Raw genomic sequence first — 57,671 nt, 5'->3', positions numbered from 1 at the left:
CAGTATCTGACCAGCTTGGCTGTCAACAAGCAGACGGATCATCACATCCGCATCAGCATCAATACCGAACACTACCGTGAAAAACGTCAGCAGACGCTTGAAAATCTGGCCCACAAAATGGCCAATAAGGTCGCCCGCAGTCATCGGAAGTTCTCACTTGAACCGATGAATCCGGGAGAACGCCGCATCATTCATGCGACACTCCAGGACGACGGCCGGGTCTATACCTACAGCGAAGGACAAGATCCTTACCGCTATGTCGTCATAGATCTGAAAGAGAACGATCAGGAATAACACGTCCATACAAACTGGTGAAAGCAGTTCGTGATGGAGATGTGCCGCTGCACATTTCCGACTGCTTTCACTTTTTTTATTATAAAGGGGAAAGATTATGAACAATGTATTAAGCGATGATGTGATCGCGGCGATCTCAACGCCAGTGGGTACCGGCGGCATTGGCATCGTGCGGCTGTCGGGCGCCGAGTCCCTTCAGGTGGCCGATCGCGTTTTCATGTCGCCTTCTGGGAAATCCGTCACGTCCTTTCCATCTCATACGATTCACTACGGTCATGTGGTTGGGAGGGACGGCGCAGTGATCGACGAGGTGATGCTCACAGTGATGCGGGCGCCGAAAACCTACACCCGCGAGGACATCGTCGAAATCAACTGCCACGGTGGCAATGTCGTCGTCGGCATGGTGCTTCAGGCTGTGATCGATGCTGGGGCGCGTCTGGCAGATCCCGGTGAATTTACACAGCGCGCCTTTGTCAACGGGCGCATCGATCTGTCCCAGGCGGAGGCGGTCATGGACGTGATCGACGCCAAAACGGAAGCTGGCGTTTCCTATTCGCTGAATCAGCTTTCCGGCGGCCTTTCCAAAAAATACCAAGGGATCGATGACGAGCTGCTCCATCTTTTGACTTATATCGACGCGGCCCTCGATTACCCCGAGTACGATGTCGAGGAGGTCACAGAACAAGAGCTGGATCAGAACATTCATCACATGATCGACGAGATCGACGAGCTGCTTCAATCCGCCAAGGTTGGGAAGGTTGTCCGCGACGGGATTGACACGGTGATCCTCGGTGAACCTAACGTCGGCAAGTCGTCGCTGATGAACAAGCTGCTTCACGAAGAAAAAGCGCTGGTGACGAATATTCCCGGCACGACGCGGGATACCATTGAGGATTATCTCAATATCGGCGGCGTGCCCTTTCACATCATCGACACGGCGGGCATCCGCGAAACCGACGATGTGATTGAAAAAATGGGTGTGGAACGCGCCAAACAGATGGTGAACCAGGCAGAGCTTGTCCTTTACATCGAAGATGTTTCACGTGAAACATCTAACGGCGATCAAAAGTGGATGTCTTTGCTCGAAGGAAAAAAAGTTCTACATATATATAATAAGTCGGATCTGATCGATGAAGACGATCAGGCATCGCTGAAGGATCATTTGAGCGACAACCAAATCGTGCTGTCGGTTAAGAGGGAGGAAGGGCTTCAAACCTTAAAGCATAAAATGGTCGAAATGGCTGTCGGTTCGGATTCGGTCGTGCGCAAGGACGACCCGATCGTCTCCAACGTCCGTCACATTTCGCTTTTGAAACAGGTCCGCCAGAATTTGGAAAGTGCCCTTGAAAGTATGGCGATGGGCATGTCGGTTGACATTGTCGCCATCGATTTGAAGGACGCATTGGACAATTTGCGGAAAATCACCGGTCAGTCTCTTGGAGACGACATTATCGATCAGATTTTTGCAAACTTCTGTCTCGGAAAATAAACACGAAAGGAAATAGTTATGGCATATCAAGCTGAAAGTTATGAAACCATCGTCATCGGTGCGGGCCACGCTGGTTGCGAAGCCGCTCTGGCCACAGCGAGGAAGGGCCACAAGACGCTGCTGTTGGCCATTAATTTGGATTCCGTCGCGATGATGCCGTGCAACCCGTCCATCGGCGGCACGGGCAAGGGCCATCTCGTCCGGGAAATTGACGCCCTCGGCGGCGAAATGGGGAAAAACATCGACGCGACGATGATCCAGTGTAAAATGCTCAACACCGGGAAAGGCCCAGCGGTGCATTCGCTTCGCGCTCAGGCGGATAAAAAGGCCTATCAATTCCGCATGAAGGAAGTCATTGAAAACACGCCGAATTTGACCCTGCGCCAGCAGGAAGCGACAAAGCTCATCATTGAAGATCACAAAATCACTGGGGTGCAGGTGCGCACCGGCGCGACCTACGCGTGCCAGACCTGCGTCGTCTGCACCGGGACGTACCTCAACGGCAAAATCTTCATGGGCGAGGTACAGTACGACGGCGGCCCCAACGGAATGTTTCCGGCGCGCTTTTTGTCGGACAGTCTCCGGGACGCCGGGTTTGACCTGCAGCGGTTTAAGACCGGGACGCCTGCCCGCGTCGATGAAAAAACCCTCGACTATTCCAAGATGAAGGTGCAGAAGGGAGACGAGGAAATCACCCCGTTTTCATTTGAAACGGAATCTATCGACATCGACCAGATCGACTGCTACCTGACCTACACCAACGAAGCGACCCACAAAATCATCCGCGACAATTTGGACCGCAGCCCATTAGTGACCGGGGACGTCGTCGGTGTGGGCCCGCGTTACTGCCCGTCCATTGAAACGAAGGTTGTGCGGTTTGCCGACAAGGATCATCACCAGATGTTCATGGAACCGGAAGGCCTGCACACCCGCGAGGTTTACGTGCAGGGGATGTCGTCCTGTCTGCCGGAGGAAGTGCAGATCGCGCTGTACCGGACGGTGCCGGGTATGGAACACGTGCAGTTCATGCGCTCGGCCTACGCCATTGAGTACGACTGCATCCACCCGACGGCTCTCAAAGCCACGTTGGAAAGCAAGGATATTCACGGCTTGTTTTTCGCCGGTCAGATCAACGGGACCTCGGGCTACGAGGAAGCTGGGGCGCAGGGAATCGTCGCCGGCATCAACGCCGGGCTCTATCTGGAAAACGCAGAGCCAATGATCCTCGACCGCTCTCAGGCTTATATCGGTGTGCTCATTGACGACATCATCAACGAAGACGCCAACGAGCCTTATCGGATGATGACGTCTCGGGCGGAATACCGGCTGCTGCTCCGTCAGGACAATGCGGATTTGAGACTCACGCCCATTGGACGGCGGGTTGGCCTGATTTCGGATGAACGCTACGCCCACTTCTTAAATAAGAAGGCGGATATCGAGGCGGAAAAGGAACGCCTGAAGTCGACAACGGTTTCGCCGTCTGAAAGGGTCAACGCCGTACTGACCGAGCTCGGTACGACGCCGCTCACCTCGGGGCTGCCGATGGCGCAGCTTCTGAAACGGCCGGAGCTGACCTACGACGCTTTGAAGCCGATCGATCCGGAACGGCCAGCGCTTTCGAGACAGGTTCGGGAAGAAGTAGAAATCCAGCTGAAGTACGAAGGCTACATTCAAAAGCAGGACCGCCAGGTTGTTCAGTTCAAGAAGCTTGAGGAAAAACGCATTCCTGAAGGGATTGATTACGCCGACATCCAGGGACTCAGACTCGAGGCCGTTGAAAAGCTCAAATCGGTCCGGCCGATGTCCATTGGACAGGCCTCCCGGATTTCTGGCGTCAACCCTGCCGATATTGCCGTACTGCACGTTTATTTGGAAAATCACAGAGAGCTCTTTAAAAAATGATGGATCAAGCTTACGATAATTTTAAGAAGATTTTCGTTTCGGAGTCGCCGATTGCGATCAGCGAGGACAAGCTCCAATTGCTTTACGCGTTCATGAACGAAATGAAGGCGACCAACGTTCACGTCAATTTGACGCGGATCGTCGACGATCGGGATTTTATTGAAAAACATTTATTGGACGCGATCACCTGTCCGCTGAAGGAAGACGCTGACGCCATTCTCGACGTCGGTTCGGGCGGCGGCATCCCAGGGGTGCCGCTGGCGATTTGTCATCCGGAAAAGCATTTTACACTGCTGGACAGCACGGGCAAGAAGATGAAAGCCGTCGAACAAATTGTGAACGCCATCGGCTTAAAGAACGTCAGCTTTCTCGTCGGCCGCGCCGAAGATTACGGAAAAGACCCCAAGTATAGAGAACAATTCGATGCGGTCTGCGCCCGAGCCGTGGCGGCGTTCAACATTCTCGACGAGCTCTGTGCGCCCTTTCTCAAGGTTGGCGGCACCTTTTACGCTTGGAAGGGGCAGCAGGCAGAGGCCGAAATTGCCGAAGCGGGGCAGGGCCCAAGTCTGTTGGGATTGGGATCAATCCGCACCACACAGAATTTAATACTGAAAAACGCGACGTTTCATGTTATAATTCAATGTGACAAAATCGGCAGCACTCCGAAGAAATACCCGAGAAATTACGGAAGAATTGTCAAAAAGCCTTTAGCTTAATTGTCGGAGTGCGATGTTTCACGTGAAACATCAGGAGCTAAGTGTATGAGAAAAAAGAAAAAAGATTTATTAAAGGGGCGCAAGAAAGAACCAGGCGGCCGCATTTTAGAGGTGCCGGTCGATCAGATTATTCCGAATCCCAATCAACCGAGACAGGTTTTCGACGAGGAACACTTAAAGGAATTGGCTGAATCGATCAAGACTTACGGGGTGATTCAGCCGATTCAGGTGCGGAAGCTGAACAACAACCTTTACGAGCTGGTATCCGGCGAAAGACGGCTGCGTGCGTCAAAGCTCGCCAAGCTCAAAACCGTTCCGGCGATTGAGGTGAAGATCAACGACCAGGATTCGGCAGTCTTGGCGATCATCGAAAACGTCCAGCGCGAGGATTTGAATTATTTCGAGGAAGCCGAGAGCTATCAGCAGCTGATTAAGTATTACCATATGACCCAAGAACAGGTGGCCAAGCTGATCGGAAAATCTCAATCCTTTGTCGCGAACAAGCTGAGACTGATCAAGATGGACGACGAGGTCATCGAAGCGGTTAAAAAAGCCGGACTTTCAGAACGCCACGCCCGGGCACTGCTCAAGGTGCCGGATAAGGACATTCAGCTTGAAGTCATCGACCAGGTCAAGCGGCGGGATTTGAATGTCAAAAAGACGGAAAGGCTCGTGGAGAAAATCCGAAACGAGGTGCTGGTCAACAATTACGACGAAAAGATCACACCGGGTAAAAAGGCCAGAGTCAAGTCCTTCATCAACGCGCAGATTTATTTGAACACGATCAAGACCGCTTTTAAGGAAGTACAGCGGACCAAGCAGGACGCCAAGTACAAGGAGACAGAAAAAGAAGACAAAATTGTTGTGACGATCACGATCCCCAAATAATCGGATCGGCGGATCATCCACTGGAAAGGAAAGCCAATGTCAAGAGCAAAAGTTATTTCAATATTCAACCAAAAGGGAGGCGTCGGAAAGACGACGACGTGTATGAATCTGACAGCGGCGCTGAGTATAGACGGGTACCGCGTTTTGACCGTCGACATCGACCCTCAGGGCAACACGACCAGCGGCTTCGGTATCGAAAAGAACGACCTCGACAAGAGCATCTACGACGCGCTGATCAACGGTCAAGATCTCAGAGAAGTCATTTTGACTACCGGATACGACCGGCTCAACCTGCTGCCCTCCAACATCGACTTAGCCGGATCGGAAATCGAGCTGGCGCACATGTCTCAGCGGGAAACCCGGCTGCGCAAGGTGCTCGATCCGGTTCTCGAGTATTACGACTACGTCTTTATCGACTGTCCGCCGTCATTGGGTCTTTTGACCATCAACGCACTGACAGCGTCGGATTCCGTGCTGATCCCCATTCAATGCGAATACTACGCACTGGAAGGGGTCGGCCAGTTGATTTCGACGATCAGCCTTGTTAAGAAAGGTTTGAATCCCAAACTCGATATCGAAGGCGTTTTGATGACGATGTACGATTCTAGGACGAATTTAGCTGTGCAGGTCGTCGGAGAAGTCAAGTCTTACTTTAAAGATAAAGTTTACCGCACGAAGATCCCGAGAAACATCCGACTGGCTGAAGCGCCGAGCTTCGGTGAGACGATTTTCGAAAACGCGCCGAACTCTAAAGGCGCCATTGCGTATGCGGAACTTGCGAAGGAATTTATCGGGAGGGAACATGTCAAGTAAGAAACACCACAACGGTTTAGGTAAGGGCTTGGCCGCATTGATCTCCGACGATATCCATTTCGATGAAAACGGGGGTCTCGAAGAAGCGCAGTCCGAATCGAACTCCCATCAGGACGGTCAGCTGATTGTCGAGCTGCCAATTGGCAAGATTCGGCCCAATCGGGATCAGCCGAGAAAACATTTTGACCAGCGGGCCCTCGAAGAGCTGGCGGCGTCGATTAAAGAACACGGCGTGCTGCAGCCCTTGGTCGTCAAGCAGGAGCAGGGCGCTTATACGATCATCGCCGGCGAACGGCGCTGGCGCGCGGCGACACTGGCTGGCCTCGATACGGTACCGGTCGTCGTCAAGGATATGTCCGACCGGGAAGTGGTCGAAATCGCGCTGATCGAAAACGTACAGCGCGAGGATCTCAATCCGATTGAAGAGGCAATGGCCTTTGAACAGCTCGCGAAGCACTACAATTTAACGCAGGGCGAAATCGGCATCCGCATCGGCAAAAGCCGGGCGGCTGTGACCAATGTGATGCGGCTGCTCAAGCTGCCAGTTTCGGTGCGGAAGATGGTGCTGAACAATCAGCTCAGCGGCGGACACGCCCGGGCGCTTCTAGGCCTGGACGACGCAGAGACGATGGCATCACTGGCACAGAAGGCCGTCGAGCGGAATTGGTCGGTCCGTGAAATGGAAGATCAGGTGCGCCGGCTTAAAAATCCTCGGCAGAAAAAGGAAAAGAAGCCCAAGGATCCTTACTTGGTCGACGTTGAAGATCAATTAAGAAATCATTTAGGCACGTCCGTTACACTGACCCCAAAAAACAAAAAGGGGAGCGGAAAGATCACCATCGATTATTCCTCAACGGATGAATTGAATCGGATACTGGATTTGCTCAAATAAGGAGGCAATATGAATAAAGGAATACGATTGAGGAGGCGGCTGAATTCACTGTCGACGGCGCTGATTGCCAATATTTTGAACCTGCTGCTTATCTTAATCTTTAAGGGGATTCTCGACGCCGGCGTCAAATCGAATGGCAGCTACAACATGACTTACGGGGTGATCGAGCTGGTCGTCATCGTCGGGTTCTGGATCTATTTCACCTACGCGGCCTTTAAATCGTCTACGGACGACGACGACAACCAGGTGTTCGGCAAATATCTGCTTTACTCGCTGCTGCCGACGGTGATCATGGCGGTGCTGACGACGGTCATCATTTTGAAGGGCCATCCCGGCATTCGCTTCCTGAAGGTTTGGAACGCCTTTACCTTTGTCGTTTCGCCGACACTGTATTTGTTCCTGCCTTTCGGTGTACTGTCTGTATGGCTGGGCAGCCGCGTGCCGTTCATCGCCTTCATGTTCATCTGCATCGGTGTGATCGCAGCGGCGCAGGCTGTGGGCTACGCCTTCGGGGCACAGTCCAGAAAGGTAAGCGAAGCGAAGGACCGCAAGCGCAAGGCCCTCGAAGACAAGTACATGCTCGAACAACAGGAAAAGGCCGAAGCCGGCGAAACAGAAGAACCGCAAAAGGCTCAGCCGAAACCGGCTGCACCGAAGGCCAAGACACGGCGCAGACGTCCTGACGCAGGCGACCCGTTGAGCGATGTGGAATCGCCAGCGGTCATCGAAACCGAAGCCTTCTCACCGATTACCGATGAAATGATCGATAAGGTGCTCCGCGAGGAACGCAAAAAGCAGCGTGAAGCACAGCAGCAGAAAAGAAAATCGGAACGCTCAGAAAAATCGAAGCCGACGGAAAAATCCGACGGCCCCAAATGGGTCAGCACCGATCAAAAGGATATCAGCAGACGGAAAAAGAAATAATGCGAATTAAAAAATGCAGCCCACGCTGCATTTTTTATTTAAAAGAGAAAGGGTCATATTAAAGGAAACAAAATGAACGAGATCGATCAAACTTATTTCGGCAGAGTCTGGACACATTTTGTCGGCTCCATCAACACGGACGTGATTGTGAACAAGGTCATCAGCGTCGCGCTGACCATTCTGGTCATGTGGATCGCGTCAAAGGTTTTGACAGCCATCATCAAGCGTACGCTGAAGCTCACGAGGAAAAGCCCGCTGACCAACACGCGGGAGGACGAAAAGCGCAGCACGACCATTGCGAAGCTGACGAAGTCGGTGGTCAACACGACGATCATGATTGTCGGCATCCTGGTTATCTTATCCTACTTCATTAATATTTCGGCGCTGATTACAGTCGCCGGCGTCGGTACAGTTGCCGTCGGCTTTGGCGCGAAGCGCATCGTCGAGGACGTGATTTCCGGATTCTTCATCATCATGCAGGAACAATTTTACGTCGGCGATTACATTGAGCTTGACGACGGACACAGCGGCATCATCGAAGACATTTCGACGATGATGACCTCGATCCGTCAGGACGACGGCAGCTTGTACATCGTGCGCAACGGCGAAATCAACCATCTGGTCAACCGCTCGCGGGGCTACTACCGCAAAAGCGTGGACATCAAGGTGGACGGCAGCGCCAGCGTCGTCGACGTGACGAAGATCGCCAACAAGGTCTGCGACATTGTGTACAACGACGACAAGGAGCTCTTCCCGGTTCGGCCAAAGATGCTGGGCATGACGGAAATGGACGGCTCCTACGCGACGCTGCGGCTCTTCGTGTTCTCCGACGCCCTGCATTCGCTGAGCGCTGAAGTCACGATGCGCCAGGCGATTTACCAGGCGATGGAAAAGGCCGGTGTCGCTATTCCGAAGAACACCGTCTGGGTCGTGGAAGAAAAGGAAGGCGGAAGCGATGGCAAACAGGCAGTATGAGGTCGGCAGTGTGGTCGAAATGAAGAAGGGGCACCCCTGCGGTGAAAACCGCTGGGAGGTGATCCGCCTCGGCATGGACATCCGCCTCAAATGTACGGGGTGCGGCCGCGTGGTCACGCTGCCTCGGCAGAAATTCGAAAAAATGTTCAAAAAAATTTTATAAGTTCCAAAGAAAAATCTTGATTCCACAGACGGGAGTCTGATATAATACGCACAGTATGTATCCTTGCACAGAGGGTGTGCTTTCATTTATTTGAAAGGTGTACTCCTGCTGAAGGGCAGGCCAAAACTGTGCCAAATTTAGACCATAAGGAGGTGAAACCATGAAGGCTTACGAAACAGTATTTGTTTTGAATCCGGATATGGAAAAAGAAGCGATGGACGCCATTATCAATAACGTCAAATCTGTTATTGAAACAGCTGGTGAAGTAGATGGTGTCGATGAATGGGGCAAGCGTAAACTCGCTTACAAAATCGCGAACAAATATACCGAAGGGTATTACGTTCTGGTTACATTCAAGGCTGAACCGTCAGTTCTCGACGAATTGAACCATCGTTACTTAATCAACGACAATATCATCCGCGATATGATCGTTGCGATTGAAGACTAATTGTTTTTGATAAATTAGGAAAGGAAACGGAGCGATGAATAAGGTTATTTTAGTTGGGCGTTTAGCTCGAGATCCGGAACTGCGGACCACGACAAACGGCACGTCTGTGTGTTCATTTGCCATTGCGGTCGATCGCCGCTTCAAACGGGACGGTCAGCCGACCGCGGATTTCTTTAACGTCACCGCGTGGGGCAAACAGGGCGAAATCATCAGCCAGTACCTGCGCAAAGGCCGCCAGATTGCCATCTCCGGCCGCCTTCAGACTCGGAATTACACTGCGAATGACGGGTCGAAGCGTTACGTGACAGAGGTCGTTCTCGAAGAATTTGACTTTATCGGCAGCCGCAACGATACGGGCGCGCCGATGAACAATTCTCAGCCCAGCAACAATAACAGCGTGTCCCTTGACGGCAATGACGATATCGATGAAGATTTCCATCTGCTGGCAGACGACGACGACGTACCGTTCTAAGCTCCATCAATAAGGAGAAATAATATGCCAAGACCATTCAGAAGAAGAAGAAAAGTTTGCGAGTTCTGCGAAAACGAAGATTTAAAGGTCGATTACAAAGACGTTGCTACTTTGAGAAAATACGTTTCTGAAAGAGGCAAAATCTTACCGAGACGCGCAACCGGCGCCTGCGCAAAACATCAGCGTAAAATTACTCAGGCTGTCAACCGCGCACGCAACCTCGCATTGCTGCCATATCAGTCAGACAACTTTTAATAAGCATTTTAAGCCATTAAAAAACAGAAGGAACAATTCCTTCTGTTTTTTATTTTAACGCCTAATTTCATTGTTTATTTAGTTCGTTTTTCTTAATCATTTAGATTAATATCTGACGTGAAAGACCGTCTCACCGGATTCGAGGGGAATCTGTTTTTTTTCGAGAGAACGGATGCGGATCCACCGCGACTCGGTTTTCAGTTTTTGGATAAAAAAATCGATATTGCCGGGATCGCCTTGGACTTCCATTTCGACGCTGCCGTCGTAGCAGTTGCGGACCCACCCGGTCAAGTTGTAGAGACTGGCCAGGTGAGAGGCGGTGTAGCGGAAGCCGACCCCCTGCACGCGGCCCGATACGAGAATGTGATAACGAATCATGATGACCTCCGAAAACTAGAATTCAAATTCATTACGCATATTTTAACATAACGCGCAATAGATAATCCGATTATAACCCGAGGAGTTAATGAAAAATACACAGGGCTATGCTATAATATCTCATTACGAAAAAAGACAGCATAAGAAAAACGACAACAGTATAATTGAATAGAGGCTTTTATGAAAACAAAATCAATTTGGGAACCCATCCTTTACGGCGCGATCGCCGGGATCATTCCCTGTTTATTTCAGAGAATACCGATCTTGATCTTCCTGTATCTGTTTATCCCGATTTTATGGGTGGATCTGGGCCGCAGGGAAGGGTTCAAAAAAACGATTCTGCCGACGGTCGTCGCGCCAATTGTGATGATCCTGACACGCAATCCCGTCATGATTTTCACCTGTACGTGTTATTTGGCGTTGACCGGCATCGGTCTGTCCTGGATGTACGAAAAGGAAATGAGCGGGAAGCAGCGGATGATCGCCGCCTACGCCGCGGTTTTTCTGTCGATCATCGGCGGCATGATCGTCTATCAAATCGTGCACCATACGGCGTTCATCGGGGTGCTGGCAAAGGGGATTGAGACTTACGCTAAAAATCTGACGGCTTCGTATCAGAACACGGATATCTTTACGAAAAGCCAGATGGCGCAAGTGCAGTCCGCGATCGACAGCCTAATCGACCAGACCAAGCAGGCCCTGCCGTCGTTCTTTTTGATCCTGCCCTTTTTTGCGGCATGGATTTTGGTCATCGCCTGCGACAAGACCGTCAGCCGGACCCGTCCGGCCGCGCAGCCCCTTCGGCCGATCAGCCACTGGATGATGTCCAAACCCCTGCGGAATTTTCTGTTAATCCTGCTGATCGTGCTGCTGATCGCACAGTTTACCGCAGGCTCTGGCAACATTTACGTCACAACGCTGAACAATTTAGTCGATCTGGGCTTTTCGATGATGGGGCTGTCCTTTTTGTACTGGCTCTTCAATCGGCGGCTGCCGAAGGAAAGCATGGGCCGAAAGGTTCTGATCTGTATTGTGCTGCTGATCATTCCGTCCAGTGCGATGTTTTTGTCATTGATCGGGATTGTGGACGTCTACACGAATATGCGTCTGATCATCGTGTTGAGAGACAGCGGTAGGAGACGGTAGTCATGAATAAAATATTTACAGCCAATACATTGCTTGCGGCCATCGGCGTGGTGACCGGCCTTTACGTCTGTGAGGATCATTTTGTCATCGGCGCGGTGATCATCGGCCTGACCTTTGCCGTCGTCGTCGGCGCGCAGATCATCGAACACCAGCGGATCAAGAAGACGGTGTCGACTAAAAAGCTGATCGAGCGCAAGGTTTCGAAAATCACCCACGACCGGATGTACGAAATGCCCGTCGCCATCGCGATTACGTCGGATGACGGCCGGGTGTTGATGACCAATCGGCTGTTTGTGCGCCAGTTTGGCAAACAGACCAGCAAAACCGGCACGAATTTCGCGCAGATCATCGGGATTGACCCGAAAAAGGTCAAGGCCGACGGGACGTTCCACGAGCTCAATTACGAAGACCACGCCTACCTGATGAGTGTGACCGAGTTCTTCAGGGCTGAAAAGCGCAAGCTTTTGTTCCATCTGTTCGACATTACCCAGATTAAAAACAGCGAGGCCCATTACCACCACAGCCGCACAATTCTCGGGTATATCCAAATCGATAACTACGAGGATTTGAGCGAAAGCCTCTCGCCGCAATGCCGAACGGAGCTCTTCGCGCAGATCGACGTGGTGCTGAACCGCTGGGCGCAGCACAACGGCGTCGTGCTTCAGAAATTTGAAAACAGCCATTACCTGATGGTCTTTTCCCGCGACGACCTCGAAAAAATGGAAGCCGACCATTTCCGGGTGCTCGATGAAGTCCGTGAGCTCAGCAAGGAGGGCGGTGCCGTGTCGCTGTCTATCGGGATTGAAGATTCTGAAGAGCATTCGACGCTGCCCGAAGCGGAAGAAGGTTCCCGCTCGGCGCTGGACATCGCTCTGGCCCGCGGCGGCGACCAGTGCGTCGTTCGGAAAGACGACCACAATATTTATTACGGCGGCGAAACCGAAGCGAAGGAAAAGCGCACGAAGGTGAAGGCCCGAGTCAAGGCGCAGGCGCTGCAGGAGCAGATTGTGGAAGCGCGCAACGTCGTCATCATGGGGCATCAGATGCCGGATATGGACTGCGTCGGCTCGGCGATCGGGCTGATCGGCGCCTGCCGGGCACTGAACCGCGAGGCGAAATTCGTACTCAAGGAAATCAACGTCAGCATCCGCTCGATCATGGATTATTTGAGCAAGGACGCCAATTATACCGAGTGCTTCATCAAGCCGCAGGAAGCGGAAAACTATATTGAAGAGGGGACACTGCTCATCGTCGTCGACACCCAAAACAAGAACTACGTCGAGATGCCGGAGCTGGTGGATCAGGTCAAAAACAGCGTGCTCATCGACCATCACCGCCCGTCGGGCACCGCGATCAAGGCGTCGGTGTTCTCGTACATTGAAGCCTACGCATCGTCGGCCTGCGAGCTGGTCTGCGAGCTGCTCCAATATTTCAACAAAAAGGACATCATGGGCAAGACCGAAGCCAATGCGCTGATGGCCGGGATCTGCATGGACACGAAAATGTTCATGTCCAAAACCGGCGTGCGCACCTTCGAGGCGGCGTCCTATCTGAAGCGCAAGGGCGCCGACACGGTCATTGCCAAAACTCTGCTTCAGAACGATATCGAAACTTATTCGGCGCGTACGGAAGCGGTGACCAACGCCGAATTTTACGACAACTCCATCGCGATCTCGCTGTACGAAAATCACAACGCCAACGGCAAGCTGATCGCGGCCCAGGCGGCAGACGAGCTGCTCAACATCCGCGGGATCACCGCGTCCTTTATCCTGCTGAAAAGCGATGAGGGGATCTGCATCAGCGCCCGTTCAATGGGCGAGGTGAATGTCCAGCTGATATTAGAAAAACTTGGCGGCGGCGGCCATTTGACGATGGCCGGCGCTCAGTTAACCGACTGCGACGATCTGCAGGAAGCCAGGAAAAAGCTGATCGCCGCGATAGAATCCTATAAAGAAGGGAAAACAGAATCATGAAAGTAGTATTATTAAAAGATGTAGCAAATGTGGGTAAAGAAGGCGAAGTCGTCAATGTCAAGAGCGGCTACGGCAACAATTTTCTGATCAAAAAGGGACTAGCCGTCAAGGGCACAAAGGAAAACATCGAAAAGGCCAAGGCTCACCAGGCTGAACTGGCAAAACAGCGCGAAGAAGCGCGTCAGGCGGCCATTGATCTCGCGAAGAAGCTGGACGAATCTCAGTTAATTATCAAGGAACGGGCTGCGGATGACGGCGTGCTGTTCGGCTCTGTGACCAATAAAAATATCGCGGAACACCTGGAAGCTGACCTCGGTCTCGTGGTCGATAAGCGCAAAATCGACATGCCGGAAGTCATCCGCAACGTCGGTCATTTCACGGTCAAAATCAAAACCGCGCCGGGCGTCATCGGCAAGCTGACGGTCATCGTCACTGAAAAATAAGAGTCCCCAATGCAATGCCTGCTGTAAAACCTAAAGAGCTGCCCCACAACCTGGAGGCGGAGGCCTCTGTTCTGGGCGGGCTCATCGTCAATTCCGAACAGCTGATGACGGCCGAGGAACACCTTCGGCCCGAGGATTTCTTTTCAGCCCGAAACCGGCTGATCTACGAAAACATGCTGAAGATGCGGGAGGAAGGCATCCCGATTGACTTGGTCACGCTGACCGAGCGCCTGGCCAATCTGAATCTGATGGAAAAGATCGGCGGCCCGGTTTATCTGGCCGAGCTTCAAAATGCGATGCCGATGTTTGCCAACTTCGAGCATTACTGCATCATCGTTCAGGATCAGGCATTGATCCGCCGTCTCGTCGAGGCGTCGTCGAGCATCATCGACGACTGCTACGGCGAGTTCGAAAACGTGTCGGACGTAGTCGAAAGGGCCGAAGAGAAAATCTTCAAGGTTGCGGAAGGACAGATCACCGGCGATTTCACGAGCGTTCAGGATGTCGTCAACGAAACGCTGGATCACATCGAAAAGGTCCGCGAAGCCGAGGGCGAGCTGACGGGGCTGGCCACCGGATTTTCCGAGCTGGATTTCAAGACCTCCGGCCTTCAGAATTCCGACTTGATTTACGTCGCGGCGCGTCCGTCCATGGGGAAGACCGCCTTCGCGCTGAACCTCGCCCAGTACGCGGCGATTCACGAAAACGCGACGGTCGCCATCTTCAGTCTCGAAATGTCCCGGACGCAGCTGCTCCAGCGTATGCTGTGCTCCGAAGGACTCATCGACCTGTCCAAGGTCCGTAAGGGGACGCTGAGCGACGAGGAATGGCAGATTCTCGGCGACGCCTCGGCGCGGCTCTACGGCACGAAAATCTGGATCGACGACACCGGCGGACAGACGCTGGCCGATATTCGAGCCAAGACTCGGCGGATGAAGGCCGAAAAAGGGCTCGACCTGGTGGTCATCGACTACCTGCAGCTGATGAGCGGCCGCGGCCGTTCGGAAAACAGACAGAACGAAGTGTCGGAAATCTCCCGTGGGCTTAAGGCGCTGGCCAGAGAACTGGACTGCCCAATCATCTGCCTGTCGCAGCTGAGCCGTGCGCCGGACGGAAGACCGGACCACCATCCGCTGCTTGCGGACCTGAGAGAATCCGGTTCCATCGAACAGGACGCCGACGTCGTTCTTTTTTTGTACCGCGAATACTATTACGACAAGGAAAACGGCAATCCGTACATGGCCGAGCTGGACGTCGCCAAACAGCGTAACGGTCCGACCGGCCGCATCAACCTGACCTGGCGTCCGGAATACACCCGCTTCATGGATTGGGCGGACGATAAGCAGTACCCGGATGAGCCGGCGCCCGCTGCGGCGAACGTGCCGTTTTAAAACGGCTTATAATTTTGATTCGAAAAGGAGCGCACATGCCACTGTCAATCGTCGGAACACCGATCGGCAACCTCGAGGATTTTTCCGTTCGGGGCGTGAGGACTTTAGAGGAAGCGGATCTAATCGCGGCGGAGGACACCCGCAACACGATCAAGCTCCTCAACCATTTTGATATTCACACGCCGATGACGGCTTACCATAAATTTAACGAGAAGGCCGTGACCGGGGAGCTTGTCGAGAAAATGCAGGCCGGCGCCCACATCGCACTGGTCTCTGATGCGGGGATGCCCGTACTTTCAGATCCGGGGCGAATCTTGATCCGAGCCTGTCAGGACGCGGGCATCCCGGTGACCGCGGTGCCCGGACCGACGGCGTCGGTGACGGCGGTCGCGCTCTCGGGCATCAACTGCCAGCATTTCGTGTTTTACGGCTTTCTGGGAAAATCGAATCAGTCGATTCAAGAGGGCTTGACGGCGATCGAAAAATCGCCGTGGCCGGTCGTAGTTTACGAAACGCCCCACCGCCTGCTGAAAACCCTGTCCAAAATGGCGGCGCAATTTCCCGATCGGGAAATGAGTATTTCCCGGGAAATAACGAAGCGCTACGAACAGACCAGGCGGGACACGGTGGCGGGACAGCTCGATTATTTCACCGAACACCCGCCGAAAGGGGAATTCGTCCTGGTCATTGACGGGGCCGGCGAATCAGCAATGGTGGCGGATGACGCCGCAGCCCGCCTGTCGGAAGGGCCGATTGCCGAGCACATGGCCCATTACTTAAATCAAGGCATGCAGGAAAAGGACGCGATGAAAGCTGTCGCGAAAGACCGGGGCATTTCGAAGCGGGAGGTCTACAAAATGGTCAAAATTGACGGCGGTTCGCCGTCGTGACGCCGGCCTATTGAACATTTAAATGGGATAAATTATAATAGAATCAGAAACGATATCAGGAAACAAAAGCGGACTCCGCTTTTGATCAGAGAGGAATGATTTTATGCCAGAATCGAAAAAAACCTTTTACGTGACGACACCGATTTATTACCCGAGCGGTGATCTGCACATCGGGCACACTTATACGACCGTCGCGGCGGATACGCTGACCCGCTTCAAAAAGCAGCAGGGCTACGACGCGTACATGCTGACCGGGACCGACGAACACGGACAGAAGATTCAGAAGCTCGCGGAAGCCGCCGGCGTGACGCCGAAGGCCTACGTCGACAAAACAGTTGCGAAGATCAAGGATTTGTGGAAGCTGATGAACATCAACTATTCCCAGTTCATCCGCACCACCGACGAAAAACACGTCAAGAGCGTCCAGAAAATCTTCAAGCGCTTCTACGAACAGGGTGACATCTACAAAGGCACCTACGAAGGCTGGTACTGCACGCCGTGTGAATCCTTCTGGACGGAAACCCAGCTGGTAGACGGGAAATGCCCGGACTGCGGCCGCCCAGTCGAAAAGGCCCACGAAGAAGCCTATTTCTTCAAAATGAGCAAATACGCGGATCGGCTGCTTCAATACATCGAAGATCACCCGGGCTTCATTCAGCCGGAATCCCGGAAGAATGAAATGATCAACAACTTCATCAAGCCGGGACTGCAGGATCTGTGCGTCAGCCGGACCTCTTTTAACTGGGGGATTCCGGTGGATTTCGATCCGGGACACGTCGTTTACGTCTGGATTGACGCGCTGAGCAACTACATCACGGCGCTGGGCTACTTAAACGACAAGCCGCAGCTGATGGACAAGTATTGGCCGGCGGACCTCCACCTGGTCGGGAAGGACATCATCCGCTTCCATACGATTTACTGGCCGATCATGCTGATGGCGCTGGATCTGCCGCTGCCGAAGACCGTTTACGGCCACGGCTGGATTCTGCTCAAGGGCGGCAAGATGTCCAAATCCGTGGGCAACGTCGTCGACCCGGTCGAGCTCGCGGAAAAATACGGAGTCGATCCGCTGCGTTATCACGTGCTCAAGGAAATGAAGTACGGCTCCGACGGGGTTTACAACGAAGACCTGCTGGTCGCCAATATCAATTCCGATTTGGCCAACGACCTGGGCAACCTGCTGTCCCGGACCATCGCGATGACCGTGAAGTATTTTGGCGGCGTGATTCCGGAAACTCAGCTGGCCGGCGATCACGACGACGATCTGAAGCAGACCGCGAAGGACGCCATCGACGAATACGCCGCTTATATGGACAAGCTGGACTTCAGCCGCGCGCTTCAGGCGATTTGGAAACTCATCGGCCGTGCCAATAAATACATCGACGAAACTGAGCCTTGGGTGCTCGGCAAGGACGACAGCCAGAAGGATCGCCTCGCGGCTGTACTGTACAACTTGACGGAAACCCTGCGCATCGTGTCGGTGCTGATCGCGCCGGCCATTCCAGAAACAGCGGAAAAGATGAGCGCGATTTTGAATCTCACGCCGGACCTTCAAACTTGGGACAGCATCCAGACCTTCGGCCAGTATCCGGCCGGGACGGAAGTGAAAAAATGCGCGCCGCTGTACCCGAGAATCGATGTGAAACAATACGAAAAGGAACGGGCCGAAAAGGAAAAGGCTCAAAAGGCCAAGGCGCAGAAAGCGAAGAAGGCGAAACAAAAGACTAAACCGCAGACGCCGGGGGTCATCACGATCGACGATTTCGGCAAGGTCAAAATGCGCGTCGCAGAAGTTTTGTCCTGCGAAAAGCATCCGGATGCGGACAAGCTTCTGGTGTTCCAGCTGGATTTCGGCGACGAAAAACGCCAGATCGTTTCCGGCATCGCCAAATGGTACAAGCCGGAAGAGCTGGTCGGCAAAAAAGTCATCGCCTGCACGAACTTGAAGCCCATCAAGCTCAGAGGGGTCGACTCCAACGGGATGATCCTCTCCGCTGAAAAGGACGGGGAACTCCGCGTGCTGACAGTAGATGGCGATATGCCGGCCGGGTCAGAAGTTGGCTGATGATAAAATAAAAAATAAAGCGTAAATAAATAAAGAATCACAGAGAAATGTAAAATGCCTCTGTGATTCTTTTTTTTGCGTGAAATTACACGTTGGTCTCGCCCGACGTGGTGATGTATTTGATTAAGCTTTTGTCGAAATTGTCGACGCTGTCGGTGATGATCGTCGCCTCGTCGAGATTTGCGAAGGGGACAGCGCCGATCAGATTGAATTTTGAGTGGTCAGTCAGGATAAAAGCCTTTCGCGCGTGGCGGATCCCGAGGGATTTGGTCGAGGCTTCAGCCTCGTTGACAGTCGAGAAGCCGAGCCGCTCGTGAATGCCGTCGATCCCGAGGAAGGACACGTCGAAGTACATTTCTTTAAGCATTTTAATGGCCCGCATGCCGACGATGGATTCCGACGACCAGTGCAGGCGGCCGCCGAGGACGATGGTTGAAATGCGGCGCTGGCCGAGTACCTGAAGGTGGGGGATGCCCGGCGTTACGACGGTGACGTTTTTCGCTTGGATATACTGCAGCATTTCGAAGGTGGTTGAACCCGAATCGACGTAGATCATCTGGTTGTCTTCGACCTGTTGGGCGGCGATGTAGCCGATTTGCTGTTTCTCCGCGTGAAAGGACGCGCTTTTGATCTTCATGTTCGGTTCGACGAGCTGTGTATTGACGAGCCGCGCACCGCCGCGCCGCCGGACGATCATGTTGAGATCGTCCATTTCCTGAAGATCCCGGCGAACTGTCGCGGGACTGACGCCGAGGGTTTTAACGAGCTCGTCGACGCTGACCTCTTCCTGAGTCTGACAAAGGTGAATGATTTTATTCCATCTGGCCTGTTTTGACATGTGATAGCCTCCAATGATTAAATGCGCAGTTAAAATGATTGTTTTGATCATTATAACATGATATTGCCTTATAATCAATGAGTATTTGATTGTTTTGATCAAAAACGCTTGAAACCCGCGTAAAATCGAGCTATACTACAACCATCAGAAACAGGGGAGACATCGAAGAAGCAAATTTGAACGAGGTAAAGGGTACATGAAAGAGAAAGTTCAATCGTTTGGGCGCTTCCTGAGTGCCATGGTCATGCCGAATATCGGGGCATTTATCGCGTGGGGGCTTTTGGCAGCGCTTTTCATCAGCACAGGCTGGCTGCCGAACGCGAGATTGGCGACACTGGTCAATCCGATTCTGGCTTTCCTGCTGCCAACACTGATCGCCGTCAACGGCGGCAGAATGGTGGGCGGTGATCGAGGCGGGGTCGCCGCAGCCGTCGCGACGATGGGCGTCATCGTCTCCGGCTTGAGTTTCAAGGCAGACGGCAGCATGTCGATTCAGACAACAATGCTGATGGGGGCCATGATCATGGGGCCGCTTGCAGGCTGGCTGGTCAAGAAAATGGACCAGGCCTTCGAAGGCCACATCAAAGCCGGATTTGAAATGCTCGTCAATAATTTCGATCTCGGGATTCTGGCGATGCTGCTTGCGATCGTCGGCTATTACGTATTCGGACCGGTGATGACTGCCATCATGCACGCGCTGCTTGCAGGGGCAACGGTACTTAAAAATCACGGACTGCTCTCGTTGATTTCCATTATCGTCGAACCGGCCAAGGTGCTCTTCTTGAACAACGCGATCAACCACGGGATTTTCACCCCGATGGGTGCTGCTCAGGTCAAGGAAGCGGGCAAGTCCATCTTCTACATGATCGAAGCCAATCCGGGACCGGGGACAGGTGTCCTTCTCGCGTACTGGCTCTTTGCAAAAGATAAAACCACGAAGCAATCGGCACCTGCAGCTTTAATTGTCCATCTGTTCGGTGGGATTCACGAAATTTCCTTCCCATACATTTTGATGAATCCGCTGCTCCTCCTGGCAACGATCAGTGGATCGGCTGCAGCGATGGCCTACAATTCCATTTTCAACCTCGGGTTGGTTTCGCCGGCTTCACCGGGATCTATTTTCGCATTCGTCGGCATGGCGCCGAGGGGCGCAACCCTCGCGGTCCTGCTCAGCATCGTGATCGCCGCTGCAGTGTCCTTCCTGATTGCAGCACCGATTGTCCGTTTGAGCAATCCGACCAAGGATCTCGATGAAGCGTCCAACGAAATGGCAAGCCGCAAGGCAGAAGCCAAGGGCGTACAATTAGAAGAAACAGCCGGCGCAGACGTCGACTTAAGCCAGCTCCAGCACATCGTATTTGCCTGCGACGCAGGGATGGGCAGCTCGGCAATGGGCTCCGGCATCCTGAAAAACAAGCTCAAGGATGCAGGACTTGGTGACATTGAAGTCACCCACGCCTCCGTCTCATCGGTTCCGCCGGACGCACAGCTGGTGGTCTGCCACGAAGATTTGGCAGAACGCGCCAGAAAGAGTGCACCGAACGCCAGACTGGTCACCATTACGAATTTCATGACGGCACCGGAATACGACGAAATCGTCGCGGACATTCAAGTGGCGAAAAGCGGCGCAGAGCATGTCACGGTACCGATTGCTGAAGAAAACAAAGAAGAAGAAAAGCAGAACGCATCAGAGGTGCTCTTAAAGAAAAACATTATCCTGAACGGGCCTGAAAAGACGAAAGAAGAAGTCCTGAAAAAAATGGGTAAAGTGCTTTCGGACAGCGGCTACTCTACCGAAAGATATACAGAAGCGCTGTTTGAAAAGGAAAAAGTATTTAACACAGCTATTGGCAACGAAATCGCCATTCCTCACGGTGTTGAAACGATGAGAGACGAAATCCTGAGTTCCGGTATTGCCATCTTTACTTATCCAGAAGGCATTGACTGGGGCGACGGCCAGATCGTCAAATTGATCATCGGGGTCGCATCGGTCGGCGATGCCCACATCGATACCCTCCAGAAAATCGCAGAAATCTGCGCACCGGAAGGGGCAGTTGACAATATTGTCAACAATATGAACGTCGATCAAATTTACGATTTGTTTAAATAAAGTGTGAATTCAATTAATAAAAAATAGGAGAAAAAATCATGAAAGCAAAAGCAGTCAGAATGTACGGTGAAATGGACCTTCGTCTTGAAGAATTCGAACTTCCTGAAATCAAGGATGATGAAATTTTAGCTAAGATTTACAGCGACAGCATCTGCATGTCGACCTACAAGCTGGCGATTCAGGGCAAAAAGCACAAACGCTGCCCGCAGAACGTGGACACAAATCCGGTCATCGTCGGCCATGAATTCGCCGGTATCATCGTCAAGGTCGGTAAGAAATGGCAGGATCAGTTCAAACCCGGCATGCGCTTTGCACAGCAGCCGGCGCTGAACTACAAAGGCTCGATGGATTCTCCAGGATACTCCTACGAATATTACGGCGGGGACACCACCTATTGCATCTTCCCGCACGAAACGATGGAACTCGGCGCGCTGATGCCTTTTGACGGCGACAGCTTCTACAAGGCTTCCCTGGGCGAACCGATGTCCTGCTCGATCGGCGCGATGCACGCCCAGTACCACACCAAGCAGGGTGTGTATCATCACGAAATGGGCTTGAAGCGCGGCGGCAACCTGATCATCATGGGCGGCTGCGGTCCAATGGGCCTGGGCGCTGTCTCCTACGCGGTGGTCTGCGACTACCATCCGAAACGCGTCGTCGTCACCGACGTCGACGATGCCAAAATCGCACGCGCCAACGAAGTGGTGCCGCCGTCATGGGCAGCTGAACACGGCGTCGAACTCCAGTACGTCAACACAGCGGCGATGGACGATCCAAAACAGGGACTCATCGATCTGACCGATGGCCACGGCTACGACGACGTTTTGATCTACGTGCCGATTCCGGCTGTCGCAGAACTCGGCAACGATGTCCTCGCGTACGACGGCTGCATGTCCTTCTTCTCCGGCCCGAGCGACAAGGACTTCAAGGCGAAGGTCAATCTGTACGACTGCCATTACAACGCGACCCACATCATGGGCACCACCGGCGGCAACAACGACGACTTGATCGAAGCGAACAAGCTCGCAGCTGACGGTATCATCGATCCGGCCGTCATGGTTACCCACGTCGGCGGCATCGACTCCATCGCTGAAACGACTAAAAACCTGCCGAATATTCCAGGAGGCAAAAAGCTCGCCTATACACAGCTCAATATGCCGATGACGGCGATTGAAGATTTCGGCAAGCTCGGCGAAAGCGATCCGTTCTTCAAGAAGCTCGACGAATGCTGCAAGGCACACAAGGGCCTGTGGAATCCGGAAGCTGAAAAGCTCTTGTTCGAACACTTCGGCGTTACAGTCGACACCTTCTAATTAAGGCAATCCCATCTCAACTATTCTATCCTAAAGGCGTCACAGCATCAGCTGCGGCGTCTTTTTTGCTTTTATTTAGAATTAAAGGCGCCGTGATACACTAAAATCAATCAAGAATAAGGGAGGGATCATTGTGTTAAAGGAATTTGTACCGGCGCACCGTCCGGACGATGAAAGCTTAAACGCCGAACGCAAGGCGCTGGAAAAACGCCTGGGCAAGGACCAGCTGCGCATTGCGGCGGCCAAGCTGCCGGTTATGGTGATTTTTGAAGGCTGGGGCGCCGCCGGAAAGGGGACGGTGCTGTCCCGGGTGATCAAGGACATCGATCCGCGGTTTTTTAAGGTGAAGTCCTTTGACAAGCCGACGAAGGAGGAAAAGGCCTACCCCTTTATCCGCCGCTACCTGCTGGACATTCCGGAAAACGGCAAATTCACGTTTTTCGTGCCCTACATGATGGAGGAAGTGACCGACGGCGCCTTCAGCGGCCATCTGGACAGCGCGGCCTTTCAGCAGACCATCGACGAAATCAACACAATGGAGCGCTCGCTCCACGACAACGGCACCTTGATCCTCAAGTTCTTTTTCCAGCTCGGCCGGAAGGAACAGAAAAAGCGCATCAAACGCTTAGAGGCTGACAAGAATACCAAATGGCGGGTGGACCGGGATGATTTGGACGAAAATAAGCATTACCGTGAATTTGAAAGGCTGTACGACAATTATTTGAGCCGGACAAATCAGTCCTACGCGCCGTGGGTCATCGTCGACGCTGGGGAAGACGAGAAATGGACAGAGCTGCAGGTCCTTCGATTCATCACCCAGGGGATCGACACCGCCCTTCAAAACAAAGGGACGGCCGTGCCGATTCTGCAGAACCGCTTCGCGCTGACGCCGATGCCGAAGCTGTCTGACGTGGAGTTAGAAGATAAAAAGCTGGAAGCAGCGGCATACCGCAAGCTGCTCAAAAAGTATCAGCGGGAATTGAGCGATCTGCAGAACCGGGTGCACCGCAAAAAGATTCCGGTGATTATCGGCTACGAAGGCTGGGACGCAGCGGGGAAAGGCGGCAACATCAAGCGGGTGACCGAGGCGCTGGACCCGAGGGGCTACACCGTGCACCCGATCGCGTCGCCGGAGCCCCACGAAAAGAACCGGCATTATCTCTGGCGCTTTGTAGAAAAGCTGCCGAAGGCCGGCAATTTTGCGATTTTCGACCGGACATGGTACGGCCGGGTGATGGTCGAACGGCTGGAGGGTTTTTGCTCGGAAAACGACTGGCAGCGGGCCTACAACGAAATCAACGAATTCGAGTACAGCCTGAACCAATGGGGCGCCGTGATCATCAAGTTCTGGCTGCAGATCGATCCCGATACGCAGCTGGCCCGCTTCAAGGAGCGGGAGGCGACGCCGGACAAGCAGTGGAAAATCACTGACGAGGATTGGCGCAACCGCGACAAATGGCCGCAATATGAGACCGCTGTCGACGAAATGATCGAAAAGACCAGCACGGCCTTTGCGCCTTGGCACATTCTCGAGTCCTGCGACAAAAAATACGCCCGCGTCAAGGCGCTGAAGATTATCGTCAAGGCGCTGCAAGACAGGTTGAAGGCTTAAATGCGAGTCCCTGAACCCATCTGGGTTCGGGGATTTTTTGCATTTTCAGCGCATAAAGTGAAAATTTTCAGGAAAATCAGAAAAAAGTTGACGGGTTGAATAAAAAGTAATATACTTACGATTGTATTCCGAGTAAATCACTTGGATATTAAGTTGGAGGTAAATTATCATGGCAAATTCATTACTTAAAGTTCGTCAACTGACAGTTAATGTTGAAGATAAAGAAATTCTGCACCAGGTCGATTTGGATATCGCGACCGGCGAAACCCACGTGTTGATGGGGCCGAACGGTGCAGGAAAATCGACACTGGGTTACGCCCTGATGGGCAACCCGCGTTACGACGTCACAGGCGGCAGCGTCCTGTTCGACGGCAGCGATCTGCTGGACATGACGGCGGATCAGCGTGCGAAGGCCGGCCTGTTCCTGTCCTTCCAGAATCCGCTGGAAGTGCCAGGCATTACCCTGGGCAATTTCATCCGCAACGCCGTCGAACAGCGCACCGGTGAACGGGTCCGCCTCTGGAACTTCAGAAAGCAGCTCGAAAAGGAATGCGAAATTCTCGACATGGATCCGAGCTACGTCGACCGCGACCTGAACGTCGGCTTTTCCGGCGGTGAAAAGAAAAAGGCTGAAATCCTGCAGCTGCTGATGCTCAAGCCGAAATTGGCGATCCTCGACGAAACGGACTCCGGTCTGGACGTCGACGCAGTCCGCACGGTGTCCAAGGGCGTCGAAGAATACCAAAAACAGGAAGACGGCGCGCTGCTCATTATCACGCACAACACCGGTATTTTGAGCTCCTTAAAGGTCGACCGCACTCACGTGCTCGTGAACGGTCAGGTGGTCGGCGGCGGCGACGCGTCACTGGTCGATGAAATCAATCGGGACGGCTACGAAAAATACGAAGCCAAGGCAGCAGAATAAATCGGAGGACGGCTGATGAGCAAAGAAAAAACATACGTCGAAGACGTCGATCGGTCGCTTTACGATTTCCGGTACGACGAAAACGACAAGGATTTTTATAAAGTCGACAGCGGGCTGACCCCTGAAATTGTCGAACAGATTTCGGAAGAAAAGAACGATCCCAAATGGATGCGGGACCTTCGGCTGAAGTCCTTGGAAATTTTCAACCAGAAGGGAATGGGCCAATGGGGTCCGCCAATCGACGGGCTGAACATGGACGACATCGTCACCTACGTGCGGCCGAAGACCAAAATGAGCGCCAATTGGGAAGACGTGCCAAAGGACATTAAAGACACCTTTGAACGTCTCGGCATTCCTCAGGCGGAACGGAAATCCTTAGCTGGGGTCGGGGCTCAGTACGACTCCGAGCTGGTGTATCACAACGTCCGCAAGGAAGTCGCGGAACAAGGGGTCGTCTACACCGACATCGAATCCGCCCTTCACGGCGAATACGCGGACATGATTAAAGACCACTTCATGCACCTGATCACGCCGCACGATCACAAATTTGCGGCTCTCCACGGGGCGGTCTGGTCCGGCGGTTCCTTCGTCTACGTGCCGAAGGGTGTCTCGGTCGAAATTCCTCTGCAGTCCTATTTCAGACTCAATGCGCCGGGCGCCGGACAGTTTGAACACACGCTGATCATCGTCGACGAAGGGGCAGACCTTCACTTCATCGAAGGGTGCTCCGCGCCGAAGTACAACGTGGCCAACCTCCACGCCGGAGCCGTCGAACTCTTCGTCGGCAAGAACGCGAGACTGCGCTACTCGACCATTGAAAACTGGTCAAAGAATATGTACAACCTGAACACCAAGCGGGCCAAGATTGAAGAAGGGGGCAAGATGGAATGGGTCTCCGGATCCTTCGGCTCTCACGTCTCCTATCTGTACCCGATGACGATTTTGAACGGCGCCGGCGCACAGATGGAATACACCGGCATCACCTTCGCCGGCAAGGGCCAGAACCTCGACACCGGGATGAAGGTGGTCCACAATGCGCCAAACACGACGTCGGTCGTTTCCGCCAAATCCATTTCAAAGGACGGCGGGATTTCCACCTACCGCTCATCCGTTGTGGTCAACAACAAGGCGAAGGGCGCGAAATCTTCAGTGAGCTGCGCGTCGCTGATGCTCGACGACATTTCGAGATCGGATACCATTCCGGCGATGGACGTCCGGACACAGGACGCCGACGTCGGCCACGAAGCGAAGATCGGCCGAATCAGCGACGAAGCGGTCTTCTATTTGATGTCCCGCGGCATCTCCGAAGAAGACGCCCGGGCGATGATCGTCAGCGGTTTCGCCGACAACGTGTCCAAGGAACTGCCGCTGGAATACGCCGTTGAAATGAACAATTTGATCCGTTTGGAAATGAAAGGAACGATAGGGTGATGACCATGAGTGCACAGGAACAAGCAACAAATTTAGTCGTCAACCGCCTGCCGGGGCAGACCTGGAACTGGCTGAAGATGAACGACGCCCACGTGGCAGTCGATACACAGAGCGGCACCCTTGAAGCGGAAACGATCAAGCCGGAGGCTCTCGCTGAAGGCGCGGACCTCGCGCCGATCGGCGGCGGGATGGGCCCGGATTACGACCGGTGGATTCAGACCGCAGAACCGGCGGCGTATCACACCGAAGCGGGCCAGCACATCGAAGCACCGCTGAAGCTGACCTACACCTTAAAAGGCGGCGCCACGACGGCGTCAGCCACACGATTTGACGTCGCCGTGGACAGCGCGCTGACGATTATCATGGACTTTGCAGGCCAGTCAGACGGTGCGGCCGGCACCGCAGGCTTTTCGACCAAGCTGCACCTCGCGAAGGGGTCGGCGGTGACGCTGGTGCAGATTCACCGCGGCGGCGCAGGCCAGCGGATTTTCAACGATGTCGGCGCTGTACTCGAAGACGATGCGCGGTTCGAAGTGGTCCATCTGGTGATGGACGCGGCGGATACCTACGTGGGGTGCCAGGCGGACCTGAAGGGCGACCGTTCGAGCTTTAAGGCCGACGTCGCTTATCTGGTGCAGAACGAAGATCTGCTGGACACCAACTACATCGCTCTCCATCATGGCAAGAAAACCGAAAGCGCCATCAACTCCGCCGGCGTTTTGAGAGATCGGGCCGAAAAATTATTTCGCGGCACCATCGATTTCAAATACGGTGCGGCCGGCAGTGTCGGCAACGAAAAGGAAGATGTGATGCTGATGGACGACACCGTGGTCAACAAGACGATTCCGCTGATTCTCTGTGCGGAAGAAGACGTCGAAGGGAATCACGGCGCGACGATCGGCAAGCTGGACGACGAGCTGATGTTCTACATGGAAAGCCGTGGGATGAACGCCGACGACATCTACGAATTGATCGCCAAGTCGAAATTAGAGGCGGCGAGCCGTTTGATTCCGGATCAGGCCGTCCGCGAAGACGTACAGGCCTACATCGAAGCGCATCAGCGCGCGGGAAAAGAATGAGGTGAATGGAATGGCAAAATCAACAATTGATGTAGCGGCGGTTCGGAAAGAATTTCCGATTCTGAATCAGACCGATCTGGCCTACCTCGACAACTCGGCTACGGTGCAGAAGCCGCAGCGGGTGCTCGACGCGGTCACCCATTATTACCAAGCTGAAAACGCCAATCCGTTCCGCGGGCTCTACGATTTGAGCGTCGCGGCAACGGACGCTTACGAAAACGCCAGACAGAAGGTGGCGGATTTCATCAACGCGCCGAAGAAGGAAGACATCATCTTTACGCGCAACGCCAGCGAAAGCTTGAACCTCGTGGCCTACAGCATGGGCCGTTATTTGAAAATCGGCGAAGGGGATGAAATCCTCGTCGGGATCATGGAACACCACTCCAACATGCTGCCCTGGCGGATGCTCGCGGAACAGACCGGCGCCAAGGTGAATTACTTAAACTGCGAAAAGGACGGGAGCATCAGCGTCGACGCCTTTAAAGCGGCGCTGACGCCGAAGACAAAAATCGTCGCTGTCACGGAAATGTCCAATGTATTAGGACGGATTCTGCCGATCGCAGACTTTGCGAAGATCTGCCACGAACAAGGCACGATTATCGTCGTCGACGGGGCTCAGAGCGTGCCCCATTCGAAAATCGACGTCGCGGCGATGGACTGCGATTTCTTCGCCTTTTCCGGGCACAAGATGTACGCGCCGATGGGCATCGGTGTGCTGTACGGCAAGAGCGAATGGCTGAACAAAATGCCGCCGTTTATGACCGGCGGCGAAACCATCGATATCGTCACGACGGACCGCATCGTTTGGACCGAAGTGCCCCACCGCTTTGAAGCGGGGACGGTCAACGTCGGCGGCGCCGTCGGCCTGGCTGCGGCCATCGATTTTATGAACGACATCGGCATCGATCAGATTGCGGCCCGCGAGCTGGAACTGACCACCTACGCGATGGACCGCCTGAAGGCCATTCCCCACGTGAACATCATCGGGGCGGACGAACCGGAAAATCACCACGGTATTATCGCCTTCGCGATCGACGGGGTGCATCCGCACGACATCACGACGATTTTATCGGAAAACCGCATTGCGGTGCGGGCCGGCCACCACTGCGCCGAACCGCTGCACCATTATCTCGGGGTGCCGTCGACGACGCGGGCCAGCCTGGCTTTCTACAACACGACGGAAGAAATCGACCGTCTGGCCGATGCAGTGGGCATGATCAGAAAGGAAATGGGATACGATGAATAACCGAACCTTTTACAATGAAGTGCTGACGGAGCACAACCTCCACCCGGCGCACAAGCACGAGCTGGAAGACGCCAATATGACCTGCGAAGGCCTGAACCCGAGCTGCGGCGACGACATCTGGGTCCATCTCGATGTCGACGACAACGGCATCATTCAGAAGGGTGCCTTCGAAGGCGATGGCTGCGCGATCTCTCAGGCCTCTGCGGACATGATGTTCGATTTGATTATCGGCAAAACGAAAGAAGAAGCGCTGCGCCTCGCGGATCTTTTCCTCAAAATGATCAAGGAAGGCCACCTTTCCGACGAAGAAATGGACGAGCTCGAAGAAGCGGCGTCCCTTCAGGACATCGCCCACATGCCGGCGCGTGTCAAATGCGCGGTGCTCGGATGGCACACCCTCAAGGAAATGCTGACCGGGGAAGCCGACCAGGCCAATCCTCAGCCGGTTTCCACCGAAAATCATTAGGCAGACAACTGAATAATTTACCTCAATTTAACAGGGCTTTTGCCCTGTTTTTTTTATTTTCTTCAACAAAAATAGGAAATCGTGATATAATGAAAACAATTAAAAGAAAAGGATAATTTTTTGTTGAATTGGCATTTAAAAGGGCCGAAAAAGTCGGCTTATTTTTGCATTTAATTTCGAACATCATTTTGATACAATAATGTTAAAGAAATGTCAATTAAAAGAAGGACTGATTTGAGCGGATTGGCCTTGAGGAGAGAGGTCATTCCGCTTCGATGTAAAAAAGAAGGAGGAAACGGTATTGAGTAATGATGGGCGCATTATTTCGCTGAAACATAAAGTTTTATATCACGTCGCGAAAAAAACGTTTGAAGGCACATTGGAAGAAGAACGGGACAACCTGCCGGAAGAAATCATTCCGGGGATGATTCCGCACTACCGCTGCTGTGTCTACAAGGAAAGAGAAGTGGTCCGCCAGCGTATCCGCCTGGCCGAAGGCAAGGCGCCGGGCGCGGTGGACAACGGCAACGTCATCCAGGTCATCGAACCGGCCTGCGCGGACTGCCCGATTTCGAGTTACATCGTCACGGATAACTGCCAGAACTGTCTGGGCAAGGCGTGTTTAGGGGCCTGCCGTTTCGGCGCGATTCACCCCGGTGAAAAACGCTCGAGAATCGACGCGAATAAATGCCGCGAATGCGGGATGTGCGCGAAGGCCTGCCCGTACAACGCGATCGCGCATCTGGTCCGCCCGTGCAAAAACTCCTGCCCGGTGGGCGCGCTGACCTACAACGAAGACGGGCTGTCGGTCATCGATGAAGAAAAATGTATCCGCTGCGGCCAGTGTATCCACGCCTGCCCATTCGGCGCCATCTCAACGAAGACGGCGATCGTGCCGGTGATCAAGGCGCTCAAGAGCGATACGCCGGTTTACCTGATGATCGCGCCGGCCGTGGAAGGTCAGTACGGCAAGGACATCACAATGGCCAGCTGGCGGAAGGCGGCGAAGGAAGTGGGCTTTGAAGATTACATCGAAGTCGGCCTTGGCGGCGATTTGACCACGGCGGCAGAAGCACCGGAATGGTACGAAGCCTTTAAGAACGGCGAAAAACGCACGACGTCCTGCTGCCCGGCCTTTGTCAACATGATCCTGCGTCATTATCCGGAAAACAAGGACTGCATTTCGACGGCACTTTCGCCGATGTGCGAGTTGTCAAGAATGATCAAGGCGGAACATCCGGGGTGCATCACTGTTTTCGCCGGCCCATGCACCGCGAAAAAATCCGAAGTCGTCGATCAGAAGATTCCGGGCAACGCCGATTACGTACTGACTTTTGCTGAACTTCACGCGATTATGAAGGCCGCCGGTGTCGAACTGGAACCGGTCGAAGAAAATTATCAACAGGCGTCGATCTACGGCAAGCGCTACGCCGACGTCGGGGTGGCGCAGTCCTGTGTCGAATACATGAAGGAACAGGGCTACGAAGACGTCGACCAGATGAAGATCAAGAGCGTCAGCGGCGGCAAGGCCTGCAAGACGACGCTGATGATGATGGGCAAGGGACGCCTGAAAGAAGACTTTATCGAAGGGATGGCCTGCGAAGGCGGCTGCAGCCACGGCCCCCACGCGCACGACGACACCAATAAAGCGATGAAGGTCCGCGATAAGATGATCGAAGGCGCCGATCAGCGCACGATCACCGAAAACTTGAAGCGCTACGATCTGACGAAATTTAACATGCATCGCGAAGGGCCGCTGCCGGATCCGAAAGCCGCGGAATAATCAAATTCAGTCAAAAAATACACAAACCCAGCCGATTGGCTGGGTTTTTTGCTGGGCGCAGCGCCCCTTGATTTGTCAGTGCCTTAGAGAATTGCACCAAATTCCACAGCATGATATAATACAAAAATGTAAACCAGAATCAAAATCCATTTAAAGGAGCCTATAAATGAAAAAAGTTATTTTAACCGGAGACCGGCCGACCGGCCGCCTGCACGTCGGCCACTACGTCGGATCCCTGAGAGAACGGGTGCGGCTGCAGAATTCCGGCGATTTCGACGATATTTACATCATGATCGCGGACGCTCAGGCGCTGACGGACAACGCCGAACATCCGGAAAAGGTGCACCAGAACATCATGCAGGTCGCCCTCGATTACCTCGCGGTTGGATTGGACCCGGAAAAATCCGTGCTGTTCATTCAGTCGACAGTGCCGGAGTTGACCGAACTGACCTTTTACTACATGAACCTCGTGACTGTTTCCCGCGTGCAGCGCAACCCGACGGTCAAGGCGGAAATCAAGCAGCGCGGTTTTGAAGCCAGCATTCCAATGGGCTTTTTCTGCTATCCGATCAGTCAGGCGGCAGACATCACCGCGTTCCACGCGACGACGGTGCCGGCTGGCGAAGATCAGGAACCGATGATCGAACAATGCCGCGAAATCGTCCGGAAATTTAACGCGGTGTACGGCGAAACGCTGACCGAACCGGAGATCGTGCTGCCGCAGAATCAGGCCAGCATGCGTCTGCCGGGGCTGGACGGCAAAGAGAAGATGAGCAAATCTTTGGGCAACTGCATCTATCTGTCCGACGAACCCGACGACATCAAGAAGAAAGTCATGTCGATGTACACCGATCCGAATCACCTGCGGGTGCAGGATCCGGGACAGGTCGAAGGCAACCCGGTGTTCACTTATCTGGACGCGTTCAGCGAACCTGGCGATTTCGCAGCGTTTTGGCCGGATTACGCGAACCTCGACGAAGTCAAGGCCCACTATCAAAAGGGCGGCCTCGGCGACGTAAAGGTCAAGCGTTTCTTGAACAGCGTGCTCCAGGAACGGCTGCGCCCGATCCGCGAACGCCGCAAGGCATGGGAACAGCGCCTGCCGGATGTGCGCGATATGCTGAAGGTGAACTGTGAAAAGGCCGAACAGGTGGCAGCCAAGACCTTAGACGAAGTGCGCCACGCGATGCGGATCGATTATTTTGCCGATTGATAAACGGAGAGAATCACCCGGGGCATCCCGGGTTTTTTTCGTTTAATGGGTTAAAAGACGGCGGACGTGATATAATGATAAACAAATTATAAAATGAGCAATCAACTTATCGAGAGAGGAGATCAAATGGATAAATCCTTGCGAATAGAAACGGCGGTGATCCTGCGATGAAACGTCATCTGGCCATTTTAGGCTCAACTGGCTCCATCGGAACCCAAACCCTCGACGTCGTCCGGATGCATCCCGATTTGTTTAAGGTGACGGCGCTGGGCTGCTGCCGGTCCATCGATTTGGCTGAAAAGCAGGCGCGGGAATTCGGCCCGTCCCTCGTCGCGGTTTACGACGAAGGTCAGGCGGACGTGCTCAAAACGCGCCTGTCGGATACCAATATCCGCGTGGTGAGCGGCATGGCCGGCCTCATCGAGCTGGCGTCCCAGCCGGAGGCGGACACGGTGGTGACTGCCATCGTCGGCATGATCGGGGTCGAGCCGACCGTCGCCGCGATCGAAGCCGGCAAGGACATCGCGCTGGCCAACAAAGAAACCTGTGTGACCGCCGGGCATTTGATCATGCCGCTGGCAAAAGAACACGGCGTCAACATCCTGCCGGTGGACTCGGAACACTCGGCGATTTTCCAATCGCTCCAGGGAAAGGCTGGCTCCAAAATCCATAAAATTCTGCTGACCGCATCCGGCGGACCGTTCCGCGGCATGAGCAAAAAAGAATTGGCATACGTCACGGTCAAAGAAACCCTGGCGCACCCGACCTGGCAGATGGGACCGAAGGTCACCGTCGATTCAGCGACGATGGTCAATAAGGGGTTAGAGGTCATCGAAGCGCGGTGGCTCTTCGACGTGGACCCCGACGACATTCAGGTCGTCATTCAGCCCCAGAGCATCATTCACTCGATGGTCGAATACGAGGATCATTCGGTGATCGCGCAGCTGGCCACCTCGGACATGCGCGTGCCGATTCAGTACGCGCTGACCTGGCCGGATCATCTGCCGTCGCCGGCGGACGCGCTGGATTTCACGGCGCTGAAATCCCTGGATTTCGACGTGCCGGACAACGAGACGTTTAGGGGGCTGCCGATGGCGGTTTCGGCGATTAAAACCGGAGGCTCCATGCCCTGTGCCTTCAACGCCGCCAATGAATGGGCCAACGCGGCCTTCCGCCGCAGCGAGATCCGCTTCCTCGACATCTACGACATCATTGAAAGGGTCATGGCAGGGCATCAGGTGATCGCGTCGCCGACGGTCTCGGAAATACGGGAAATTGCAAATGAAACATTTGAATACTGTGACAGACAATTTAAACGATAAATCCAATAAGGGTCAACGCCGTCCGCGGCCGTCGGTTTTGTCCAGAATCAACGCAAACGGTGATATCCGCCGGATCGACCCAGCGGATTACGACCAGCTGGCCTGGGAGATCCGCCGCTTTCTGATCCAGAAGATTTCGGTCACCGGCGGCCATCTGGCGTCCAATCTCGGGGCGGTCGAATTGACCATGGCGCTGCATCTGGTTTTCGATTTTTCCAAGGACCGCATCGTTTTCGACGTGGGGCATCAATCCTACGTGCACAAAATTCTGACCGGTCGGAAGGACGATTTTGACACCCTGCGCCAGCATGGCGGCCTCAGCGGCTTTCCCAAGCGCAGCGAGAGTGTGACTGACGCCTTTGACACCGGCCACGCCTCCAACAGCGTGTCGGCGGCGCTGGGGATGGCCTGCGCCCGGGATTTGAAGGGGGACCGCAACGCGGTGATCGCCGTCATCGGCGACGGCGCGTCCACCGGCGGCATGTTTTTCGAGGCGCTGAACAACGCGGGGCGGATGAAGCGCAACGTGATCATCGTCCTCAACGACAACGAAATGTCGATTTCTCGGAATTTGAGCGGCCTTTCCGTCTATTTGAGCGGCCTGCGCACCGCGTCGTCCTACACCGAGCTCAAGGACCACGTCAAGCGGCGGCTGGCTCACCTGCCCAAAATCGGCGAGCCCATTGCCGACCATTTGAGCAGCGTGAAGGACGGCATCAAAAACATGATGATTCCGGAAATGCTCTTTGAAAATTTCGGCGTTACTTACCTGGGGCCGATTGACGGCACCAATATTGCGCAGATGGTGCGGACCTTTAAGGACGCGCGCAAGCTGCAGAAGGCGGTGCTGGTCCACGTGGTGACGAAAAAGGGCCGGGGCTACGAGCCGGCAGAGCGCCACCCGGACAAATTCCACGGGATCGGGCCCTTTGAAATCGAAACCGGTCAGCTGAAGCAGCCGAAGACCAAGCCCAGCTGGTCGGACGTGTTCGGACAGGCCCTCGTCGAAGAGGGCAGCGCCTGCGAAAAAATCGTCGCGATTACAGCGGCAATGGCCGACGGCACGGGCTTGAAGGCCTTCGGGATGCGCTACCCCAGACGCTTTTACGATGTGGGCATCGAGGAAGAACACGCGGTGACCTTCGCCGGCGGTCTGGCGTCCCAGGGGATGATTCCGGTGGTCGCCATTTATTCGACCTTCCTCCAGCGGGCTTACGACCAGATGCTCGAGGACGTCTGTCTGCAGAATCTGCACGTGATTTTCGCGGTGGACCGCGCCGGCTTGGTCGGCCACGACGGAGAAACCCATCAAGGCATTTTCGACACAGCCTTCCTTTCGCAGATGCCGAATATGACGGTGCTGGAGCCGAAAAACGCCGCAGAGCTCAAGGCGATGCTGCATTTTGCCGTTCACGCAATCGACGGCCCGGTGGCCATCCGCTACAGCCGGGGATCGGCGTCGACGGCTTTCGCGGACCACAATGAGCCGATTGAAGGCCTGCATTCGGAAATTCTCAGGGAAGGAAAAGATGCAGCGCTCTTTACCCTGGGGCATTTGTGCGAAACCGGCGCCGCCATCTGCGACCGGCTGAAGGCCGAAGCAGATGTGGACTGCGGCCTCGTCAACGTCCGCAGCATCAAACCGATGGACACGGCGATGCTCAGTCAAATGGCAGCGCGGGGGCCGGTGATCACATTAGAGGACAACATCAAAATCGGCGGATATGGGCAGCGGGCCGCGGCCTGGCTGGCTGAACACAGGCCGGGCAGCCGCGTGCTGGTGATGGCGGTCGAGGACCAATTTGTTCCCCACGGCTCAACGGACGAGCTGATGGCGGATTTAGGCTTGGATGCGGCACACGCTGCGAAGCGGATTGCGGCGTTTTTGGCCGATCAAAAGGATAAAAAATAAAGGAGAACACAATGGCAGACATTCAGTTCCGCCCGGAAGAAATGCGGGCAGTCGCACTGGACGGCGAAAAGGTGATCGGGGAATGCAAGGTGAGCGCTTCTGGGCGCCTCTGGCTTTTGACCCACACCGAAGTGGATCCAGCCTACGGTGGTCAGGGCATCGCCGGGAAGCTGGTGGACTGCGTCGTCGAAGCGGCGCGGGCGCGCGGCCTGAAAATTCACCCGCTCTGCGACTACGCGCAGAAGCGGTTCGCGGTGAAAAAAGCGTACGCGGACGTCGCGAAATAACTGATCAGTATGATAAAAACGACCCATTTCTTAAAATCTAAGAAATGGGTCGTTTTGGTTTAAGTTCATTTATTTGTGGGATCGTTTTGCGATTTCCCGTTCGATTTCCCGATAAATGGCCTCTAGATTGTCGGCAAAGACAATGGTGTCAAAGGTGGCTTGATCGAGAAAACCCTGGGTGACCATGTTGCGGTACAGAGTGCGGGCGGAATCGTAGAAATGATCACAGTTGTAAAAGACGGCGGGCTTGTCGTGACGCTTCAGCTTGCGCAGGGAGATGATCTCGGTGATTTCCTCGATGGTCCCGGGGCCGCCGGGCAGCGCGATGAAAAAGTCGCCTTCTTCCCGCATGATCGTCTTGCGTTCCGCCATGGTTTCAACGGTGACCGTTTTGGTCAGTCCGTCGTGGGCCAGCTCGATGTCCTTTAAAAATTCGGGAATGATCCCATACACTTCACCGCCGGCCTTTAAGGCTGCGTTGGATACCGCGCCCATGAGCCCGGTCCAGCCGCCGCCGTAGATCAGACGGTGGCCGTTTTGGCCAATCCAGGTGCCCAGCGCTTCGGCGTCCTTGCGGTAGCGGGCCTGATTGCCGAATTTCGATCCGCAGTAAACAGTGATGTTCATAACGCTCTCCTTTTGTCCTTTCTAAGGGTCAGTTGATACTTATTCTTCAGACGCGACGCGCATCAGCGGCGGCACAACCTGTTTCTTTCTCGAGAACATACCCGGGAAGAACTGGCTGATGTCTTCGTCTTCGATGCCGAAAGCTTCGCGCACCAGATGGCGCTGTTTGCCGGCGATCAGCAGTTCGGAGCCGCCGAGCACGATATCGGTGACCATCAAAATGGCCAGGTCGGCGCCTTCCTTTTCGCAGTTTTCCTGCATTTGGGCGAGCAGATCCTTCAATTTGTTGAACAAGCTCTTGTAGTCGCCCGTGTTGATCTGGGAGATTTCGACCTTGTAGTCGCCCATCGTAAAGATCTTGCGGTCGGTGCCGATGATCTGTGCTGGCGTCATATCTCCTAAGTTGGAGCCGGCAATCAGCATCGACCGGCCGTATTCCCGCAGGTTGATGTCGGCGATTTTCGCCAGCGCCTGCGCCGCCTGCTTGTCCTGTTCGGTACAGGTCGGCGAGTTGAACAGCAGTGTGTCGGAGATGATGGCCGAAAGTAACAGTCCTGCTATTTTTTTCGGAATCGGGACGTCCTTTTCCTGATACATCTTCGTAATAATGGTACAGGTGCAGCCCAGCGGTTCGACCCGCATGTAAAGCGGCGCATCGGTCTGGACTTCAGCGACGCGGTGATGGTCGATGATTTCGGCGATTTCCGCGTCTTCCAGTCCGGCGATGGACTGGGTCTTTTCGTTGTGGTCGACGAGGATGACACGCTTGCGCTGATAATCGAGCAGCGAGGATTTAGTGATGGTCCCCAGGACGACGCCGTCATCAGTCACCACTGGGAAACGGTTGTGAGGGGAAGACAGCATGTTGCCCTTGACGTCCTCCAGCGTTTCAGAAAGCATAAAAAATTCCATGGTGTCGTGATTGACGTATTGGCGAATCGGCATGACCTGTTCGAGCAGGCGGATCACTTCGAATGTCGATTTTTCAGTCAGCATTGTCGTACCGGTGTAGCCTTCGGGAATGGGCATATCCATATCCGCCGGCACGTCGGAGATGATGACGCAGCCATTGCCGTTGGCGAAGGCCATATCCCGGGACGAGTCGTTGCGCGTGGTCAGGACCACGTCGTCGGGACTCAGTTTGGTGTCGGGCGCGAGCTGCGAATTATTGAAGAAGCAGCCCTTGACGACGCCCTCGGGCGTATCGCCAATAATTCTGGCGTTCAGTGTTTTAATAATGTTGCGGTAAGGGGTCTTCGCCTTCATCAGGCCGTCTTCCTGGAAGGGGTCTGAATATGCGTGCATGATGTCTGGCAGGGAAATAATGCCGATGAGTTTCTTCTGGTCGTCCACCACAGGAAGGGAACGCCCAGGGTTGTCGATGATCAAATCCATCGTGTGATGGATCGAATTTTCTTCGGTGACCATTGAGTCATTGTTCAAATGAATATCGCTCACTTGAGGTTTGACGCTTTTGATCAGCCTTGGCGCCTCCACACCAAAGGTATCCAAAGCGAACTGGGTTTCTTTGTTAACCGGCCCCAATCGACAGGCTTCAGTCTCCGGGGAACCCGTTTCCCGCTTGAGATAGGCATACGCAATCGCCGCACAGATCGAATCCGTGTCTGGCTTTTGATGCCCAAAAACATAAGTCATTTGAGACATAATACATCCTCCTTTTCCTAAATTCATTGTAGCAAAAACTCAATTTAATTGGTAATGAATTATGAGCTTTATTCAGATAATTTTTTTTGTTATAATACGTTTATATGAGTAATCTGGGTTTTTGGATCCAAAATCAGATTTAAAGAGGTTTCATGGAAAATTTATTTGGCTACAATCTAGATCAGTGCCAGCAGCTGATGCAGGATCTGGGAGAGCCGAAATTCAGAGGCAAGCAGCTGTTCCAATGGCTGTACGAGAAGGGCGCAGAATCCCTCGACGCGTGCACCAACCTGCCGGAAAAGCTCAGGCGGCGCATGGCCGAAACCGCGGTGATCGATCACGGTGAGGTAGTCCGGCGTCAGCGCGATCCAGAGGACGGCACCGAGAAGCTTTTGATCCGCTTCGCTGACGGGGAGTGTATTGAGACGGTCCTGATGCGTTACCGCTACGGGCTTTCGCTGTGTGTGTCCAGCCAGGTCGGCTGTGCGATGGGCTGCGCCTTCTGCGCCTCAACCCGAGGCGGCGTTGTCCGCAATTTGAGCGCTGGCGAAATCGCTAGCCAGATCTTTTGGGCGCAGGCTGTCTCCGGCGAGCGCGTGAGCCGAGTCGTCGTGATGGGCATCGGCGAGCCGCTGGCCAATTTCGACAACCTGCTCGCCTTTATCGAGCTGGCCAACACCGGCTTCGGCATCGGCCAGCGGAAGATCACGGTTTCGACCTGCGGCCTGGTTCCCAAAATGGACGAGCTGGCAGCAAAGAAGCTGGAGATCAATCTAGCTGTGTCGCTGCACGCGCCGACGCAGCAGATCCGCGAGGGCATCATGCCGGTCGCCAAACGCTACCCGCTGCCGGAACTGCTTCAGGCCTGCGCGCGTTATTTTAAGCAGACGGGCCGGCGGATTACCTTTGAGTACGCGTTGATGGACGGCGTCAACGACCGGCCGGAGGATGCGGCCGAGCTGATCCGTCTGTTTCGGCATCAAAACATCCACATCAATTTGATTCGTCTCAACCCGATTTCGGACGGGGTTATCGCCGGAAGCCGGCGGGTGGATGATTTTGCGAAAACCCTCCAGGACGGCGGCATCAACTGCACCGTCAGAAGACGAATCGGAAAAAATATCGATGCGGCCTGCGGCCAGCTCCGCCACAGAACGCAGCAGGAAACAAGGTGATACAATAATGAAATGTGCTTATTCTACCAACATTGGGGCGAAGCGAAAATCGAATCAGGATGCCTATCTCGCGGCAAACGTCGAGAAGGATGGCATTCTCTACTACGTGTTCGCGGTTGCCGATGGATTGGGCGGTCACCGTTCCGGGGAGGTCGCGAGTCAGATCGCGATCGACAACATTAAGGAACACATCGGCGAGATTCAGGACTTTACCGATTATCAGGAAGTCAACGCTTTTTTTAACGACATCAACAAGGAGATCATCCACGAGGGCGTCATGCAGCCGGAGGAACTTGGTATGGCGACGACGCTGACCATGGCCATCGTTCATGCCGACAAAATGGTGATCTACCACGTCGGCGACAGCCGGGCCTACCGCATCAACGCCGGCGGCATCGAGCATCTGACGAAGGACCATTCGCTGGTGCAGGCGCTGATCGACCGAGGCCGCATCACCCCGACTGAGGCCAAGGATCATCCCCAGAAAAACATCATCACCCGGGCACTGGGGACCGATGAAGTTTTGAAAGCGGATCTGTTTGAATACCGCCTGTATCCGGGGGATCAGGTGCTGCTCTGTTCCGACGGGCTCTACAACATGGTCAGCGATGAGGAAATCCACCGCATCGTGATGGAAAACGACATCGAAGAGGCCACGCGCAAGCTCGTCAATCTGGCTAACTACAACGGCGGCACAGATAACATCACCTTGATTATTTTCAAGCCAGAATTTCAAATGAAGGAGGATTGACGTGATCGGAAAAATACTCAACGACCGCTACAAGATCATCGAATTGATCGGCCGCGGCGGCATGGCTTACGTTTACAAAGCCCAGGACCTGAAGCTGAACCGCTACGTGGCGGTGAAAATCCTCCGGGAAGAGTACACAGAAAACGAACAGTTCATTAAGAAGTTCGACAGAGAATCCCAGGCAGCCGCGGGATTGTCGGACCCGAACATCGTCTCGGTGTACGACGTTGGTGTCGATCACGACGTCTATTTCATCGTCATGGAATACGTCGACGGCATCACACTGAAGCAGTACCTAACCCAGAAGGGCAGTCTGGATTACGAAGAAGCGACCAATTTCATCATCGATATCGCGGAAGCGCTCAAATGCGCTCACGACCACGGCATCATTCACCGGGACATCAAGCCCCAGAACATCATGCTGACGTCGGATCTGACGCCGAAGGTGACGGACTTCGGCATTGCCCGGGCGATCAGCAGCGCCACCATCACGATGACGAATCAGACAATGGGATCGGTGCACTACATCTCGCCTGAACAGGCGCGTGGCGGCTTTGTGGACGCCCGCTCAGACCTGTATTCCCTCGGAATCATGTATTACGAGCTGCTGACCGGCGAGCTGCCCTTTGACGACGACAATTCCGTGTCCATCGCTATCAAGCACATCCAGGAAGACATCACCCCGCCGAATCAGATCAATCCGACCATTCCGCAGAGCGTGTCGGACGTGGTGGTGCGACTTTGTCAGAAGAAGCCGGAGGACCGCTACCAGAACTGCGACGAACTCATCGAGGATTTGGATCAAATCATGCTGGACGCGTCGATCAGCCCGGTCGGGGAAACCGCGTCGACCGCGGATATTTTCAGAGAAGAAGATCCCGCGACGACTGACGACATTACCGGCATCAACGATTTGAGGAAGAAAAAGAAGAGACGCCGAATTGCGCTGATCATCGTACTGATCGCTGCGGCGGCAGCCGGGATCATCGCCTACGCCATGACCCGTCAGCGCGTGACCGTTCCGGATTTGAGCGGCATGACGGAAAGCCAGGCGACGGCAGCCTGTCAACAGGTTGGCCTCACCGTAGAAGTCAGCAAGCACGCGTACAGCGACAGCGTGGCGAAAGGTAAAATCATCTCCCAGACGCCGAAGGCCAATTCGCAAGTCGTGAAAGGCAGGGCCATCCGCGTGACGATCAGCCGGGGCAAGAGCAGTACGACGGTGCCGAGCGTGGTCGGTTTGACGGAAAACGCGGCGGTCACTAAGATTGAAGACGCCGGGTTGACGGTTTCGGAAATCAAGCGGGAATACAACGACAATTACGACTCCGGTATCGTGTACGCGGTCAATCCGAACACCGGATCGAGCATTTCGAAAGACGGTAAGGTCGTGCTGTACGTCTCAAAAGGGAAAAATACGTCGTCCGTGCCGGGTATCGTCGGTTTGACACAGAGCGATGCAGAAAGCCGTCTTCAGGCTAACGGATTTAGCGTCGGCACGGTGACCCAGCAGAACTCCGACAGTTACGCGAAAGGCGTCGTCATCTCCCAGTCGCCGTCCGAAGGGTCGAGCGTGACGAAGGGCTCATCGGTCAGCTTCGTCGTCAGCTCCGGGCCAGCAGCAAAACAGGATACGGATGACGATCAGGGCGATACCGATACGAATAATAACAGTGAGAATAAGGATAACAGCAACACCAGTTCCAATACTTCGTCTCAGCAGGGGCAATAAATATGCAGCAGCACACACAAATTTCGCCGATCTCCGGACGCATCGTGAAGGGGATCGGCGGTTTTTATACCGTTGTTGATGCGTCGGGAACGGCGTACACCGCAAAACCTGCGGGAATTTTGAGACACCGCCATTTGACGCCGATGGTCGGCGACTACGTGCAGATTGAAAAGGACGACAGCCAGGACGGTGAGTACACGCTGTCGGATATTCTGCCGCGGAAAAACGAGCTCGTGCGCCCGCCGGTGTCCAATGTAGACGTGGGCATCGTCGCCGCGGCGTTCCGCGATCCGGCGCCAAACGGCTTTTTGATCGACGAAATGCTCGTCAGCTGTGAGGCCCAGGACATCACGCCGGTGCTCGTGTTTACGAAGCAGGATCTGGCGCGGCCCAAGGATATCGAATGGGTAGCGGATTACCGCAAAACCGGTTATTCGGTGATTTTGTCGCAGCCGGACCGTTGGGATGAGGTGGCCGCTGAGCTCGCGGCGCGCATCGACGGCCGAACCGCCTTTCTCGCCGGTCCCTCCGGCGTCGGGAAATCGACGCTGACCAACGCGCTGCTCGGCGACGAGGTGATGGCGACCGGCAACTTGAGCAAAAAGCTCGGCCGAGGCCGCCACACGACGCGCCATGTGGAGCTGCTCGCGCTGCCGAGTGGCGGATGGCTCCTCGATACGCCGGGGTTTTCGGCACTGAACATCGCCAGACAGGTGAAGGCGGCGCAGCTTGCTGACTGTTTCCCCGAATTTCCCAAGGGGCAGTGCCGATTCAACGACTGCTGCCACCAGAAGGAGCCGGGATGCGCGGTGCGCGAGGGCGTCGAAGCGGGCCGCATTTCCCAAAACCGCTACGATCACTACATTCAAATGCTCGAGACATTGAGAAAGCAGAAAAAATATGGATAACAGGAAAAGAAAAGCCGCCGTTTTTACCGGCGGCGATTTGTCAGATACGGCTTTTTATAAAACACAGCTCGCGGACATCCAGCCCGATCTCGTCATCGGAGTCGACAAGGGTTCCGAGCTCCTCGACCGCCTCGATGTGACGCCCGATCTTTTGGTCGGGGATTTCGATTCTATCGATCCGGCGGTGCTGAAGCGGCTGAAGGCGAAGGGGATTCCGACTGAAACCCATCCGGTGCGCAAGGACCAGACCGATACGGAGCTGGCGCTGACGCGGGCGCTCGAGGCCCATCCGGACGTCATTTATCTGTACGGCGCGACCGGCACCCGTCTTGACCACATGCTCAGCAGTATCGACGCGATGACCATCGCCGCGGAACAGGACGTTGAGATTCACCTGATCGACCCGCACAATGATCTTTCCTTATATAAAGGGCCGAAAAAAATCACCTGCAGTCTGCCGGCCGGCCGGACGGTCAGCCTGCTGCCGCTGTCGGACACAGCCGGACCGGTCACGATTGCCGGTTTCGATTATCCCCTCGAGGATGCCATGCTGACCCGACGGACTTCAGGCTGGACGGTGAGCAACGTGACAAAGGCGGCGCCTCAGACCATCGCCTTTGAGACAGGATGGCTTCTCGTCGACGTTGTCCTTTCGGAATAAAAAGATTAAAAAGAAAAGAACTAATAAAAAAGAGCCTTTCGGCTCTTATTTTTGTAATATGGGAATGGGTCTTGATTATGCCCGTTCGACTTTGCCAGAACGCAGGCAGCGTGTGCAGACATATTCACGGCGCGGTGTGCCGTCGACCACAATTTTGATCTTCTGCAGATTTGGCTTCCACATTCTTTTATTGTGTTTATTGGAGTGCGCGACAGAGTTGCCGGAAACAACACCCTTGTGGCACACAAAGCATTCTTTTGCCATGGTCTCAACCCTCCTTATTCGAATCGTCTGTGTTAACAGTAAAGTATTATAACACAGGGTTTTAAAAGTTTGCAATAAGTTTTTCACTTTATTTTGACTTTATGCCCCTTAAGCGTTAAAATAAATCTATCTAACGATTCAATACCATTATAATTGGATAATAGCGTCCAAAAGGCGCATAAATAAACGTTTCAATATAAAAGGAGACGACAATGAAATTGAAATTGGAAAATGATTTGGGTCGAATTGAAATTTCCAGAAAAGCCATTGCCGACATCGCTGCCGATACAGCGATGCAGTGCTATGGATTGGTCGGGATGGCGCATCAGCGCGGAACAGACGGGCTGATCGAACTCCTGACGCGGGAACGCTCGAGCAAGGGCGTCAGCGTGGTCATCGACGACGACGGCAAGCTGATCATCGACCTTTACGTGATCGTGGAACAGGTGATCAAAATTTCAGTAGTCGCTGAAAATATTATCTCGGCGGTCAAATATCAGGTCGAACGTCAGACCTCGATGAAGGTCAAACGCGTGACGGTGAATGTCGTCAGTGTCAGAGCATAAATTTCTGGAGGGACGAATGGAAATTCAAAAGATTGACGGCACGATGCTGCGGAAAATGTTCGAGTTCGGGGCCCAGAATCTTGAAACCTATAAAAGCAATGTCGATGAATTAAATGTGTTCCCGGTTCCGGACGGCGACACCGGCACCAACATGAGCATGACCTTTGCCAATTCGATACGGGAATTGGACAAGCTAAAGAACGACGAGCTCTACGCCGTTTCGAAGACCGCGTCCAGCGGCGCGCTCTTCGGCGCCAGAGGCAACTCGGGGGTCATTTTGTCTCAGCTGCTCCGCGGCCTGGCCAAGGCGAACAAGGGCAAACAGGTGCTCGACATCAAAGCGGCGTCCGACGGCATCAAGGCGGCGGCCGATACGGCCTACAAGGCGGTCATGAAACCGACGGAAGGGACGATCTTGACGGTTGCCCGGGAAATGTCCGAATTTGCCCAAGCCCATTACACCGAATACACCGATATGCTCGCTTTCCTGACTGATGTGCTCAAGCAGGGGCAGGACGCGCTGTCCCGCACGCCGGACATGCTGCCGGTGCTCAAGGAAGCCGGCGTCGTCGACTCCGGCGGCCAAGGGCTGATCTACATCGTCGAAGGGGCAGTAAAGGGCCTTGCCGGCGAAGAATTGGAACAGGCGGCCAAGCCGAAGATTTCCGACCGCGAACGCTTTGTCGACGACTCCAACATGAAGCCGGAGGATATCACCTTTGGCTACTGCACGGAATTCATCATCAAGCACGCGCAGGACGCCGACGAAAACGCCCTGCGGGATTACCTCTCCACAATTGGCGACTGCGTCCTCGTCATTAAAGATGACGATCTGATCAAGGTGCACGTCCACACGGACCACCCAGGGAAGGCCTTTGAAAAGGCACTGACCATGGGCGCTTTGACGCGCATGAAGGTCGACAACATGCGCGAAATGCTCGGCGTGTCCGACGATGACAGCGAAGCGGAAGCAGAACCGGCCGGCGATCCGGTGCCTTACGGGTTTGTGGCGGTCTCTCCGGGGGACGGCCTTTCCGAAATCTTTAAGGAGCTTGGTGTGACCCGCGTGATTTCCGGCGGGCAGACGATGAACCCGAGTACCGAAGACTTCACCGCTGAAATCGACAAGATCAACGCGGACCACATCTTCCTGTTCCCGAACAACGGCAACATCATCCTCGCGGCCAATCAGGCGGCGACGATGTCGAAGAAGGACGTCCACGTGATTCCGTCCAAAACCATTCCCCAGTGCATCACCGCGATGCTGAGCTTCAATTCCGAAGCGGACTGCGAAGCGAACGAAAAGGCGATGACAGACGTTTTGGATACAGTTAAGACTGGCGAAGTCACCTACGCGGTACGGGATACGAAGATTGACGGCCAGGTCATCAACAAGGGCGACATCATGGGGATCACTGGCGGCAAGATTCAGACCGTCGGCAAGGACGTCAACGACGTGACGGCCAAGTTGATCGACAGCCTGATGGAACCGGAAAGCGAATTGGTTTCCATTTATTATGGCAACGGCCTGAAGGAAGAAGACACGACCCAGCTGGTCGACGCGATTGAAGAAAAATACGAAGACTGCGATGTAGAGGTGAGCGAAGGCGCGCAGCCGCTGTACTACTACATCCTTTCTGTCGAATAAGGGGTTCAGGGCAGATGAAATTAGAGGATGCCATTCGGAAGGTTCCTGGAATCGGACCGAAACGGGAAGCGGCCCTTCGTGCCGACGGTGTTGAGACCGTTGGCGATTTCCTCGCCCACACTCCGAGAACCTACATCGATCGCTCCAAACGGTCGACGCTGACCGAACAGACGGATCAGCCGGTGACGGTTGAAGCAGTGATTACAAAAAAAGGGACAGTCCGGCATATTAGGCGGAACCTGTCCCTTTTTCATTGCGCCATTGAGGACGACGCCGGCCATCGCGGACGGGTCACCGTCTTCAATCAGCCGTGGCTCAGAGACCGGCTTGAGGAAGACCAGTGGTATTATTTCTTCGGTAAGATCAGTGTGAGCAAGGGGACGCCTGTACTCGTGAACCCTCAATTCACACCGGCGGACGCGCCAGGGGATTTCTTCGATTTGACACCGGTCTACGGCAAAATCGGCGGACTGGGCAGCGAGGGCGTTCACAAGACCGTCAGTCGGATTCTGCACCCGAAAAAGGAATCGGACACCCTTGTTGTGCCGGAAATCCTGCCGGAGTGGCTGCGCAAACAATACGATTTGGAAAACGCGGACGCGATGCTGTACGATCTGCACCTGCCGAAGACGGCGGCGGATGTCGAGCGGGGCAGGCGGCGGATGAAATTTGAGGAAGCGCTGAAAATCAACATTGGAATCGCGAAAAACCGCGTCGCCGGAGAGCCGTCGAACGTGCATCTTTACCACCTGGCGTCGATCACCCGGTTTGAAAACGGCCTGCCCTTCGCGCTGACATCCGGCCAGAAAAAGGTGTTGTCGGAAATCGAGGCAGACTTGACGAGCGGCAGGGTGATGAACCGGCTGGTCCAGGGCGATGTGGGCAGCGGCAAAACCATTGTCGCTGTGGCCTGCGCCTATTGGATGGCCCTCGGCGGCTACCAATGCGCGTACATGGCGCCGACGGAAATTCTGGCACAGCAGCACGCGAAAAATTTCGACGCCTTTTTGTCGCCTTACGGCATCGCCGTGACGCTGATTACAGGCAGCATGAAGGAGAAGGAACGGGCCAACGCGCTGGCGCATATTGAAAATGGCGAAGCGCAGGTCATTATCGGCACCCACGCTCTATTCCAAAAGGACGTACATTACTACAACCTCGGCATGGTGATCACGGACGAACAGCACCGATTCGGCGTGCATCAGCGGGGCGTCTTTGCGGAAAAGGGCGAGCGGCCGCACATGCTCGTCATGAGCGCGACGCCGATTCCGCGGACGCTGGCGCTGGTCCTTTACGGCGATTTGGACATTTCGGTGATCGACACGATGCCCGAGGGGCGCAAGCCGGTCAAGACCTATTTCTACACCGAGAAGGCAATGCCGAAAATTTTAAGCTTCATGGCCAAGCTGATGGCCGAGGGGCAGCAGGGCCTGATCGTCTGTCCGTTCATCGACGATTCCGCCGAGATGGAAGGCGTCCGGGACACCCAGAGCGTTTACCAATCGGTGCAGCAGTATTACAAGGGATTGTACCGCGTCGGCTGCCTGCACGGGAAAATGGCCGCGGCGGACAAGCAGGCCGTTATCGACCGGTTTAATGCCGGCGCAATCGATTTGCTTGTGGCGACGAGCATTGTCGAGGTGGGCATCGACGTGCCGAATCTGTCTGTGATGGCTGTGATGAGCGCGGAACGCTTTGGCTTGTCCCAGCTGCACCAGCTTCGGGGCCGGGTCGGCCGCGGCGGCCAGCAGGCCTACTGCTTTTTGGTGTCCAACAATTTAAGTGAGAAAACCGTCGAGCGGATGAAGGTCATCGTCAACCATCACGACGGCCGGGAAATTGCTGAGGCCGATTTCAGGCTGCGGGGCCCCGGGGATGTGCTCGGCACCCGGCAGCACGGCCTACCCAGTCTTTCGGCGCTGGATCCGGCGGCGGACAGCGGACTCATCGCCGAGACCAAGGACGTGGCCCTGGCGCTGATTCAATCGCCGAAGGCAGAGGATATGCGCTGTGTGTCAGCGCTGTCCAACGCCTTTGATCAGGGCGTTGGCAAGATTTCGATGAATTAGGAGGCAGCATGAGAATTACAGGCGGCGAACGCCGCGGCATGAAATTGATTGAGCCAAAAGGCCAGGATGTCCGGCCGACGACAGACAAGGTGAAGGCCGCGATCTTCAACGCGATTCAGTGGGACGTCCGAGATGCGGCGGTTTTTGTCGACTGCTTCGGCGGCACCGGTGCCATGGCCCTCGAGGCGCTGAGCCGCGGCGTCAAAAGGGCGTGGATTTTCGACAACGCCCGGACGAGCATTCAGCTCATCCGAAAAAACGTCGCGAAAGCCCATTACACCGACCGCGCTCACATTGTCGAGGGGCCGGCCGACCGCGGGCTCGATCGGCTGGCAGCAGCCGGTGTGCGGGCGGACCTGGTCTTCATGGACCCGCCCTACCGCATGACGGAAGCGCCGGTCGAATTGGCGCACCAGATTTCAGATAAAAAAATCATGAATTCCGGCGGAATCTTGATGATTGAACACGAAAAATCTGTTATAATGCCTTTAACTATGGGGTATTTTACCCAAATCAAACACAAAACCTACGGCATCACCGCGGTCGATTTTTACCGCTGGACGCCGTCTAAAAACGAGAAGGAGGTGTAGCGCGATGAGAATTGCGGTCTACCCGGGCAGTTTCGATCCGGTGACGATGGGCCATATCGACATCATCCGGCGGGCGTCAGCCGTAGCGGACGAGCTGCACGTCTGCATTTTAAAGAACCCGAAAAAGCACTGCTGGTTTTCTATAGAAGAACGGCTGAACCTTCTTCGCGAAAGCACTGCAGCTTTTGATCACGTAGTCATCGACACCTACGCCGGGCTGTTAACGGATTACGCGAAGCAGATCGGCGCGACGATGGTGATCAAAGGCCTGCGCAACGCGACAGATTTTGAATACGAAGGCCAGATGGACTATTTCAATAAACGGCTGGCGCCGGAGCTCGAAACGGTGTACCTGATTTCAGACAATCGGTATTCCGTGCTCAGTTCGTCGGCGATTCGGGAGCTCATGACCTTCGGGGGCAACCTCGACGGTCTGGTGCCGGAGCCGGTGCTCGAGGCCGTCCGCCAACGTCAGGAGGGGCAGAATCACAATGGATAAAACAATGGCGTTAATCAAGGAGCTGGAAGAGCTGATCGACCGGGGCAATGCTGTGCCCTTTTCGTCGAAGGCCATGATCAACCCGGAGGAAGCGATCGAAATTATCGAGGAGCTTAAGGAAACCCTGCCGGCCGAGCTGGAAGAATCCAAGCGGATTGTCGCGAACAAGAAACAGATTTTGTTTGAGGCTCAGAAGCAGGCGGACCGGACCCGAGAAGACGCGTCCAAGCAGATGAAGGCGATGATCGACCAGAACGAAGTGACTCATCAGGCACAGGTTCAGGCTGAAGCGATCATCAAGGCGGCGCAGGAGCAGGCGAAGGAAATCCGCACCGGCACCCAGCACTACGCAGACAATATTTTGTCTAAGCTTCAGGAACAGCTGGGCCAGCTCAGCAGTACAATTGGCGAAAATCGGAAAGAAATCCGTGATCTCCAGTAAAGTATCAGAATCAACGGGGATTAAAATAAAGCATGGAAGCGAATCACTCTAACTCACCCTTTAAAATTGGGCAGACCCAGACCCTTCAGGTGGATCATCTGTCGAAAATCGGCGCCTTTCTTGTCGATCCGGAACGTCCGGAGGCGGGGACGGTGCTCCTGCCGAAAAAAGAAGGCGGCAGCGGCCTCTCCGCAGGTGAAGCCCTTTCGGTCTTTGTCTATCTCGATTCGGAAGACCGCCCGATTGCGACGACCCGGCAGCCCAAAATCGAAATGGGCCAAATGCGTCCGCTCACAGTGGTTTCGGTGACGAAAATCGGCGCCTTTCTCGATTGGGGACTGGAAAAGGATCTGCTCCTGCCCTTCCACGAACAGACGGTTCGGGTGCAGATCGGCAAGGAATACTTGGTCGCCCTTTACCTCGACAAGACCGGCCGGCCCTGCGCGACGATGAAGGTGTACGAACGGCTGAAGGCCGACGCGCCGTACAAGGTCGGCGATTGGGTTCATGGCTACGTCTACAACATCAACCCGAACGTCGGCGCATTCGTCGCTGTGGACTATCAATACCACGGCTTGATCCCGAGACAGGATATGAACCGGGATATTCACATCGCGACCCACGTCCGGGCGCGGGTGTCCCAGGTGCGGAACCGCGATCATCGGCTCATTTTAAGCCCCCACAAGCAGGGGTACAAAATGATCAACACCGACGGCGCGGTCGTCATGCGCAAGCTCAAGGCTGCAGGCGGATTCCTGCCTTACGGCGACAAAACGCCGCCGGCTGTCATTGGCAGGGAATTCGGACTGAGCAAGGGCGCCTTTAAACGGGCCATCGGCCATTTGCAGAAACGTGGCAAGCTGCGCATCGGCAAAGACGGCATTCATTTGCTGTGACGGAAAGCAGAGGAAACGACATGCAGGAAAAACCATCCAAGGTCGCTGTGATCCGCTGTGAGTCCTACGACCCTGAACAGGTTCGGCAGGGGATCGCGAGAGGACTGGATCTTCTCGGCGGCATCACAGCCTTCGTCTCGCCGGAAGAAAAAATTCTGCTCAAACCCAATCTGCTTCGCGGAAAAGGACCAGAGGCGGCGTGCACGACCCATCCGGCGGTTTTCGCGGGCGTAATCGACGCGTTGGAACAGGCGGGATGCGGCAGGCTGACCTACGGCGATTCACCGGGGCGCGGCAATCCGGAAAATGTCGCCGACCGGTCGGGCATCGCCGCTGTCGCCGCGGCTCATCACATTCCGCTAGCGGAATTCAATGCCGGCAGCACCGTCGATTTCCCGGCGGGGGAACAAACCAAGCAGTTTGAAATTGCGGCAGGCGTCCAGGAAGCCGACGCCGTCATCAGCATCTGCAAGATGAAGACTCACCGTCTGACCCGGCTCACCGGCGCGGTGAAAAACACCTTCGGCTGCGTCTACGGCCTCAACAAGAGCGCGAGTCACGCGCGGTTCCCCGAAGCCCACGCCTTTTCGAGGATGCTCATCGATTTGAACAAGATGGTGGCGCCGAGGCTCTACGTGATGGACGGCATCACGGCGATGGAAGGCAACGGCCCGGGCAACGGCGATCCGGTGGCGATGCACGTGCTGATTCTGTCGTCGGACCCGGTGGCGGTGGACGCGACCTTCGCGCGGCTTGTGGCGCTCGATCCGTCTTATCTGCCGACGATTACGGAAGGCGAACGGATGGGCCTTGGCCATTGGCGCGAGGACGAGATCGACTACGTCGGGGACGATTGGCACGGGATGGTCAATCCCGGTTTCAACGTCGAGCGGCTGCCGGTGGCGGACGAAAACATGATCGGCCTGAGCGCGCTCAGCCGAGTGCGCAACGTCATCACCCGCAAGCCGGTCATCGACGGGGACAAATGCGTCGGCTGCGGCGTGTGCGTCGACAGCTGCCCTCAGGATCCAAAGGCGCTGTCCCTCGACAAGAAGGGGAAGGGGCACGTTCCCCGGTATCAATACAAACAATGCATCCGCTGCTACTGCTGTCAGGAGATGTGTCCCCACGAAGCGATTTACGTGAAGACACCGTTGTTGGGACGGCTTTTAATTTATCGTTCGTCAAAGGGAAGAAGGAAGTAGGATGTTAGCTTCAAAATTATTATTTAAATGTCTGGAAGAAGAAGGCGTCGAGATGATTTTCGGCTACCCGGGAGGGGCACTGCTGCCGATCTACGACGCGTTGATCGATTCAAAAATTGAACATATACTGGTTCGCAACGAACAGGCGGCGCCACATTACGCCAGCGGTTACGCCAGAGAAACGGGAAAGGTCGGCGTGTGTCTGGCGACGTCCGGACCGGGGGCGACGAATTTGATCACCGGCATCGCGACGGCGTATTTGGATTCAATTCCGATTGTCGCGATCACCGGACAGGTCAATCGCGATCTGATCGGGACGGACGCGTTCCAGGAAGCGGATATTTTCGGCGCGACTCTGCCCTTTGTCAAGCACTCGTACCTGGTTAAAAATCCGAAGGATATTCCGCGGGTGGTGAAGGAAGCGTTTTACATCGCCTCGACCGGCCGTCCGGGCCCGGTGCTCATCGACATCCCGAGAGATGTTCAGACGGAAAATCTGCGCCACCTGCCGCACATTGACACCCTCAACATTCCGGGGTACAAGCCGACGTACGAAGGGCATACCGGACAGATTAAACGGGTGCTCAGAAAGATCAAGCAGAGCAAGCGCCCAATGATTTACGCGGGCGGCGGTGTGACCTTAAGCGGCGCCCGAGACGAATTGGTGCGTCTGGCTGAAGCGATGCAGGCGCCGGTGGTGACGAGCTTCATGGGCATCGGCGCGTTCCCTCAGGATCATCCGCTGTACGCGGGGATCTGGGGCAGCCACGGCTATCCGGAAACGGACCAGATCGTGAAGATGGCCGACATGGCTCTCTGCGTTGGCGCTCGGATGAGCAACCGCGGCACGTCGACCGAGGTGCTCAATCAGAAGGAAATGATCCACATCGATATTGACCCGGCGGAAATCGGCAAGAACGTCAACGACACGAATATTCCAGTGGTTGGTGACGCGAAAACCGTGCTGACGGAAATTCTCGAACACGACATTCAGGCGGTTGATCCCGAATGGATGGCGGTGGTTCACGACATCGAAGCCGAACACGACAAGCATCGGGACGAAGATTTAGATCCCAATCTCGGCGGCGTCAACCCGCGGAACTTTTTCAGATGGCTCAGTGACACGGCACCGGAGGACACGACCCTCGTCGCCGATGTCGGGCTCAATCAGGTTTGGGCGGCACTCCACTTCCAGATTCGCGGCGACCGCAAATATTTGACCTCCGGCGGGCTCGGCACAATGGGCTACGCGATTCCAGCGGCGTCCGGCGTGTGCTTCGGCTCTAGAGAAAATCCGAAAACCGTCATCGGCGTCTGCGGCGACGGCAGCTTTCAGATGGCGATGGGCGAGCTCGGCGTCATCGCGGAGCATCAGCTGCCCCTGAAGCTGGTGGTGATGAACAACGGCAAGCTCGGGATGGTGCGCCAGCAGCAGCACGACAATTACGGCGCGAAGCACCATTATTCGGGAACGGATATCAATTTCAACGTGCCCTTTGTGGAGCTGGCCGAGGTTTACGGCTTTAAGGCCTACCGCGCCACCAATGACGAAGAGGCGAAGCAGGCCATGACGGAAGCGCTCAAGCAGCCAGGCCCGACCCTCGTCGAGTGCACGGTTGATCCGGACTTCATTCAGTTTTAAAGGAGGTCCACCCTATGGAAGAAAAACATTGTTTATCGCTGATCGTTGAAAATAAATTCGGGGTGTTGACGCGCATTTCCGCGCTGTTCGCCCGCCGCGGCTACAACATCGACAGCCTGACCGTTGGGATGACAGAAGATGAAGAAATTTCACGCATCACGATGGTGGTGACCGCCGACGAACAGACCCTTGAACAGATCAAGAAACAGCTGAACAAGCTGATCAACGTCATCAAGGTCACCGAGCTGAAGAAAGAAGGCTCCATCGCTAGAGAACTGGTGTTCATCAAGGTGAAGGCCGACGGCCGGACCCGTTCCAATATTGTGGAAATTTCCAATTTGTTCCGCGCCCACGTGATCGATGTGAGCAAGGAAAGCCTGATCCTGCAGATTACCGGCACGCCGTCGAAAATCAAGGCGTTTATGAACATGATCGAACCTTACGGCATCATCGAATTTGTCCGAAGCGGGGTCACCGGTCTCCAGCGGGGCCGTCAAAACGCCTAAATGGTATCGGTTAAACGGCCAGACGGTCAGACCGTCTGCGTTTAATAATAGATTCACATTGTGAAAAGAGGAGGAAATATGTATCGTATCGTAGAGGCTAAGCATTTGGCCGACAACATTGTCCGCATGGATGTGGAAGCGCCATGGGTGGCCAAACATTGTCTGCCCGGGCAGTTTCTGATTGTCCGCGAAGATGAAAGGGGAGAACGTCTGCCAATGACCATTTGTGACTACGACCGGGAAGCCGGCACCGTCACCATCGTCACCCAGACAGTCGGCGCCGGCACCCGCCGGATGGCCGAATTGCAGACAGGGGACGCGTTCATGGACGTCGTCGGCCCGCTGGGCAACCCGTCTGAACTGGTGGAAACGCCCATTGAAGAATTAAAACAGAAGAAGATTCTTTTCGTCGGCGGGGGCCTCGGCACCGCGCCGGTTTATCCGCAGGTGAAATGGATGCACGAACACGGCATCGACGTCGACGTCATCATTGGCGCGAAGACCAAGGATTTGGTCATTCTCGAAGATGAAATGAAAGCTGTCGCCGGCAATCTTTACATCACGACCGATGACGGCAGCTACGGCAGAAGCGGCATGGTCACCAAGGTGATCGAAGACCTCGCGGCCGAAGGCAAGACCTGGGATGTCTGCGTCTCCATCGGGCCGATGATCATGATGAAATTCTGCTGCCTGACGACGAAGAAGCTCGGCATTCCAACAATCGTCAGCATGAACCCGATTATGGTCGACGGGACTGGGATGTGCGGCGCCTGCCGTCTGGTGGTCGGCGACGAAGTCAAATTCGCCTGCGTCGACGGACCGGAATTTGACGGCCACAAGGTTGATTTCGATCTGGCGATGAAGCGTCAGGCCCAGTACAAGACAGAAGAAGGCAGAGCGTTATTGGCGTTCGAAGAAGGCGACACCCATCACGGGGGCTGCGGCGTATGCGGAGGTGACGAATAATGGCGAAAGCAATGAAGCGGGTTCCGATCCGCGAACAGGATCCGAAGGTCAGAGCTACCAATTTTGAAGAAGTTTCATACGGCTACAATGAAGAAGAAGCGGTGGCGGAAGCGAAACGCTGCCTGAATTGTAAAAAACCGAGATGCGTTGGGGGCTGCCCGGTCTCGATTAACATCCCGAAGTTTATCCACTTCGTCAGCGAACGCCAATTTGAAGACGCGTTCAAGACGATTCAGGAATCCTCGCTGCTGCCGGCGGTCTGCGGCCGCGTCTGCCCACAGGAAACCCAGTGCGAAGGCCCGTGTGTCATGGGCATCAAAGGCGAAGCCATCGCCATTGGCAAGCTGGAACGCTTTGTCGCGGACTGGGCACGGGAACACAATATCGTGCCGGAAAAACCGAACTTCTCGACCGGCAAGAAGGTCGCTGTGATCGGCGCCGGCCCTGCCGGGCTGACCTGCGCCTCTGAACTGGCCAAGAAGGGCCACGACGTGACGATTTTCGAAGCGCTCCACGAAGCGGGCGGCGTTCTGGTTTACGGGATTCCGGAATTCCGTCTGCCGAAGGAAAAGGTTGTCGCGAAGGAAGTTGAAAACGTCAAGCGCCTCGGCGTCAAGATCGAAACGGACGTCGTCATCGGCAAATCCGTAACCATCGACGAACTGCTCGACGAAGAAGGCTACGACGCGGTATTTATCGGCTCTGGTGCCGGGCTGCCGCGCTTCATGAACATTCCGGGCGAACAGGCCAACGGCGTTTACTCTGCCAACGAATACCTGACCCGCAACAACCTGATGAAGGCCTTCAAGGGCTACGACACCCCGATTCACAGAGGCAAGAAGGTCGTCGTGGTTGGCGGCGGCAACGTCGCGATGGACGCGGCGAGAACGGCGCTGCGCCTCGGTGCGGACACCCATATCGTTTACCGCAGAAGCGAAGCGGAACTGCCGGCTCGTGCTGAAGAAGTGCACCACGCTAAAGAAGAAGGCATCCAGTTCCACCTGCTGACCAATCCGGTCGAAATCCTTGTAGACGAAAACGATTGGGTCAAGGGCATCCGCGTCATCAAAATGGAACTCGGTGAACCCGATGAATCCGGCCGCCGTCGTCCAGTGGAAATCCCGGGCAGCGAATACAATATCGACGTCGATACCGTCATCATGGCCCTCGGCACCTCGCCGAACCCGCTGATCTCTTCGACGACGAAGGGCTTGGAAGTCAACAAACGCAAATGTATCGTCGCCGATGATGAAGGCGCGACCTCCCGTAAGGGCATTTTCGCCGGCGGGGACGCGGTCTCAGGCGCAGCGACGGTTATCCTTGCGATGGGTGCTGGCAAGAAAGCCGCTGCGTCCATCGACGCATACTTAAAGACCTTAGACTGAGTTTAAAGCTAAAAAGACCAGAGCATTGCTGTTCTGGTCTTTTTTGATACAGGTGAAAAGTGTCGGACGCAGAAGACAAAAACGCTTTTGGATGAAAATAAACGTGACTGATTGTTTTCATTTAGAATTAGCAGCACAAATGCCACTAGTATGAAATCTATCTTGGAATAGGCCCCTGTCTTTCTAAACGATAATAACAAAAGGAGAGAAAATGATGGACTCGATCATATCAGGCGCAGAAGCGCTAAATAAATTAAAGGCCGGCAACCGGGCTTGGCGCGAAACGGGTGCTGAAGGCGATTTGTCGCCAGCAAGCGTTATGAGGCTCACAGGCGGGCAGACACCTTACGCGGTGGTGCTGACTTGTTCGGATTCCCGAGTTGTGCCCGAAGCGGTTTTTGGCGCGGGGACGGGCGAGTTGTTCGTCATCCGAACAGCGGGCAACACCGTCGGCCGCGAAACCATGGGCAGCATTGAGTACGCGGTCGATCATCTCGGCGTGCGGCTGGTGCTGATCCTTGGCCACACCGGCTGCGGCGCGGTCGGTGCGGCGTTGGCTGATGAGACCGGCGAGCACATTGAGCACATTGTCGCGAAAATCGCGAAGGCCGCCGGCGGAGAAACCGATCCGTACAAGGCGTGCTGTCTCAATGTAGAACACGCAGCGGCGGAAGTCCGACAGGCGCTCGACGCAATGGGCGCGGCCTGCTTTGATGAAGTCGTTGTGGCCGGGGCCGTATTCCACCTCGAGGATGGAAAAGTGACGTTTTTGCAAGATGCAGAAAATTCTTTGTGAAGAGAATCACACAGAAAAATCCCCTACGCAGGTGTGTGAAGCAGGTTCTGTGTAGGGGAGTTGTGTTGATGTTAGATTTTCAAAGGAGATTGTTAAAAAATGAGGTGAATTGAGATTTTGTTTTTTAGAGAGGTGGATATGATCTGCTGCCTGAAACAGAATGCGATGGATTCGAAGATCGTCATCGATTTTTCTAAAATCTGCAACACGTGGACAAAGTGCTCGACCAGGTCGGCAATTTCACGACGACGGGCGGCCAGCAAGCGTTACCTACGTCAAGGGCAAAACGGACGGTGTACACGATCTTCTTGTACAATAATAATTAAGGATCACGATGCTATTATTAATAGATAGAGGCCAAAACCGGATCCTGGAGAGTGCTCCAGAATCCGGTTGATTTACGAAAAAATAGGACCTCAAAAAGAAACTGAAAAATAATTTAAAAAAATCGCAAAAAGGTGTTGACACGAAATAAAGATGCGTGTATAATACATACCGTTGTCGCGAGAGACAGCCACAACTTAACAGCTCGAAAACAAGTAAATAAGCGGGTTTCAGCGCAATTTACGGCAGAAGGATTTTAAAAATCTTTGAAAAGAAAATTTAAAAAACTTCAAAAAAGTT

General features: G+C 54.6%; 55 protein-coding genes (1 of these 55 running past the window's edge). 50 read left to right on the top strand and 5 right to left on the bottom strand.

All coding sequences use genetic code 11. The features are described from left to right. From jag to rpsR, 13 genes are all read left to right on the top strand, one after another. Positions 1-294, top strand: partial view of an RNA-binding cell elongation regulator Jag/EloR gene (jag, locus tag QZX60_RS04410; RefSeq protein ID WP_295361793.1) — the end only. It extends 399 nt beyond the left edge of the window; 294 of the gene's 693 nt are visible here — the last part of the coding sequence; the start codon falls outside the window, past its left edge; it ends in the stop codon at positions 292-294. 97 nt (positions 295-391) lie between these two features. Continuing rightward, positions 392-1,783, top strand: coding sequence for a tRNA uridine-5-carboxymethylaminomethyl(34) synthesis GTPase MnmE (mnmE, locus tag QZX60_RS04405; protein WP_295361792.1), 1,392 nt, complete (start codon positions 392-394; stop codon positions 1,781-1,783). Between the two features lie 18 nt (positions 1,784-1,801). Continuing rightward, positions 1,802-3,685: a tRNA uridine-5-carboxymethylaminomethyl(34) synthesis enzyme MnmG gene (gene mnmG / locus QZX60_RS04400; RefSeq protein WP_295361790.1), complete on the top strand. Its 1,884-nt coding sequence runs from the start codon at positions 1,802-1,804 to the stop codon at positions 3,683-3,685. After that, positions 3,682-4,401 carry a 16S rRNA (guanine(527)-N(7))-methyltransferase RsmG gene (gene rsmG / locus QZX60_RS04395; protein WP_295361788.1) on the top strand — a complete coding sequence of 240 codons (720 nt, stop codon included), beginning with the start codon at positions 3,682-3,684 and terminating at the stop codon, positions 4,399-4,401. The genes mnmG and rsmG overlap by 4 nt, the downstream gene beginning before the upstream one ends. Before the next feature lie 45 nt (positions 4,402-4,446). Continuing rightward, positions 4,447-5,289: a ParB/RepB/Spo0J family partition protein gene (locus QZX60_RS04390; protein ID WP_295361786.1), complete on the top strand. Its 843-nt coding sequence runs from the start codon at positions 4,447-4,449 to the stop codon at positions 5,287-5,289. A 36-nt stretch (positions 5,290-5,325) separates the two neighbouring features. After that, positions 5,326-6,102, top strand: coding sequence for a ParA family protein (locus QZX60_RS04385; protein WP_295361784.1), 777 nt, complete (start codon positions 5,326-5,328; stop codon positions 6,100-6,102). After that, positions 6,092-6,994, top strand: coding sequence for a ParB/RepB/Spo0J family partition protein (locus tag QZX60_RS04380; RefSeq protein WP_295361782.1), 903 nt, complete (start codon positions 6,092-6,094; stop codon positions 6,992-6,994). Before QZX60_RS04385 ends, QZX60_RS04380 begins: the two co-directional genes overlap by 11 nt. A gap of 9 nt (positions 6,995-7,003) precedes the next feature. Continuing rightward, positions 7,004-7,918: a hypothetical protein gene (locus QZX60_RS04375; RefSeq protein ID WP_295361780.1), complete on the top strand. Its 915-nt coding sequence runs from the start codon at positions 7,004-7,006 to the stop codon at positions 7,916-7,918. Positions 7,919-7,990: 72 nt separating this feature from the next. Continuing rightward, positions 7,991-8,893 carry a mechanosensitive ion channel family protein gene (locus tag QZX60_RS04370; protein ID WP_295361779.1) on the top strand — a complete coding sequence of 301 codons (903 nt, stop codon included), beginning with the start codon at positions 7,991-7,993 and terminating at the stop codon, positions 8,891-8,893. Beyond that, positions 8,874-9,056 (top strand): DUF951 domain-containing protein, encoded by a 183-nt coding sequence (locus QZX60_RS04365; protein ID WP_295361778.1) that lies wholly within the window; start codon positions 8,874-8,876, stop codon positions 9,054-9,056. The genes QZX60_RS04370 and QZX60_RS04365 overlap by 20 nt, the downstream gene beginning before the upstream one ends. 160 nt (positions 9,057-9,216) lie before the next feature. Further along, complete coding sequence (rpsF, locus tag QZX60_RS04360; RefSeq protein WP_295361776.1) at positions 9,217-9,504, top strand: 30S ribosomal protein S6; 288 nt, start codon at positions 9,217-9,219, stop codon at positions 9,502-9,504. 34 nt (positions 9,505-9,538) lie between these two features. Continuing rightward, positions 9,539-9,976 carry a single-stranded DNA-binding protein gene (locus QZX60_RS04355; RefSeq protein WP_295361774.1) on the top strand — a complete coding sequence of 146 codons (438 nt, stop codon included), beginning with the start codon at positions 9,539-9,541 and terminating at the stop codon, positions 9,974-9,976. Between the two features lie 24 nt (positions 9,977-10,000). Further along, positions 10,001-10,231, top strand: coding sequence for a 30S ribosomal protein S18 (rpsR, locus tag QZX60_RS04350; protein ID WP_154576427.1), 231 nt, complete (start codon positions 10,001-10,003; stop codon positions 10,229-10,231). A 105-nt stretch (positions 10,232-10,336) separates the two neighbouring features. Here the strand turns inward: rpsR and QZX60_RS04345 are convergent, their stop codons facing one another. Beyond that, positions 10,337-10,609, bottom strand: a complete 273-nt coding sequence (locus QZX60_RS04345; protein WP_295361771.1) for an acylphosphatase — start codon at positions 10,607-10,609, stop codon at positions 10,337-10,339. A 180-nt stretch (positions 10,610-10,789) separates the two neighbouring features. Here QZX60_RS04345 and QZX60_RS04340 point away from each other — a divergent pair, with 180 nt between their 5' ends. The 6 genes from QZX60_RS04340 (at position 10,790) to metG (ending at position 18,517) form a co-directional block, all read left to right on the top strand. Continuing rightward, positions 10,790-11,755: a DUF2232 domain-containing protein gene (locus QZX60_RS04340; RefSeq protein WP_295361770.1), complete on the top strand. Its 966-nt coding sequence runs from the start codon at positions 10,790-10,792 to the stop codon at positions 11,753-11,755. A 2-nt stretch (positions 11,756-11,757) separates the two neighbouring features. After that, entirely contained in the window at positions 11,758-13,728 is a 1,971-nt protein-coding gene (locus QZX60_RS04335; protein ID WP_295361768.1) for a DHH family phosphoesterase, read from the top strand. Continuing rightward, entirely contained in the window at positions 13,725-14,171 is a 447-nt protein-coding gene (rplI, locus tag QZX60_RS04330; protein ID WP_295361767.1) for a 50S ribosomal protein L9, read from the top strand. Before QZX60_RS04335 ends, rplI begins: the two co-directional genes overlap by 4 nt. Positions 14,172-14,185: 14 nt before the next feature. Beyond that, positions 14,186-15,562 (top strand): replicative DNA helicase, encoded by a 1,377-nt coding sequence (dnaB, locus tag QZX60_RS04325; protein WP_295361766.1) that lies wholly within the window; start codon positions 14,186-14,188, stop codon positions 15,560-15,562. 35 nt (positions 15,563-15,597) lie between these two features. Continuing rightward, the gene (gene rsmI, locus QZX60_RS04320) at positions 15,598-16,452 is read left to right on the top strand and encodes a 16S rRNA (cytidine(1402)-2'-O)-methyltransferase (RefSeq protein WP_295361765.1); all 855 of its coding nucleotides are present in this window, start codon (positions 15,598-15,600) and stop codon (positions 16,450-16,452) included. Between the two features lie 103 nt (positions 16,453-16,555). Then, entirely contained in the window at positions 16,556-18,517 is a 1,962-nt protein-coding gene (gene metG / locus QZX60_RS04315) for a methionine--tRNA ligase (RefSeq protein ID WP_295361763.1), read from the top strand. Between the two features lie 85 nt (positions 18,518-18,602). On the opposite strand, the gene QZX60_RS04310 is transcribed toward metG, so the two are convergent. Further along, entirely contained in the window at positions 18,603-19,355 is a 753-nt protein-coding gene (locus tag QZX60_RS04310; protein ID WP_295361761.1) for a DeoR/GlpR family DNA-binding transcription regulator, read from the bottom strand. Between the two features lie 196 nt (positions 19,356-19,551). Here QZX60_RS04310 and QZX60_RS04305 point away from each other — a divergent pair, with 196 nt between their 5' ends. From QZX60_RS04305 to QZX60_RS04245, 13 genes are all read left to right on the top strand, one after another. Then, positions 19,552-21,465, top strand: a complete 1,914-nt coding sequence (locus tag QZX60_RS04305; protein ID WP_295361759.1) for a PTS mannitol transporter subunit IICBA — start codon at positions 19,552-19,554, stop codon at positions 21,463-21,465. 38 nt (positions 21,466-21,503) lie between these two features. Continuing rightward, positions 21,504-22,778 carry a zinc-binding dehydrogenase gene (locus QZX60_RS04300; protein ID WP_295361758.1) on the top strand — a complete coding sequence of 425 codons (1,275 nt, stop codon included), beginning with the start codon at positions 21,504-21,506 and terminating at the stop codon, positions 22,776-22,778. Between the two features lie 133 nt (positions 22,779-22,911). Continuing rightward, entirely contained in the window at positions 22,912-24,390 is a 1,479-nt protein-coding gene (gene pap, locus QZX60_RS04295; protein WP_295361756.1) for a polyphosphate:AMP phosphotransferase, read from the top strand. A gap of 169 nt (positions 24,391-24,559) precedes the next feature. After that, complete coding sequence (gene sufC / locus QZX60_RS04290) at positions 24,560-25,315, top strand: Fe-S cluster assembly ATPase SufC (protein ID WP_295361755.1); 756 nt, start codon at positions 24,560-24,562, stop codon at positions 25,313-25,315. 15 nt (positions 25,316-25,330) lie between these two features. Then, positions 25,331-26,746 (top strand): Fe-S cluster assembly protein SufB, encoded by a 1,416-nt coding sequence (gene sufB, locus QZX60_RS04285; protein ID WP_295361753.1) that lies wholly within the window; start codon positions 25,331-25,333, stop codon positions 26,744-26,746. 5 nt (positions 26,747-26,751) lie between these two features. Continuing rightward, positions 26,752-27,825 (top strand): SufD family Fe-S cluster assembly protein, encoded by a 1,074-nt coding sequence (locus QZX60_RS04280; RefSeq protein WP_295361751.1) that lies wholly within the window; start codon positions 26,752-26,754, stop codon positions 27,823-27,825. A gap of 10 nt (positions 27,826-27,835) precedes the next feature. Further along, the gene (locus tag QZX60_RS04275; protein ID WP_295361749.1) at positions 27,836-29,071 is read left to right on the top strand and encodes an aminotransferase class V-fold PLP-dependent enzyme; all 1,236 of its coding nucleotides are present in this window, start codon (positions 27,836-27,838) and stop codon (positions 29,069-29,071) included. Further along, complete coding sequence (sufU, locus tag QZX60_RS04270) at positions 29,064-29,537, top strand: Fe-S cluster assembly sulfur transfer protein SufU (protein ID WP_295361747.1); 474 nt, start codon at positions 29,064-29,066, stop codon at positions 29,535-29,537. The genes QZX60_RS04275 and sufU overlap by 8 nt, the downstream gene beginning before the upstream one ends. Positions 29,538-29,838: 301 nt before the next feature. Beyond that, entirely contained in the window at positions 29,839-31,320 is a 1,482-nt protein-coding gene (locus QZX60_RS04265) for a 4Fe-4S dicluster domain-containing protein (protein ID WP_295361745.1), read from the top strand. Positions 31,321-31,486: 166 nt separating this feature from the next. Continuing rightward, a complete protein-coding gene (trpS, locus tag QZX60_RS04260; RefSeq protein WP_295361743.1) occupies positions 31,487-32,533 on the top strand; it encodes a tryptophan--tRNA ligase in 1,047 nt (348 codons plus the stop codon). Positions 32,534-32,700: 167 nt separating this feature from the next. Beyond that, positions 32,701-33,855, top strand: a complete 1,155-nt coding sequence (locus QZX60_RS04255) for a 1-deoxy-D-xylulose-5-phosphate reductoisomerase (RefSeq protein WP_295361742.1) — start codon at positions 32,701-32,703, stop codon at positions 33,853-33,855. Continuing rightward, positions 33,815-35,767 carry a 1-deoxy-D-xylulose-5-phosphate synthase gene (gene dxs / locus QZX60_RS04250; RefSeq protein WP_295361740.1) on the top strand — a complete coding sequence of 651 codons (1,953 nt, stop codon included), beginning with the start codon at positions 33,815-33,817 and terminating at the stop codon, positions 35,765-35,767. The genes QZX60_RS04255 and dxs overlap by 41 nt, the downstream gene beginning before the upstream one ends. 11 nt (positions 35,768-35,778) lie before the next feature. Then, positions 35,779-36,054, top strand: coding sequence for a GNAT family N-acetyltransferase (locus tag QZX60_RS04245; protein ID WP_295361739.1), 276 nt, complete (start codon positions 35,779-35,781; stop codon positions 36,052-36,054). A gap of 69 nt (positions 36,055-36,123) precedes the next feature. On the opposite strand, the gene QZX60_RS04240 is transcribed toward QZX60_RS04245, so the two are convergent. Continuing rightward, positions 36,124-36,681 (bottom strand): TIGR00730 family Rossman fold protein, encoded by a 558-nt coding sequence (locus QZX60_RS04240; RefSeq protein ID WP_295361737.1) that lies wholly within the window; start codon positions 36,679-36,681, stop codon positions 36,124-36,126. A gap of 39 nt (positions 36,682-36,720) precedes the next feature. Continuing rightward, positions 36,721-38,346: a putative manganese-dependent inorganic diphosphatase gene (locus QZX60_RS04235; RefSeq protein WP_295361735.1), complete on the bottom strand. Its 1,626-nt coding sequence runs from the start codon at positions 38,344-38,346 to the stop codon at positions 36,721-36,723. A 152-nt stretch (positions 38,347-38,498) separates the two neighbouring features. On the opposite strand from QZX60_RS04235, the gene rlmN reads away from it, so the two are divergent. Genes rlmN through QZX60_RS04210 form a run of 5 tightly spaced genes read left to right on the top strand, consistent with a single transcriptional unit; the run spans position 38,499 to position 43,573 of the window. Continuing rightward, on the top strand, positions 38,499-39,521 hold the full coding sequence (gene rlmN / locus QZX60_RS04230; RefSeq protein ID WP_295361733.1) for a 23S rRNA (adenine(2503)-C(2))-methyltransferase RlmN: 1,023 nt from the start codon (positions 38,499-38,501) through the stop codon (positions 39,519-39,521). A gap of 7 nt (positions 39,522-39,528) precedes the next feature. Further along, on the top strand, positions 39,529-40,272 hold the full coding sequence (locus QZX60_RS04225; RefSeq protein WP_295361732.1) for a Stp1/IreP family PP2C-type Ser/Thr phosphatase: 744 nt from the start codon (positions 39,529-39,531) through the stop codon (positions 40,270-40,272). A 1-nt stretch (position 40,273) separates the two neighbouring features. Continuing rightward, entirely contained in the window at positions 40,274-42,004 is a 1,731-nt protein-coding gene (gene pknB / locus QZX60_RS04220) for a Stk1 family PASTA domain-containing Ser/Thr kinase (RefSeq protein WP_295361730.1), read from the top strand. Between the two features lie 2 nt (positions 42,005-42,006). After that, positions 42,007-42,912: a ribosome small subunit-dependent GTPase A gene (gene rsgA / locus QZX60_RS04215; protein WP_295361728.1), complete on the top strand. Its 906-nt coding sequence runs from the start codon at positions 42,007-42,009 to the stop codon at positions 42,910-42,912. After that, a complete protein-coding gene (locus tag QZX60_RS04210; protein ID WP_295361726.1) occupies positions 42,905-43,573 on the top strand; it encodes a thiamine diphosphokinase in 669 nt (222 codons plus the stop codon). Before rsgA ends, QZX60_RS04210 begins: the two co-directional genes overlap by 8 nt. Positions 43,574-43,648: 75 nt before the next feature. Here QZX60_RS04210 and rpmB read toward each other — a convergent pair whose 3' ends face one another. Beyond that, the gene (gene rpmB / locus QZX60_RS04205) at positions 43,649-43,837 is read right to left on the bottom strand and encodes a 50S ribosomal protein L28 (protein WP_154576450.1); all 189 of its coding nucleotides are present in this window, start codon (positions 43,835-43,837) and stop codon (positions 43,649-43,651) included. 212 nt (positions 43,838-44,049) lie between these two features. Between rpmB and QZX60_RS04200 the strand changes: the two genes are divergently transcribed. The 13 genes from QZX60_RS04200 (at position 44,050) to QZX60_RS04140 (ending at position 57,047) form a co-directional block, all read left to right on the top strand. After that, entirely contained in the window at positions 44,050-44,403 is a 354-nt protein-coding gene (locus QZX60_RS04200; protein WP_154576451.1) for an Asp23/Gls24 family envelope stress response protein, read from the top strand. Between the two features lie 16 nt (positions 44,404-44,419). After that, complete coding sequence (locus tag QZX60_RS04195) at positions 44,420-46,051, top strand: DAK2 domain-containing protein (RefSeq protein WP_295361723.1); 1,632 nt, start codon at positions 44,420-44,422, stop codon at positions 46,049-46,051. 14 nt (positions 46,052-46,065) lie between these two features. After that, positions 46,066-48,120: an ATP-dependent DNA helicase RecG gene (gene recG / locus QZX60_RS04190; protein WP_295361722.1), complete on the top strand. Its 2,055-nt coding sequence runs from the start codon at positions 46,066-46,068 to the stop codon at positions 48,118-48,120. An 8-nt stretch (positions 48,121-48,128) separates the two neighbouring features. Further along, on the top strand, positions 48,129-48,710 hold the full coding sequence (gene rsmD, locus QZX60_RS04185) for a 16S rRNA (guanine(966)-N(2))-methyltransferase RsmD (protein ID WP_295361720.1): 582 nt from the start codon (positions 48,129-48,131) through the stop codon (positions 48,708-48,710). 4 nt (positions 48,711-48,714) lie between these two features. After that, positions 48,715-49,209 (top strand): pantetheine-phosphate adenylyltransferase, encoded by a 495-nt coding sequence (coaD, locus tag QZX60_RS04180; RefSeq protein WP_295361719.1) that lies wholly within the window; start codon positions 48,715-48,717, stop codon positions 49,207-49,209. After that, positions 49,202-49,651: a hypothetical protein gene (locus QZX60_RS04175; RefSeq protein ID WP_295361718.1), complete on the top strand. Its 450-nt coding sequence runs from the start codon at positions 49,202-49,204 to the stop codon at positions 49,649-49,651. Before coaD ends, QZX60_RS04175 begins: the two co-directional genes overlap by 8 nt. Before the next feature lie 32 nt (positions 49,652-49,683). Next, on the top strand, positions 49,684-50,547 hold the full coding sequence (locus tag QZX60_RS04170; RefSeq protein WP_295361716.1) for a S1 RNA-binding domain-containing protein: 864 nt from the start codon (positions 49,684-49,686) through the stop codon (positions 50,545-50,547). 20 nt (positions 50,548-50,567) lie between these two features. Beyond that, positions 50,568-51,752 (top strand): DUF362 domain-containing protein, encoded by a 1,185-nt coding sequence (locus QZX60_RS04165; protein ID WP_295361714.1) that lies wholly within the window; start codon positions 50,568-50,570, stop codon positions 51,750-51,752. 1 nt (position 51,753) lies between these two features. After that, positions 51,754-53,394, top strand: coding sequence for a biosynthetic-type acetolactate synthase large subunit (gene ilvB, locus QZX60_RS04160; RefSeq protein WP_295361713.1), 1,641 nt, complete (start codon positions 51,754-51,756; stop codon positions 53,392-53,394). Positions 53,395-53,408: 14 nt separating this feature from the next. Further along, the gene (gene ilvN, locus QZX60_RS04155; protein ID WP_295361711.1) at positions 53,409-53,900 is read left to right on the top strand and encodes an acetolactate synthase small subunit; all 492 of its coding nucleotides are present in this window, start codon (positions 53,409-53,411) and stop codon (positions 53,898-53,900) included. 78 nt (positions 53,901-53,978) lie between these two features. Next, positions 53,979-54,866 carry a sulfide/dihydroorotate dehydrogenase-like FAD/NAD-binding protein gene (locus tag QZX60_RS04150; protein WP_295361709.1) on the top strand — a complete coding sequence of 296 codons (888 nt, stop codon included), beginning with the start codon at positions 53,979-53,981 and terminating at the stop codon, positions 54,864-54,866. Beyond that, complete coding sequence (gene gltA / locus QZX60_RS04145) at positions 54,866-56,251, top strand: NADPH-dependent glutamate synthase (protein WP_295361707.1); 1,386 nt, start codon at positions 54,866-54,868, stop codon at positions 56,249-56,251. Before QZX60_RS04150 ends, gltA begins: the two co-directional genes overlap by 1 nt. A gap of 214 nt (positions 56,252-56,465) precedes the next feature. Next, positions 56,466-57,047 carry a carbonic anhydrase gene (locus tag QZX60_RS04140; protein ID WP_295361705.1) on the top strand — a complete coding sequence of 194 codons (582 nt, stop codon included), beginning with the start codon at positions 56,466-56,468 and terminating at the stop codon, positions 57,045-57,047. The last annotated feature ends 624 nt before the right edge of the window (positions 57,048-57,671 follow it).

It is taken from the genome of uncultured Pseudoramibacter sp., assembly GCF_903789625.1.
Taxonomy (GTDB): domain Bacteria; phylum Bacillota; class Clostridia; order Eubacteriales; family Eubacteriaceae; genus Pseudoramibacter; species Pseudoramibacter fermentans.
The sequence above is the reverse complement of the archived record's forward strand: the minus strand, read 5'-3'. Positions and strand labels throughout refer to the sequence as shown.

Coding starts and splice junctions, on each gene's coding strand:
- QZX60_RS04150 (WP_295361709.1), top strand. CDS start 53,979: ATGTATCGTATCGTAGAGGCTAAGCATTTGGCCGACAACATTGTCCGC.
- rplI (WP_295361767.1), top strand. CDS start 13,725: ATGAAAGTAGTATTATTAAAAGATGTAGCAAATGTGGGTAAAGAAGGC.
- rsmI (WP_295361765.1), top strand. CDS start 15,598: ATGCCACTGTCAATCGTCGGAACACCGATCGGCAACCTCGAGGATTTT.
- recG (WP_295361722.1), top strand. CDS start 46,066: ATGAAATTAGAGGATGCCATTCGGAAGGTTCCTGGAATCGGACCGAAA.
- QZX60_RS04375 (WP_295361780.1), top strand. CDS start 7,004: ATGAATAAAGGAATACGATTGAGGAGGCGGCTGAATTCACTGTCGACG.
- sufB (WP_295361753.1), top strand. CDS start 25,331: ATGAGCAAAGAAAAAACATACGTCGAAGACGTCGATCGGTCGCTTTAC.
- QZX60_RS04170 (WP_295361716.1), top strand. CDS start 49,684: ATGGAAGCGAATCACTCTAACTCACCCTTTAAAATTGGGCAGACCCAG.
- ilvN (WP_295361711.1), top strand. CDS start 53,409: ATGGAAGAAAAACATTGTTTATCGCTGATCGTTGAAAATAAATTCGGG.
- rpsR (WP_154576427.1), top strand. CDS start 10,001: ATGCCAAGACCATTCAGAAGAAGAAGAAAAGTTTGCGAGTTCTGCGAA.
- QZX60_RS04225 (WP_295361732.1), top strand. CDS start 39,529: ATGAAATGTGCTTATTCTACCAACATTGGGGCGAAGCGAAAATCGAAT.
- QZX60_RS04210 (WP_295361726.1), top strand. CDS start 42,905: ATGGATAACAGGAAAAGAAAAGCCGCCGTTTTTACCGGCGGCGATTTG.
- QZX60_RS04345 (WP_295361771.1), bottom strand. CDS start 10,609: ATGATTCGTTATCACATTCTCGTATCGGGCCGCGTGCAGGGGGTCGGC.
- trpS (WP_295361743.1), top strand. CDS start 31,487: ATGAAAAAAGTTATTTTAACCGGAGACCGGCCGACCGGCCGCCTGCAC.
- QZX60_RS04380 (WP_295361782.1), top strand. CDS start 6,092: ATGTCAAGTAAGAAACACCACAACGGTTTAGGTAAGGGCTTGGCCGCA.
- QZX60_RS04300 (WP_295361758.1), top strand. CDS start 21,504: ATGAAAGCAAAAGCAGTCAGAATGTACGGTGAAATGGACCTTCGTCTT.
- mnmG (WP_295361790.1), top strand. CDS start 1,802: ATGGCATATCAAGCTGAAAGTTATGAAACCATCGTCATCGGTGCGGGC.
- QZX60_RS04175 (WP_295361718.1), top strand. CDS start 49,202: ATGGATAAAACAATGGCGTTAATCAAGGAGCTGGAAGAGCTGATCGAC.
- gltA (WP_295361707.1), top strand. CDS start 54,866: ATGGCGAAAGCAATGAAGCGGGTTCCGATCCGCGAACAGGATCCGAAG.
- QZX60_RS04165 (WP_295361714.1), top strand. CDS start 50,568: ATGCAGGAAAAACCATCCAAGGTCGCTGTGATCCGCTGTGAGTCCTAC.
- QZX60_RS04305 (WP_295361759.1), top strand. CDS start 19,552: ATGAAAGAGAAAGTTCAATCGTTTGGGCGCTTCCTGAGTGCCATGGTC.
- QZX60_RS04275 (WP_295361749.1), top strand. CDS start 27,836: ATGGCAAAATCAACAATTGATGTAGCGGCGGTTCGGAAAGAATTTCCG.
- coaD (WP_295361719.1), top strand. CDS start 48,715: ATGAGAATTGCGGTCTACCCGGGCAGTTTCGATCCGGTGACGATGGGC.
- ilvB (WP_295361713.1), top strand. CDS start 51,754: ATGTTAGCTTCAAAATTATTATTTAAATGTCTGGAAGAAGAAGGCGTC.
- QZX60_RS04355 (WP_295361774.1), top strand. CDS start 9,539: ATGAATAAGGTTATTTTAGTTGGGCGTTTAGCTCGAGATCCGGAACTG.
- QZX60_RS04255 (WP_295361742.1), top strand. CDS start 32,701: ATGAAACGTCATCTGGCCATTTTAGGCTCAACTGGCTCCATCGGAACC.
- sufC (WP_295361755.1), top strand. CDS start 24,560: ATGGCAAATTCATTACTTAAAGTTCGTCAACTGACAGTTAATGTTGAA.
- mnmE (WP_295361792.1), top strand. CDS start 392: ATGAACAATGTATTAAGCGATGATGTGATCGCGGCGATCTCAACGCCA.
- dxs (WP_295361740.1), top strand. CDS start 33,815: ATGAAACATTTGAATACTGTGACAGACAATTTAAACGATAAATCCAAT.
- QZX60_RS04280 (WP_295361751.1), top strand. CDS start 26,752: ATGAGTGCACAGGAACAAGCAACAAATTTAGTCGTCAACCGCCTGCCG.
- QZX60_RS04310 (WP_295361761.1), bottom strand. CDS start 19,355: ATGTCAAAACAGGCCAGATGGAATAAAATCATTCACCTTTGTCAGACT.
- QZX60_RS04235 (WP_295361735.1), bottom strand. CDS start 38,346: ATGTCTCAAATGACTTATGTTTTTGGGCATCAAAAGCCAGACACGGAT.
- sufU (WP_295361747.1), top strand. CDS start 29,064: ATGAATAACCGAACCTTTTACAATGAAGTGCTGACGGAGCACAACCTC.
- rpsF (WP_295361776.1), top strand. CDS start 9,217: ATGAAGGCTTACGAAACAGTATTTGTTTTGAATCCGGATATGGAAAAA.
- rsmG (WP_295361788.1), top strand. CDS start 3,682: ATGATGGATCAAGCTTACGATAATTTTAAGAAGATTTTCGTTTCGGAG.
- metG (WP_295361763.1), top strand. CDS start 16,556: ATGCCAGAATCGAAAAAAACCTTTTACGTGACGACACCGATTTATTAC.
- QZX60_RS04195 (WP_295361723.1), top strand. CDS start 44,420: ATGGAAATTCAAAAGATTGACGGCACGATGCTGCGGAAAATGTTCGAG.
- QZX60_RS04385 (WP_295361784.1), top strand. CDS start 5,326: ATGTCAAGAGCAAAAGTTATTTCAATATTCAACCAAAAGGGAGGCGTC.
- QZX60_RS04240 (WP_295361737.1), bottom strand. CDS start 36,681: ATGAACATCACTGTTTACTGCGGATCGAAATTCGGCAATCAGGCCCGC.
- rlmN (WP_295361733.1), top strand. CDS start 38,499: ATGGAAAATTTATTTGGCTACAATCTAGATCAGTGCCAGCAGCTGATG.
- QZX60_RS04365 (WP_295361778.1), top strand. CDS start 8,874: ATGGCAAACAGGCAGTATGAGGTCGGCAGTGTGGTCGAAATGAAGAAG.
- dnaB (WP_295361766.1), top strand. CDS start 14,186: ATGCCTGCTGTAAAACCTAAAGAGCTGCCCCACAACCTGGAGGCGGAG.
- rsmD (WP_295361720.1), top strand. CDS start 48,129: ATGAGAATTACAGGCGGCGAACGCCGCGGCATGAAATTGATTGAGCCA.
- QZX60_RS04370 (WP_295361779.1), top strand. CDS start 7,991: ATGAACGAGATCGATCAAACTTATTTCGGCAGAGTCTGGACACATTTT.
- rpmB (WP_154576450.1), bottom strand. CDS start 43,837: ATGGCAAAAGAATGCTTTGTGTGCCACAAGGGTGTTGTTTCCGGCAAC.
- rsgA (WP_295361728.1), top strand. CDS start 42,007: ATGCAGCAGCACACACAAATTTCGCCGATCTCCGGACGCATCGTGAAG.
- QZX60_RS04200 (WP_154576451.1), top strand. CDS start 44,050: ATGAAATTGAAATTGGAAAATGATTTGGGTCGAATTGAAATTTCCAGA.
- QZX60_RS04340 (WP_295361770.1), top strand. CDS start 10,790: ATGAAAACAAAATCAATTTGGGAACCCATCCTTTACGGCGCGATCGCC.
- QZX60_RS04245 (WP_295361739.1), top strand. CDS start 35,779: ATGGCAGACATTCAGTTCCGCCCGGAAGAAATGCGGGCAGTCGCACTG.
- QZX60_RS04390 (WP_295361786.1), top strand. CDS start 4,447: ATGAGAAAAAAGAAAAAAGATTTATTAAAGGGGCGCAAGAAAGAACCA.
- QZX60_RS04140 (WP_295361705.1), top strand. CDS start 56,466: ATGGACTCGATCATATCAGGCGCAGAAGCGCTAAATAAATTAAAGGCC.
- QZX60_RS04335 (WP_295361768.1), top strand. CDS start 11,758: ATGAATAAAATATTTACAGCCAATACATTGCTTGCGGCCATCGGCGTG.